The organism is Imbroritus primus, assembly GCF_964332355.1.
In the GTDB taxonomy this organism is placed as follows: Bacteria; Pseudomonadota; Gammaproteobacteria; order Burkholderiales; family Burkholderiaceae; genus Imbroritus; species Imbroritus primus.
Genome location: NZ_OZ201293.1, coordinates 284,447 through 339,302, shown reverse-complemented (window position 1 = coordinate 339,302; position 54,856 = coordinate 284,447). Strand labels below are relative to the sequence as shown.

Annotated in this window: 57 protein-coding genes (1 of these 57 only partly in view); 25 read left to right on the top strand and 32 right to left on the bottom strand. The window is 65.0% G+C overall.

Features of this window, described 5'->3' with window-relative positions; all coding sequences use genetic code 11:
- The first annotated feature begins 26 nt into the window (after positions 1-26).
- The 4 genes from ACQ3C8_RS01530 (at position 27) to ACQ3C8_RS01515 (ending at position 5,440) form a co-directional block, all read left to right on the top strand.
- Positions 27-605: a sigma-70 family RNA polymerase sigma factor gene (locus ACQ3C8_RS01530; RefSeq protein ID WP_428852212.1), complete on the top strand. Its 579-nt coding sequence runs from the start codon at positions 27-29 to the stop codon at positions 603-605.
- The gene (locus tag ACQ3C8_RS01525; RefSeq protein WP_428852211.1) at positions 602-1,411 is read left to right on the top strand and encodes a hypothetical protein; all 810 of its coding nucleotides are present in this window, start codon (positions 602-604) and stop codon (positions 1,409-1,411) included. Before ACQ3C8_RS01530 ends, ACQ3C8_RS01525 begins: the two co-directional genes overlap by 4 nt.
- Before the next feature lie 186 nt (positions 1,412-1,597).
- The gene (locus tag ACQ3C8_RS01520; protein WP_428852210.1) at positions 1,598-2,038 is read left to right on the top strand and encodes a glycine zipper 2TM domain-containing protein; all 441 of its coding nucleotides are present in this window, start codon (positions 1,598-1,600) and stop codon (positions 2,036-2,038) included.
- Positions 2,039-2,059: 21 nt separating this feature from the next.
- A complete protein-coding gene (locus ACQ3C8_RS01515; protein ID WP_428852209.1) occupies positions 2,060-5,440 on the top strand; it encodes a caspase family protein in 3,381 nt (1,126 codons plus the stop codon).
- Positions 5,441-5,558: 118 nt separating this feature from the next.
- On the opposite strand, the gene ACQ3C8_RS01510 is transcribed toward ACQ3C8_RS01515, so the two are convergent.
- Genes ACQ3C8_RS01510 through ACQ3C8_RS01490 form a run of 5 tightly spaced genes read right to left on the bottom strand, consistent with a single transcriptional unit; the run spans position 5,559 to position 9,125 of the window.
- Positions 5,559-5,864 carry a hypothetical protein gene (locus tag ACQ3C8_RS01510; protein WP_009521047.1) on the bottom strand — a complete coding sequence of 102 codons (306 nt, stop codon included), beginning with the start codon at positions 5,862-5,864 and terminating at the stop codon, positions 5,559-5,561.
- Entirely contained in the window at positions 5,861-6,187 is a 327-nt protein-coding gene (locus ACQ3C8_RS01505) for a hypothetical protein (protein ID WP_009521046.1), read from the bottom strand. Before ACQ3C8_RS01505 ends, ACQ3C8_RS01510 begins: the two co-directional genes overlap by 4 nt.
- Positions 6,188-6,197: 10 nt before the next feature.
- Complete coding sequence (locus tag ACQ3C8_RS01500; protein WP_428852208.1) at positions 6,198-7,772, bottom strand: DUF6531 domain-containing protein; 1,575 nt, start codon at positions 7,770-7,772, stop codon at positions 6,198-6,200.
- A gap of 52 nt (positions 7,773-7,824) precedes the next feature.
- Entirely contained in the window at positions 7,825-8,367 is a 543-nt protein-coding gene (locus ACQ3C8_RS01495; RefSeq protein ID WP_009521044.1) for a hypothetical protein, read from the bottom strand.
- Positions 8,367-9,125, bottom strand: a complete 759-nt coding sequence (locus ACQ3C8_RS01490; protein WP_428852207.1) for a hypothetical protein — start codon at positions 9,123-9,125, stop codon at positions 8,367-8,369. Before ACQ3C8_RS01490 ends, ACQ3C8_RS01495 begins: the two co-directional genes overlap by 1 nt.
- A gap of 497 nt (positions 9,126-9,622) precedes the next feature.
- On the opposite strand from ACQ3C8_RS01490, the gene ACQ3C8_RS01485 reads away from it, so the two are divergent.
- From ACQ3C8_RS01485 to trmL, 3 genes are all read left to right on the top strand, one after another.
- Positions 9,623-9,946, top strand: coding sequence for a hypothetical protein (locus ACQ3C8_RS01485; RefSeq protein WP_009521042.1), 324 nt, complete (start codon positions 9,623-9,625; stop codon positions 9,944-9,946).
- A gap of 256 nt (positions 9,947-10,202) precedes the next feature.
- Positions 10,203-12,278: a caspase family protein gene (locus tag ACQ3C8_RS01480; protein WP_428852206.1), complete on the top strand. Its 2,076-nt coding sequence runs from the start codon at positions 10,203-10,205 to the stop codon at positions 12,276-12,278.
- A gap of 95 nt (positions 12,279-12,373) precedes the next feature.
- Positions 12,374-12,844 (top strand): tRNA (uridine(34)/cytosine(34)/5-carboxymethylaminomethyluridine(34)-2'-O)-methyltransferase TrmL, encoded by a 471-nt coding sequence (trmL, locus tag ACQ3C8_RS01475; protein ID WP_428852205.1) that lies wholly within the window; start codon positions 12,374-12,376, stop codon positions 12,842-12,844.
- A gap of 12 nt (positions 12,845-12,856) precedes the next feature.
- Here the strand turns inward: trmL and ACQ3C8_RS01470 are convergent, their stop codons facing one another.
- The 5 genes from ACQ3C8_RS01470 to ACQ3C8_RS01450 all read right to left on the bottom strand — a co-directional run bounded on the left by ACQ3C8_RS01470 (position 12,857) and on the right by ACQ3C8_RS01450 (position 16,349).
- A complete protein-coding gene (locus ACQ3C8_RS01470) occupies positions 12,857-13,846 on the bottom strand; it encodes a Bug family tripartite tricarboxylate transporter substrate binding protein (RefSeq protein ID WP_428849660.1) in 990 nt (329 codons plus the stop codon).
- Positions 13,847-13,878: 32 nt separating this feature from the next.
- Positions 13,879-14,886, bottom strand: coding sequence for an NAD(P)H-dependent glycerol-3-phosphate dehydrogenase (locus tag ACQ3C8_RS01465; protein WP_037029138.1), 1,008 nt, complete (start codon positions 14,884-14,886; stop codon positions 13,879-13,881).
- A 76-nt stretch (positions 14,887-14,962) separates the two neighbouring features.
- Complete coding sequence (gene secB, locus ACQ3C8_RS01460) at positions 14,963-15,493, bottom strand: protein-export chaperone SecB (protein ID WP_009521037.1); 531 nt, start codon at positions 15,491-15,493, stop codon at positions 14,963-14,965.
- 158 nt (positions 15,494-15,651) lie between these two features.
- A complete protein-coding gene (grxC, locus tag ACQ3C8_RS01455; protein ID WP_009521036.1) occupies positions 15,652-15,909 on the bottom strand; it encodes a glutaredoxin 3 in 258 nt (85 codons plus the stop codon).
- A gap of 26 nt (positions 15,910-15,935) precedes the next feature.
- Positions 15,936-16,349: a rhodanese-like domain-containing protein gene (locus ACQ3C8_RS01450; protein WP_428852204.1), complete on the bottom strand. Its 414-nt coding sequence runs from the start codon at positions 16,347-16,349 to the stop codon at positions 15,936-15,938.
- A 119-nt stretch (positions 16,350-16,468) separates the two neighbouring features.
- Between ACQ3C8_RS01450 and gpmA the strand changes: the two genes are divergently transcribed.
- The 3 genes from gpmA to ACQ3C8_RS01435 all read left to right on the top strand — a co-directional run bounded on the left by gpmA (position 16,469) and on the right by ACQ3C8_RS01435 (position 19,875).
- Complete coding sequence (gpmA, locus tag ACQ3C8_RS01445) at positions 16,469-17,215, top strand: 2,3-diphosphoglycerate-dependent phosphoglycerate mutase (RefSeq protein WP_428852203.1); 747 nt, start codon at positions 16,469-16,471, stop codon at positions 17,213-17,215.
- Between the two features lie 222 nt (positions 17,216-17,437).
- The gene (locus ACQ3C8_RS01440) at positions 17,438-19,033 is read left to right on the top strand and encodes a S41 family peptidase (RefSeq protein ID WP_009521033.1); all 1,596 of its coding nucleotides are present in this window, start codon (positions 17,438-17,440) and stop codon (positions 19,031-19,033) included.
- 74 nt (positions 19,034-19,107) lie between these two features.
- On the top strand, positions 19,108-19,875 hold the full coding sequence (locus tag ACQ3C8_RS01435; protein WP_009521032.1) for a HesA/MoeB/ThiF family protein: 768 nt from the start codon (positions 19,108-19,110) through the stop codon (positions 19,873-19,875).
- A 197-nt stretch (positions 19,876-20,072) separates the two neighbouring features.
- Here ACQ3C8_RS01435 and bfr read toward each other — a convergent pair whose 3' ends face one another.
- The 10 genes from bfr to ACQ3C8_RS01385 form a co-directional block, all read right to left on the bottom strand.
- A complete protein-coding gene (gene bfr / locus ACQ3C8_RS01430; protein WP_009521031.1) occupies positions 20,073-20,552 on the bottom strand; it encodes a bacterioferritin in 480 nt (159 codons plus the stop codon).
- Between the two features lie 119 nt (positions 20,553-20,671).
- Positions 20,672-20,971 carry a (2Fe-2S)-binding protein gene (locus ACQ3C8_RS01425; RefSeq protein WP_009521030.1) on the bottom strand — a complete coding sequence of 100 codons (300 nt, stop codon included), beginning with the start codon at positions 20,969-20,971 and terminating at the stop codon, positions 20,672-20,674.
- A gap of 225 nt (positions 20,972-21,196) precedes the next feature.
- The gene (gene ptsP / locus ACQ3C8_RS01420; protein WP_009521029.1) at positions 21,197-22,948 is read right to left on the bottom strand and encodes a phosphoenolpyruvate--protein phosphotransferase; all 1,752 of its coding nucleotides are present in this window, start codon (positions 22,946-22,948) and stop codon (positions 21,197-21,199) included.
- Between the two features lie 209 nt (positions 22,949-23,157).
- On the bottom strand, positions 23,158-23,427 hold the full coding sequence (locus tag ACQ3C8_RS01415) for an HPr family phosphocarrier protein (protein WP_009521028.1): 270 nt from the start codon (positions 23,425-23,427) through the stop codon (positions 23,158-23,160).
- Positions 23,396-23,851, bottom strand: a complete 456-nt coding sequence (locus tag ACQ3C8_RS01410; RefSeq protein ID WP_428852202.1) for a PTS sugar transporter subunit IIA — start codon at positions 23,849-23,851, stop codon at positions 23,396-23,398. Before ACQ3C8_RS01410 ends, ACQ3C8_RS01415 begins: the two co-directional genes overlap by 32 nt.
- A gap of 91 nt (positions 23,852-23,942) precedes the next feature.
- Positions 23,943-24,884, bottom strand: a complete 942-nt coding sequence (gshB, locus tag ACQ3C8_RS01405; protein ID WP_009521026.1) for a glutathione synthase — start codon at positions 24,882-24,884, stop codon at positions 23,943-23,945.
- Positions 24,885-24,911: 27 nt separating this feature from the next.
- A complete protein-coding gene (gene gshA / locus ACQ3C8_RS01400) occupies positions 24,912-26,207 on the bottom strand; it encodes a glutamate--cysteine ligase (protein ID WP_009521025.1) in 1,296 nt (431 codons plus the stop codon).
- Positions 26,208-26,920: 713 nt separating this feature from the next.
- Positions 26,921-28,333: an ammonium transporter gene (locus ACQ3C8_RS01395; protein ID WP_428852201.1), complete on the bottom strand. Its 1,413-nt coding sequence runs from the start codon at positions 28,331-28,333 to the stop codon at positions 26,921-26,923.
- A 31-nt stretch (positions 28,334-28,364) separates the two neighbouring features.
- Positions 28,365-28,703, bottom strand: coding sequence for a P-II family nitrogen regulator (locus tag ACQ3C8_RS01390; RefSeq protein ID WP_009521023.1), 339 nt, complete (start codon positions 28,701-28,703; stop codon positions 28,365-28,367).
- 52 nt (positions 28,704-28,755) lie between these two features.
- Positions 28,756-29,514 carry a TorF family putative porin gene (locus ACQ3C8_RS01385; protein ID WP_009521022.1) on the bottom strand — a complete coding sequence of 253 codons (759 nt, stop codon included), beginning with the start codon at positions 29,512-29,514 and terminating at the stop codon, positions 28,756-28,758.
- A gap of 386 nt (positions 29,515-29,900) precedes the next feature.
- On the opposite strand from ACQ3C8_RS01385, the gene ACQ3C8_RS01380 reads away from it, so the two are divergent.
- Positions 29,901-30,170, top strand: coding sequence for an accessory factor UbiK family protein (locus ACQ3C8_RS01380; protein WP_009521021.1), 270 nt, complete (start codon positions 29,901-29,903; stop codon positions 30,168-30,170).
- A 67-nt stretch (positions 30,171-30,237) separates the two neighbouring features.
- The gene (locus tag ACQ3C8_RS01375; protein WP_428852200.1) at positions 30,238-31,767 is read left to right on the top strand and encodes a YifB family Mg chelatase-like AAA ATPase; all 1,530 of its coding nucleotides are present in this window, start codon (positions 30,238-30,240) and stop codon (positions 31,765-31,767) included.
- A gap of 230 nt (positions 31,768-31,997) precedes the next feature.
- Here the strand turns inward: ACQ3C8_RS01375 and ACQ3C8_RS01370 are convergent, their stop codons facing one another.
- From ACQ3C8_RS01370 to ACQ3C8_RS01360, 3 genes are read right to left on the bottom strand one after another with little or no spacing between them, the layout of a single operon-like run.
- The gene (locus ACQ3C8_RS01370) at positions 31,998-32,972 is read right to left on the bottom strand and encodes a Bug family tripartite tricarboxylate transporter substrate binding protein (RefSeq protein WP_428852199.1); all 975 of its coding nucleotides are present in this window, start codon (positions 32,970-32,972) and stop codon (positions 31,998-32,000) included.
- Positions 32,969-33,892: an alpha/beta fold hydrolase gene (locus tag ACQ3C8_RS01365; protein ID WP_428852198.1), complete on the bottom strand. Its 924-nt coding sequence runs from the start codon at positions 33,890-33,892 to the stop codon at positions 32,969-32,971. Before ACQ3C8_RS01365 ends, ACQ3C8_RS01370 begins: the two co-directional genes overlap by 4 nt.
- A gap of 2 nt (positions 33,893-33,894) precedes the next feature.
- A complete protein-coding gene (locus ACQ3C8_RS01360) occupies positions 33,895-34,740 on the bottom strand; it encodes a TauD/TfdA dioxygenase family protein (RefSeq protein ID WP_428852197.1) in 846 nt (281 codons plus the stop codon).
- Positions 34,741-35,004: 264 nt separating this feature from the next.
- On the opposite strand from ACQ3C8_RS01360, the gene ACQ3C8_RS01355 reads away from it, so the two are divergent.
- The 4 genes from ACQ3C8_RS01355 to ACQ3C8_RS01340 all read left to right on the top strand — a co-directional run bounded on the left by ACQ3C8_RS01355 (position 35,005) and on the right by ACQ3C8_RS01340 (position 40,541).
- Complete coding sequence (locus ACQ3C8_RS01355; RefSeq protein ID WP_428852196.1) at positions 35,005-35,802, top strand: IclR family transcriptional regulator domain-containing protein; 798 nt, start codon at positions 35,005-35,007, stop codon at positions 35,800-35,802.
- A gap of 421 nt (positions 35,803-36,223) precedes the next feature.
- Positions 36,224-36,961, top strand: coding sequence for a hypothetical protein (locus ACQ3C8_RS01350; RefSeq protein ID WP_428852195.1), 738 nt, complete (start codon positions 36,224-36,226; stop codon positions 36,959-36,961).
- A 39-nt stretch (positions 36,962-37,000) separates the two neighbouring features.
- Entirely contained in the window at positions 37,001-38,821 is a 1,821-nt protein-coding gene (locus tag ACQ3C8_RS01345; protein WP_428852194.1) for a putative bifunctional diguanylate cyclase/phosphodiesterase, read from the top strand.
- A gap of 142 nt (positions 38,822-38,963) precedes the next feature.
- On the top strand, positions 38,964-40,541 hold the full coding sequence (locus ACQ3C8_RS01340; protein WP_428852193.1) for a methyl-accepting chemotaxis protein: 1,578 nt from the start codon (positions 38,964-38,966) through the stop codon (positions 40,539-40,541).
- Positions 40,542-40,556: 15 nt separating this feature from the next.
- Here ACQ3C8_RS01340 and ACQ3C8_RS01335 read toward each other — a convergent pair whose 3' ends face one another.
- Entirely contained in the window at positions 40,557-41,189 is a 633-nt protein-coding gene (locus ACQ3C8_RS01335; protein WP_428852192.1) for a LysE family transporter, read from the bottom strand.
- Between the two features lie 130 nt (positions 41,190-41,319).
- Complete coding sequence (locus tag ACQ3C8_RS01330; RefSeq protein WP_428852191.1) at positions 41,320-41,910, bottom strand: hypothetical protein; 591 nt, start codon at positions 41,908-41,910, stop codon at positions 41,320-41,322.
- A gap of 140 nt (positions 41,911-42,050) precedes the next feature.
- Here ACQ3C8_RS01330 and ACQ3C8_RS01325 point away from each other — a divergent pair, with 140 nt between their 5' ends.
- The 6 genes from ACQ3C8_RS01325 to ACQ3C8_RS01300 all read left to right on the top strand — a co-directional run bounded on the left by ACQ3C8_RS01325 (position 42,051) and on the right by ACQ3C8_RS01300 (position 45,903).
- Complete coding sequence (locus ACQ3C8_RS01325) at positions 42,051-42,560, top strand: thioredoxin fold domain-containing protein (RefSeq protein ID WP_428852190.1); 510 nt, start codon at positions 42,051-42,053, stop codon at positions 42,558-42,560.
- Between the two features lie 9 nt (positions 42,561-42,569).
- Positions 42,570-43,100 (top strand): redoxin family protein, encoded by a 531-nt coding sequence (locus ACQ3C8_RS01320; protein ID WP_428852189.1) that lies wholly within the window; start codon positions 42,570-42,572, stop codon positions 43,098-43,100.
- Positions 43,101-43,275: 175 nt separating this feature from the next.
- Complete coding sequence (locus ACQ3C8_RS01315; protein ID WP_009521007.1) at positions 43,276-43,593, top strand: (2Fe-2S) ferredoxin domain-containing protein; 318 nt, start codon at positions 43,276-43,278, stop codon at positions 43,591-43,593.
- A gap of 78 nt (positions 43,594-43,671) precedes the next feature.
- Positions 43,672-44,355, top strand: a complete 684-nt coding sequence (locus ACQ3C8_RS01310; protein ID WP_428852188.1) for an alpha/beta hydrolase — start codon at positions 43,672-43,674, stop codon at positions 44,353-44,355.
- Between the two features lie 41 nt (positions 44,356-44,396).
- Positions 44,397-45,575 (top strand): D-alanyl-D-alanine carboxypeptidase family protein, encoded by a 1,179-nt coding sequence (locus ACQ3C8_RS01305; RefSeq protein WP_009521005.1) that lies wholly within the window; start codon positions 44,397-44,399, stop codon positions 45,573-45,575.
- Between the two features lie 16 nt (positions 45,576-45,591).
- Positions 45,592-45,903, top strand: coding sequence for a DUF493 family protein (locus ACQ3C8_RS01300; protein ID WP_428852187.1), 312 nt, complete (start codon positions 45,592-45,594; stop codon positions 45,901-45,903).
- A 49-nt stretch (positions 45,904-45,952) separates the two neighbouring features.
- On the opposite strand, the gene ACQ3C8_RS01295 is transcribed toward ACQ3C8_RS01300, so the two are convergent.
- The gene (locus tag ACQ3C8_RS01295) at positions 45,953-46,885 is read right to left on the bottom strand and encodes a transcriptional regulator GcvA (protein ID WP_428852186.1); all 933 of its coding nucleotides are present in this window, start codon (positions 46,883-46,885) and stop codon (positions 45,953-45,955) included.
- Between the two features lie 198 nt (positions 46,886-47,083).
- Between ACQ3C8_RS01295 and ACQ3C8_RS01290 the strand changes: the two genes are divergently transcribed.
- The 3 genes from ACQ3C8_RS01290 (at position 47,084) to lipA (ending at position 49,317) form a co-directional block, all read left to right on the top strand.
- The gene (locus ACQ3C8_RS01290; RefSeq protein WP_428852185.1) at positions 47,084-47,428 is read left to right on the top strand and encodes a DUF2917 domain-containing protein; all 345 of its coding nucleotides are present in this window, start codon (positions 47,084-47,086) and stop codon (positions 47,426-47,428) included.
- Positions 47,429-47,541: 113 nt separating this feature from the next.
- Positions 47,542-48,261, top strand: a complete 720-nt coding sequence (gene lipB, locus ACQ3C8_RS01285; protein ID WP_428852184.1) for a lipoyl(octanoyl) transferase LipB — start codon at positions 47,542-47,544, stop codon at positions 48,259-48,261.
- Positions 48,262-48,297: 36 nt separating this feature from the next.
- Positions 48,298-49,317, top strand: a complete 1,020-nt coding sequence (gene lipA, locus ACQ3C8_RS01280; protein ID WP_428852183.1) for a lipoyl synthase — start codon at positions 48,298-48,300, stop codon at positions 49,315-49,317.
- 98 nt (positions 49,318-49,415) lie between these two features.
- Here lipA and ACQ3C8_RS01275 read toward each other — a convergent pair whose 3' ends face one another.
- The 6 genes from ACQ3C8_RS01275 to ACQ3C8_RS01250 form a co-directional block, all read right to left on the bottom strand.
- Positions 49,416-50,708 carry a cytochrome P450 gene (locus tag ACQ3C8_RS01275; protein WP_428852182.1) on the bottom strand — a complete coding sequence of 431 codons (1,293 nt, stop codon included), beginning with the start codon at positions 50,706-50,708 and terminating at the stop codon, positions 49,416-49,418.
- A 133-nt stretch (positions 50,709-50,841) separates the two neighbouring features.
- Entirely contained in the window at positions 50,842-52,059 is a 1,218-nt protein-coding gene (locus tag ACQ3C8_RS01270; RefSeq protein ID WP_428852181.1) for a VanZ family protein, read from the bottom strand.
- A gap of 7 nt (positions 52,060-52,066) precedes the next feature.
- Complete coding sequence (locus ACQ3C8_RS01265) at positions 52,067-52,675, bottom strand: ABC-type transport auxiliary lipoprotein family protein (protein ID WP_428852180.1); 609 nt, start codon at positions 52,673-52,675, stop codon at positions 52,067-52,069.
- A gap of 26 nt (positions 52,676-52,701) precedes the next feature.
- A complete protein-coding gene (locus ACQ3C8_RS01260) occupies positions 52,702-53,652 on the bottom strand; it encodes an MlaD family protein (protein WP_428852179.1) in 951 nt (316 codons plus the stop codon).
- Complete coding sequence (locus tag ACQ3C8_RS01255; protein WP_009520995.1) at positions 53,652-54,485, bottom strand: ABC transporter ATP-binding protein; 834 nt, start codon at positions 54,483-54,485, stop codon at positions 53,652-53,654. The genes ACQ3C8_RS01260 and ACQ3C8_RS01255 overlap by 1 nt, the downstream gene beginning before the upstream one ends.
- A protein-coding gene (locus ACQ3C8_RS01250) for an MlaE family ABC transporter permease (protein WP_428853010.1) crosses the window boundary here: on the bottom strand, positions 54,482-54,856 show its final stretch. 738 nt of this gene lie beyond the right edge of the window; the window shows 375 of its 1,113 coding nt (coding positions 739-1,113); its start codon lies beyond the right edge, outside the window — the gene reads right to left on this strand; it ends in the stop codon at positions 54,482-54,484. Before ACQ3C8_RS01250 ends, ACQ3C8_RS01255 begins: the two co-directional genes overlap by 4 nt.

The following is a 54,856-nucleotide window of genomic DNA, read 5'->3' as shown; positions in this document are numbered from 1 at the left end:
CCCCACCGCCCTCCGACGAATCGTTGATGCTCCGCTACCGCGACGGCGACCTGCGTGCCTTCGAGGAACTGTATCGGCGCCATCACCGCGGGCTATACCTGTTTATCGCATGGCGCTCGCCGCGGCAGGACTGGGTCGATGACATCGTGCAGGACAGCTGGGCCAACCTGCACCAGGCGCGCGCCCGCTATCAGCCGCAGGCGGGTTTTCGCACCTATCTGTTCCAGATCGCGCGCAACCGCCTCATCGACCAGTTGCGCCAGCAGCAGCGCGTCACACTGGCAAGCGACATGGGCGGCCCCGACAGCGGCAACGACGACAGCAGCGCCTTCGACGCATTGGTCGACGCTCACGCACAGCAGAATGGCCCGGATACACAACTGGAACAGGAACAGCAGATCGCCAGCCTGCAGGCCGCCATTCGCGCCTTGCCCGGTGAGCAGCGCGAGGCGCTGGTCCTGCAACAATTCAATGGCATGAGTCTCGAGGATATCGCCACCCTGGTCGAAGCACCGGTCGAAACCGTACGCAGCCGGCTACGCTACGCCATGAAAAAGCTGCGCCAGCGACTCGAACCTGCCGTAACGCCAGGAGAGATGGCATGACGCCGCCGATTGATGGCGACCGCAATGGCCACCCCAACGGCCCCGACGATCACGCGCTCGACGCTTTCGTGCGCGGCGACGATGCGCTGTCGCGCGCGCTGCGCGACGTGCCGCAACCTGAGCCGTCGGAAGACCTGACCCGGCGCATCATGGCGGACGCGGAACGCGCCCTCGGTACGCCGGCCGCCAACGATGTGCTGCCGCCTGACGCACGCAGCACGCCACGCGCTGGCTGGTTCCACCGCCTGCGCGTGCCGCTGGCGGTCGCGGCAAGCCTCACAGTCGCCGTACTGATCGGCCTGCAATGGCGTACTGCCCAACACGACGAAGCGCCGGTGCTCGCCAGCACGGCGCCCGATGCGGCCGCGCCGTTGCCCATGCCGCCACAGACCCTTCCGCCAGACGCTGCCGTATCGACTGCACCGCCGGCTGCGCCACCCGCCCCCGATGCCAATGCATCGGCGGCTCCCGGGAAGCGGGCACCAACGTCGACACCGGCAGATCGCACCGCGCCGCAAGACCGTCGCGCGCGCGAACGCACCATGCTCGCGCAACAGGCACCGCCGCCCGATCTGTCTTCAGGCGCGGTCATCATGCGCGGCATGCCGGCGCCGGAAGAAGCCTCCGCTGCGCCCGGCGTGCCGGACAACGCCTCGCCGCAAGCGTGGCTGGCGGCGATCGAGCGCCTGCTCGCTGACGAACGTCCGGCCGAGGCGCGGCGCGCGTGGCTGCAGTTCCGTGCCGCGTATCCGCAGTTCCCGGTTCCCGAACCGCTGGCGCGGCGGCTCGATGCGCTGCAACCGTAACGCTGCGCCGATCCATGCGCACCGGCAGGCATCATGCCGGGCCGGCAACCAGCATCGATGCAGGCTGCTGAGCTTCCGACCGTGACCCTCCCGCGCTGCTTGCGCCGTTCCATGCTTACCGATACGGACCTCCGTATCCGGCATGACATGCAACGCGACAGACGGCACGCAGCCAGGGAGACCACCATGACGACCACGATTTCTTTTGCCCGGCATCCAGCTATCCCGGCTACGGCGCGCGGACATGTGCGCCGGCGCCTGCGGCGCGCAGTATCGGCCTGTGCACTGGCCGGACTCGCTGGCTACGCCGCACCCCCAGCGCAAGCATCCGACATGGCCGTGACGATGGCTGTAGGCTCGGTGGTCGGCGCGGCACTGGGCGCGGCCATGGCCGGACAGGATGGCGCACTGGTCGGCGCCACGCTGGGCGCCGCCGTTGGCGCGGCGGCCGGCAGCACGGTCACGCCGGTGGTCTACAACCCCTACGTCAGCTATGCAGCGCCGATGCCGTACTACGCAGCGCCCGTCTACTATGCGCCACCGGTCATGGCGTATCCCCCGATGCGGCCCCATCCCGGGTATCGCCCATATCCGGGACACCGGCCACACCGGCATGGCTATCGCTGATTCCACACGCAAGGACGCTGCATGACTCGCTGGCAACGCATTGCCTCTTTCACCTGGTTAGGTTGCATCCTGGGGTTGGCCACCATGACGCACGCCAGCGAGACGGCCGCGCCGGCCAACGTACCAGCCAACGCACCGCAACTGCGGGTGCAGGCCGGACATGGCGAACACGTGGGAGCGGTGGCGTTTTCGCCAGACGGCAAGGTGCTGCTGTCCGGCAGCCAGGACAAGACGGCGCGGCTGTGGGATGTCGCCACAGGCCGCGAGCTGCGCAGTTTCGGCGGACATGCATCGCAGGTCCTGGCGGTTGCCTTTTCACCTAATGGCCATACCATCGCCACGGGTAGCTGGGATGAGACGGTCCGCCTGTGGGATGCGCGTACTGGTGCGCTCCTGCATACCCTCCAGCACGGCAGTTGGGTCACAGCGCTGGCGTTCGCGCCGGATGGCCGCACGCTTGCGGCAGGTACGCGCGGCGGCAGCGTGTTCCTGTGGGACACAGCGAGCGGCGAGCCACGTCACCGGGTCAAGGGACACAACCAGCATGTCACCGGCCTGGCGTTCTCTGGGGATGGCGCGGCCCTGGCCTCGGTCAGCCTCGACAACACGCTGCGCCTCTGGAACCCCGCCGACGGGCAAGCGCTGCGAAGCGATACGATCCCGCAAGCCGGACTGCTCTCGGTCGCCTACGTCCCCGGCACCACGTTGCTCGCGCTGGGCGGACTGGACCGCATGGTGCGCCTGCGCGACATGCGCGATGGCCGGGAAGTGGCCGTGCTGCAGGGCCATGAGGGCGGCGTGCACAGCGTGGTGGCGAACCGGGATGGAACACAGTTGATGTCCATCAGCGCGGACAAGACGGTACGCATCTGGGACCGTGCGACGGGACAGAGCACGGCACGGATCCGCGCCCCCGACTATCCGGCGAGCGATTTCTCCGTACGCGAACTGGCGGAGGTCTCCAACGTGCTGGCGATTTCGCCTGATGGCCGCACCCTGGCATGGGGTGAAGACAAACGCATCACCGTCCGCCAGGATGGCCGGCTGACGCATATGGGCGGCGAAGCCGAAGAGGTGCGGATGGTGCAGATGTTCGCCAACCGTCTCGAGGCCCATACCGCCAGCGACAAACTCGAAGTGTGGCGGCTCGACACAGGCAGCATGATCGGCCGGCTCGATCACGAGAACCTGCTGCAACGCGAGGAAGACACGCAGTTCAGCATCTTCGCCGACGGCAAGCTGGGTGCATCGTGGGGCATGGCCGCCACGTCCATCGACATCTGGCAGGCGGAAACGTGGGAGCGCATCGTCACGCTGCCGGTCCGCTGCCCGCACACCATCGCCATCTCCGCCGACGGCCGGCGCGCTGCGACCATCGGCGGCTACCAGCCGGTGTTCCGGGTCGTGGATGGACGACTGGCATCCACGGAACAACCCACGGACCCGATGCGCCACCAGGACATCGCGCTGTGGGAGCTGCCATCCGGCAAGCCGCTTGGCACACTGACCGGACATGAGATGCCGGTCGCCAGCCTGGCATTTGCACCTGACAACCGCACGCTGCTGTCGGGCAGCAGCGATCAGACGCTGCGCCTGTGGGATACCGCGACCTTGCAACCGGTACGCGTCATGCGCAACCATCTGCCGCCGGCCTCCGGCACATGGGTGGATGCCGTCGCCATTTCACCGAATGGCAAGACCATTGCTGCCGGTACGCGCGACGGTTTCGTGGAGCTGTGGGACCTGGCCGCTGGTACCCTGCAACGCAGGCTGTCACGGCACCTCAGTTCCGTGCAGGGCGTCGCCTTCTCCGAGGATGGCAAGTTCATCGTCTCGGCCGGGGCAGACAAGCAGACCGTGTTCTGGCGCGCGCAGGACGGCACCTACCTTGCCAGCCTATACACGTTTGCCGACGGCGCCTGGGTAACGACGGATGCGACCGGACGCTTCGACGCCTCGGATCTCGAGGACATCAGCGGCCTGCACTGGGTAATGCCGGACGACCCATTCACGCCGGTGCCGCTCGAAGCCTTCATGCGCGACTACTACGAACCACGCCTGCTAGCACGCCTGCTCAATGGCGAACAGTTGCCGCCCGTGCGGGCCGTGGCCGACCTCAACCGCGTGCAGCCCGAAGTGCGCATCGTCACCTTCCTGCCGGTGGCTGGCGCACCAGCCTGGGTCGATGTCGTCGTCGAAGCGCAAGGCATTGAACGGCCCGGTACCGACGCACGTGGGACAGTGCGTACGGCAGCACGCGACCTGCGGCTCTTCCGCCAGGGCCAGCTCGTCGGTTACCGCGACGGCATCGTGGCCGGCGCGGGCGGCGCCGTGCGCCAGACCTTCCGCGTGCGCTTGCCGGCCGGCGGCGGACCATTGCGGTTCACCGCGTACGCCTTCAATGATGACGGCATCAAGAGCGCAACCGCGCAAGCCACCTACACGCCAGCGCGGCCCGTGGCACAGGTCAAGCCCCGCGCGTGGATCGTCACCATCGGCGTCAACCGGCACGACAACAGCGCATGGGATCTCGAGTATGCAGCCAACGATGCGCGCCGCATCGAAGCGGCGCTCGCGACACGGTTGCGCGCACAGAACCGGTATGCGGCCGTGCACAGCATCGTGCTGGTCTCGGACACGCAAACACCCGCAGGCAACGCCGCGACCCGCGCCAACATTAAGGCAGTGCTCGACAGGCTCGCCGGGCGCGATGCGGATGTCCGGCACATCGCCAACGGCCACCTGCTAGAGCGCGCGACGCCCGACGACCTGGTGCTGATCAGTTTTGCCGGACACGGCATCAACACCGATGGGCGGTTCTACCTGATCCCCGCCGATACCGGCGTGGGCAAGGGCCGGCCCACCACTCCAGAGTTGCTGGCACGCGCCATTTCCAGCGATGAGCTGGCGGGCTGGCTGCGCGACGTGGATGGCGCGGAGCTCGCCATGATCATCGACGCGTGCCAGTCGGCGGCCAGTGTCGGGCATGCCTTCAAGCCCGGCCCGATGGGTGCGCGTGGCCTCGGCCAGCTGGCATACGAAAAGAACATGCGCATCCTCGCCGCCAGCCAGGCGGAGGAAAATGCCCAGGAAAGCCGCCTCACGCAGCAGGGGCTGCTGTCGTACGCGCTCGTCAACGACGGCCTCGAACAGACCCGTGCCGACCACCTGCCGACGGACGGCAAGATCACCTTGTCCGAGTGGCTGGCCTACGCGACGCGCCGCGTGCCGGACCTGGCGAGCGAGGTCGCGGCCGGCCGTCTCGACGAGACCGGCAGCACGGCGCGCGGCGCCAAGCGGCTGGGTACGCCGGTGCAGCGCAACCAGATCCTGCAGCAGCCTGCGCTATTCGACTTCACGCGTAGCCGACACGACGCGACCATCGCTATCGTCCCGCGCTGATCACGGCGCGAGACCGGCCGCGCGGACTGACATGTTGTTACGCGTGTTCGTCGGGGCGTAGTTTTTGGGACTTTCTTTGGCGCGCTAGCTGGCAGGTTGATCAGCGCGTTGAGCGACCCTACTTCATCCCCGGCAGGATGTAAGGCGTGCGCTGTGGAATCGGCGTCGGCACAAAGCGGCCATAAGGCCCGCCATACATGGGCAACGGCGCCTCGTCGTGTGCGGCGCGCCGCTCGATGCGGGTACAGTGGCGACGCTCCGCGTGGTAATCCTGCGTACAGGCGTACCGGTCTCCCGTCGTTTCACGACAGTCGCGCAAGGCATCGCGCGCCTCGGCCACGCATGCATCATGGTAAGAAGATGCCCCAGCCTCCAGCGTGACTGCCCACAGGAACAGCACCGCGTACCACGCCCGTGTATTCATTGCTGAGCCTCCTGCGCACGGCTGCGCGCCTCTGCGGCCCGTTTGCGCGCATCGTCCTCGGCCCGGCGCATGGCATCGATGCGCTTGCGGTCCGGGACATGCGCGGCCTTGACCGTGCGGTAACAGGCCTGCTGGTAGGCGCGCCCACGCTTCCAGCAATCGTCATGAAACCCGCCCGGGGCGGCATCCAGGCACATTTCCAGGGCACGTGCGGCCTGGCGATGACACGGCAGATACTCATCAGCTGTCGGCGAAGCAATGGCGGCGGGCAAGGCCGCCGCCATTGCCATGCTACCCGCCAGACGCAACAACGATGCACGCATGCGATGCTCCTCACAACGATGTATTGACACCAGCCACCTTGACGACCTGCAGCAAGTTGCTGAATGCCTGCGTCACCTGCATTGCCGTGCGTGGGCCGCCGCGTGGCGCTTCGACATGCTCGATCTCGCCCTGCGCGTCATAGCGGACATGGATCGTCCCCGTACCCACAAGCTGGATCTCCACCGGCTTGCCGGCAGGGTTGTAGCGGAATTTCAGTTCGCGCGGCGCCGTCTTGCCCTGTCGTTCGATCATACTGCCAATCTGCCGGGTGCCCGCGAGATACGTAAGCTCGATATGCCGGCCATCGCTGCTGTCCGCCTGGATCAGGCGTCCACAATCGTCATAACGGAACACGCGTTGCGTACTGGAGCCAAGCAGCATGATCAGCTTGCCGGTCTTCGGATGGTAGACATAGTCGGTACTACCACCTTGGCCATCCGCCCGATGCACCAGACGCCCCTGCTGATCGTATCGCGTATCGAGCCGGCCGCGTCCGTGGTCGCCCATACTGGATACTGCTGCGACCTGCAGGCCGCCGCCGTCGGTACGCACACGATCGAACGTGACGTGGCGGACCTGGGCATGGCCATCGTTATCGATCGTCCGGATACTGGTGGCGGCGATTGCGCCGTTCACCGTGTCTTCCGTATACGTGTATTCGGTGCGCTCGCCAGTCCGCTCAGTCACGGATGCGACACGGCCGAGTCGCGGCACACTGTAGGCGATCTGCATGGTGGTGGTATCGATATAGCGGATCTCGGTCAGGTTATGGTCCGCGTCGTAGGTGTAGCGCAGCGGTGTGCCATGGACATCGGTGCTCTCCACCAGATCGCCCGCCGTGCTGTAACGATAGGCTGCCCGGCGGCCATCGTCGCTGCGTACGGTGCTGAGCAGGCCGTCGGCGTTCCATGTCAGGTGCAATGTACGGCCATGTGCATCAGTGATGCGTGTGGGGCGCGCGTCGTCATAGTGCAGCACGATGCGCTGGCCGTCGCCGGTGTCGCTTCGTACGAGCCGGCCCTGTGCATCGAAGTCGTCCACGGCGCGTGCGCAAGTGGTCCGCTGATATCCATCGGCAGTACGCTTGACAGTCGCCTCGCGGCAACGCGGATCACGCAGCACGGTGCCCACCGCCAGATCGCTGCGCACGTCGTACTCGCGCACCTTGCGCAGGCGTAGGGCTTCATCTCCGGCCAGCCGGTCGCGCAGTACCGGCACCGCCTCGGCCGCAAGCTTGTCGCGTGCCGCAATGACTTCGGCCAGCCGCGCGGCACCTGCGGCAGTATCCACAGGCGCTTCCGGACGATAGCGGCTGACACTGCCCGATCCATTCTCGACCACGTCAGCCGTGCCATCGGGCATGACGACCAGGCGTGTCTCGTACGGCGTGCCCCAGCCCACACCGAGCCAGCCGCGCTCAGGGCTCAACGAATTGTAGGTGCGGCGCAGGCTGAAGGCGGGGCCGCCCTGGGTATGGGCGACGTCTTCATAGGTGATGTAGAAATTGCCGTTCTGCGCACTGACGCCTGCCAGCGCCAGTGTGGGCACGGCCAGCGCGATGATCAGGAAAGACTGTCGTTTCATGACGAGGTCCGGAAGAAAATCAGGAAAGAAGACAACCTAAGGCGCATGCCCCTCAAGGCGCAGTGCGCGATTGCAGGATCGCATCGAGCCATTCCTGCCCCAGCGGAAAAGCCTGACCGTCATGACTCGCATTCAGACGCAACACCAGGCCGCCACGTCGTGCGTCAGCGAGCAGTGTCGGAAAGCGGATCAAGCGCGCGGATTGCGGTGCCAGGATGACGCCATGCACCCGGCGCCCATCGAGCGCCAGCACGAAGCAGTGGTCGACGGGCCGGCGCACGTGCACGTCGAGACGCGTCACATCGACCGCCCATGTCGCCGTGGCAGGCTGCCATGCAAGAACGTCATCCTCGGTCAGGTCCGGAGGGCCCTGGGGGATGGTGGCAGGCATATTGCAATGCGCGGCATTGCTGGCACCGATCGGCGAGGTGACCCAGAGCGCCAGGCGCGCCTGCTGCGCATCCCGCACATCCTGCGCGTGTGCCGGATCCTGAGCGACGGCGACAACCCCGGCCATCAATGTCAGCGCAACCCACCGGCGCATCGGCCCACCGGCCTGCGGCGCTCTTCGAATCGATGCATTACGCGCCATCATCAACGTCGCTCCAGGCGGTAGCCGGTGACCTTGCCCTGTTCAGCGGCAAGGGAAAACATCGGATTAACGTGCATCGGCGTCTCGAAATACCACTGGTAGCGCACGATGCCGGCATCGCCAGGCGTGCTGCGCGTCGGCTCGCCGAGTTGCGCCACCACATCGGAGAATGGGATGCCGGCCCGGATGATCTTCTGGTCAATCAAGCGACGTACGGCGTTCGCCCACGCCTCGCCCATCGCTGCATACTGTTCCGGATGCTGTGCACGCGCCCGCCAACGTGCCAGGCTGGCGGGCTGCGCCAGCACGGCATGCAGCGCATCGCGGTGTACCAGGCGGATATGACGGCCATGGTTACTGCTCGTGAGCTGCAACTCCACCGTGCCATTTCGCTCGGCCACGTTGAGCGTGGGATAACCGGTCAGCAACGGCGTATTCACGGACAGCGCCAATCCTGCCTCGACCGTTTTGCCGTCGATGGCCAGTGCGAAACAACGATCCATCAGCCCGGGCAGGCCCGAATCCGCAGGAAAGCGGGCTGGGTCGAGCGCCATGCGGCCGTGCTCGGCATGCCAGCCGATCACGTCGGCTTCGGTCAGGCGGCGTGTCACCGCGTCCGGCTGGGCCATCACCGCGGCGCAGGCCGAACCGTCGGGCGCGTCAGTGTGCGGGCCGAGCGACAGCGTCATCTGCGGCGCCTGCGCGAGCGCACTGCCAGCCGTCCAGAGCAAACCCGCGACGACAAGTTTCCGTAGGTGCATGCGGTGATTTCCTGTGGTTTCCTGAGAGAGAACGCAACCCGGTGGTCATGCGCTGCAACTGCCGTCGACGCCGCCAGTGCCGCCCTGTATGTGATGTAACGCAGCAACAGGGCTGTTCGGGTTAATCGCCAAAGGCGCCCGCGCCGCAGTCAATTTCTGATCAGCGTGAACCCGGTTGGCGATGCTGCTGCGTTCCATTATCAGCAGTGGCACCCGCGCAGACCGGTACCCCGGCAACCACCGTGCCCACCGTGTGCAGCGCACAGAAAACCGCAGCTTGGTTCGGGGCGCAAGCACTACATTGGGTTACTCCTTTAGCGGGGAATCCGGCCGCTGTGTTTTGCATTCGAATACACCGCGGAACGCATTCCCGGATTGGGAAAATCTCGCGATGACGCCACTGTGTCGCCACCGGGCAACTGGTTCAGATGCAGGCGCGAGCTGACTGCATGCAGGATTGCGCGACGGAGGAGTTTGTTTATTCAAAGGAGAAGAACATGAAGAAGTACCTGATGATGATGTTGGCAGTATTTGCATTGGGCACCGGCAGCCTCGCCGCCATCGGCGCGGACCTGTCGGCCAAGGAAACCCAGGCGCAAGATCTGCGTACTCAAGCCCTCAAGGCGCAGTTGCAGGCCGACAAGCTGACGGCCGAGGCGGTCAAGCTGGAAAAGGAGATCGTGGAGGCGGAAGCCAAGGCACAGGCCAAGCCGGGTGAAAAAATGCGCGGCTATGGCGTACACGCATGCGTCATGGATTGCATCAGCGGCTCGAACGGAGGCAACCTATATTCCTGCCGTCGGGCATGCGGCGCGTACTGATACCATGAGGCACGTCACGGCGGCGGCGAATCTCCACCGCCGTGACCGCCCTACACCGCAGCGGGCCGTACCCTCCGGACAGGATGCGGCGCTTTCCTTCGATTCCTTCAGTCCCTGGGGCGTGTCAGGCATCGTGCCGTACCTGCGTTGTCCCCATCGGCTCGCGATCACCATGCGCATACGACTGCATCGGCTCCTGCCATCTCTGATCCTCGCCCTTGCTGCAGTCTGGTCCGCCGGCACGAACGCCGCGACCATGCGCGCGCTGCTTGTCGGTGTGTCCGAATATCCCAGCCTCGACCAGAATTTCCAGCTTGAAGGTCCGCGCAACGATATCGCGCGCATGCGCGACATCCTGAGCCGCCGGGGCTTTCAGGCAACCAATATGACCGTGCTCGCGGATGGCGTGCCTAGCGCCGAACTGCCGACGCGCGCCAATATCCTTGACGCGCTCGATCGTCTGGCCAAAACCGCCACCAAGGAGGACACCGTCCTCCTCTACTTTGCCGGACACGGCAGCCAGCAGCCGGCCGACCGCACCACGGAAGAGGGCCGTGCCGAGACCGATGGCCTCTTCGAGATCTTCCTGCCGCGCGATATCGGTCATTGGTCCGGCGCACGCGGCAGCGTCGAGAATGCCCTGATCAAGACCGAACTGCGTGCCGCCGTCGACCGGATCCGCGCCACCGGCGCGTTCGTCTGGGGCGTATTCGACGCTTGCCATTCCGCTACGCTGGTGCGCGGCGCCAATCCGGACGTGCGCATGCGCTACGTCAACCCCATGCAGTTGGGCGTTCCGCAGACGGTTCTCGATCACGCCGCGCGCGAAGGCAGTCGCATGCGCGGCGGCCCCGCTCCCGCCAGCCTCAAGCCAGGCTCGCCGGCGCTGGCCGGCACGGGTGATGGCGGCTCCGTCTTTTTCTATGCAGCGCAAACGCGCGAGACAACGCCTGAAATGCGCCTGCCGGTGGGTCACGCCGAAGGCCGCCAGTACGGCCTGTTCGGCTACATGTTGATGGAAGCGCTCGAAACCGGCACGCCGATGACCTATCGGCAGATGGCGCAATATGTGCTGGCCCGCTACGGTGCGATGAATGAAACACGCGTGACACCGCTGTTCTCAGGTACAGCGCTCGACCAGCCGGTTCTTGGACAGCAGGTTCCGGTCGTGCGCCAATGGGCCCTTGAAGCCGGCGCACCGCTCACCGTTCGTGCCGGCGCACTGGCCGGCTTGATCAAGGGCGCGACGCTTGCCGTCATGGCGGATCCGCTGGCCCCGACCGACAAGGCGCTTGGTTATATTCGCCTGACCGATGTGTCGCTCGCCATGGCCCGTGCCGAACCGGTGACATATCGCGGCAAGCCCGCACTACAACTCGCCACGCTGCCGAAAGGCACGTATGCGCGAGCCGTGCAATCGCTGCCGGACTACGCATTGCGCGTCAGCGTGGATGGGCGCGACTGCCAGCAGACAGCGTGCGCAGGCAGCGCAACGGTGAAGCGCCTGCGCGGCATGCCTGACGCGGTCCCCGGGACCGTGCTCACCTGGGTGGATGCCCCGGCGCAAGGGGACGTCCTGCTCAAGCTGCGGCCGGACCGCATCGTACTGTTGCCGCCGTCGCTGCACGGGACATCGTGCGACACCGGTACCGATGGCAATGGCACATGCCCGCAGAGCGCGACACTGCTGGCCACAGCCGATACGAAAGCCAGCCTGGAGCGCAGGCTGGCAACTTCGCTGCACGCCGTGGCACGCGCGACCAACCTGCTGCGCCTCGCGGCCCGATTGTCCGAGACCGGAGACGCGACCTCGCGCCTTGAGGTCTCGCTGCGTCGGGCCAGCACGGAAGGTACGGTCGACGTCGCGCCGGAGCAGGTGCCGACGCTGCGACCAGGCGACCGGCTGGCGGTCGCCATGCGAAATACTGGCCTCACGCCAGTCGACGTGACCATGCTGTATCTGGATGCGCGCTATGGCATCAATACGCTGTTTCCCGATGGGGCGGGCGCGAGCAACCGCCTCGAACCGAACGCCAGCCATGCCTTCGAGATCGAGATCACCGACGATACGTTGGGCATGGAACGGCTGCTGACGATTGCCGTGGATGCCGGCCGCGGGCAGGAGCGCGCCGATTTTTCCTTTCTCGCGCAGCCATCCCTGGCGCAAACACGAGGGGCTACTCCCGGTAATGAAGCCGCCGCGAACGACGATGTGATGGCCTTCATGGACGCCGGCTTCGCCGCCTACCGCACGCGCGCGGCACGGCCGGCGCCGCAGGCACCCAGCGCGCGGACCAGCATGCGGGTGTACACCTTCCAGATCGCGCGCTAGAAGCACGCCGGACATAGCCGGGCACGCAGCCGGGCAAGGCACGATGGGCAGGGCTGCTACACTGCGGCCTCGCCCATCTGCTTCTCGCCATCACCATGTTTCATGTCGTGCTCGTCGCTCCCGAGATACCGCCCAATACCGGCAACGTCATCCGGCTGTGTGCCAACACCGGTGCACAACTGCATCTGGTCAAGCCCCTGGGGTTCGATATTGATGATGCACGCCTGCGCCGCGCCGGACTCGACTATCACGAGTACGCCACGATGAAGGTGCATGACGACTGGGAGGCGCTGCTGGCAGCCGAGCAGCCGGATACGGCACGCATGTTCGCCATGACGACGCGTGGCTCGATGCCGTTCGCGAACCTGGCTTTCCAGCCTGGCGACTGGTTTGTCTTCGGCTCCGAAACGAGCGGACTGCCGGCCACGCTGCGCGACAGCTTTCCGCCAGCGCAGCGCATACGCCTGCCGATGCGCCCGGGCAACCGTAGTCTGAACCTGTCGAATAGCGTTGCGGTGGTCGTCTATGAAGCGTGGCGGCAGGCGGGCTACGATGGCGGCGCCTGACCAGCGCAATGCTCAGGGTTCGGGATGCAGGTTGGCGGCGCGGATCCACACAGCCCAACGTTCGCGCTCGGTCTTCATGAAGTCACCGAGCAGGGAGACCGCGCCAGTGGCCGGCAAGAAATAATTGGCCTTGAATGCCGCCCGTGTGGCATCGTCATGCAACAGATCGGCAATGATCTTCTGCAGACGCTCGACAATGGGCGCGGGTGTATTGGCCGGCGCGAGCAGCGCCTGCCAGGTGGTCGACTCCAGCTGGCTGAACCCCGATTCGATCATGGTCGGCAGATCGGGCAACAGCATCGAACGCGCCGGCGCGGTCACGGCCAGGGCGCGCAGCTTTCCCGTCTGTACCTGGGGCATGGCCGAACCCGGCACCATGAAGGCCACCTGCACATGACCGCCCATCATCGCAGTGACGACCTGTGCATAGCTCGCGTAGGGCACATGCAGCAGATCAATCTCGGCGCGGCTCTTGAATTGCTCCATCGTCAGATGCGCCGAACTGCCCTTGCCAACAGAACCATATGCCAGCTTGCCCGGACGCGCTGCGGCATAGGCACGCAATTCAGCGACCGTGCGCACCGGCAGGCGGGCATCCACTACCAGGACCGACGGCGAGGTGGCGATCAGTGCCACCGGCACGAAGTCGCGCGCAGGATCGTAGCCAAGCCGTGAATACAGCAGCGGCGCGGTGACCAGCGGGCCGTTGATGGTGAACAACAGCGTATAGCCGTCGGGCTTGGCCCGTGCCACATATCCGGTGCCGATGTTGCCGCCGGCGCCAACACGGTTGTCGATGACGACTGGCTGGCCGATGACACCGCCTAGCTTTTCGCTGACGTAACGCGCGATCAGGTCCGGCGTGGACCCCGGCGGGTACGGCACAACCATGCGCACCGGGCGGCTCGGCCAGGCTGCCGTGGCCTCTGTTGAAGCGCTGTTGGTGGCGATACCGGAAGAGGGAACGGATGGCGTATTGCTGGCCAGGGCCTGCGAGGCCAAACAGGCGCCGGCCCACGCCACGAAGGTCCAGATTATTCGGCGCGCGCGTCCCGCTGGAGGAGCCGCTCGACGGCGGTCTGAACTGGCAGACCATTGAACAGCACTTCGCACACCGCCTCCGTAATGGGCATATCGACGCCCTGTTGTTTTGCGAGCGCCAAGACCGCGCGCGCGCACCGGACGCCTTCTGCGACATGACCAAGGTCGCGCAGAATGTCGTCCAGCTTTCCCCCTTGCGCCAGTCGCATGCCAACCGTGCGGTTGCGCGACAGGTCGCCCGTGGCCGTCAGGATGAGATCACCCACGCCTGTCAGCCCCATGAATGTTTCGGTGCGCCCCCCGAGGGCCATGCCCAGGCGCGTCATTTCCGCCAGGCCGCGCGTTACCAGCGCGGCCCGCGCATTCAGTCCCAGGCCGAGCCCATCGCTCGCCCCGGTGGCAATCGCCAGCACGTTCTTCACTGCCCCGCCGACCTCGACGCCGACGATGTCTTCGGAGGCGTAGATGCGCATGGCGTGATGATGGAAAACCTGCTGCACACGCTCGCACACGACCGGGTCATCGCTGGCCACGGTGAGTGCGCACGGCAAGCCCTGCGCGACCTCGCGCGCGAAGCTCGGGCCCGACAGGACGCCGTTGCCGGCGGCACTGCCGCCATGCGCGTCGATGACTTCCTGCACCATCTGGTGCGGCAGCCTGCCCGTATCGGGTTCGAAGCCCTTGCACAGCCAGACCATGCGCGCCGCGCTGGCGTGCGCGAGCCACGCTTGTGCCATGTCGCGCAGGCCGGCGACGGGCGTGGCGATGACCAGCAGTCCGCCGGGCTGCGCAGCATGGGCCAGTGCAGCCTGAAGATCAGGTTCGGTACGCAGGCCGGGATGCAACGGCACCCCCGGCAGGTAGCGGGCATTCTCGCGGGCCGCGCCGATCGCAGCAAGCTCGCCGGCATCGCGCCCCCACAGCCGCACGTCGTGCACCCGGGCGGCATGGCTGGCCAGCGCGGTACCCCACGCCCCCGCGCCGAGGACGGTCACGGGGATCATCGGGCATGACGGGGCGCGTTACCGCGCCCTGCTTCAGTGGCGAGGCAGCCCATGACAATGCGGCTCATTCCGCTCAGTGCGTGCTGGCCTGCGAACCGTCGGGCATCACGATGCCGCTGCCGCCGCTACCATTGGGCTGCGCATTGGCTTCTTCCATGGCGGCCGCGAGGCGCTGCTCGTAGAGTGCCTGGAAGTTGATTTCGCTCAGGTGGATGGCCTGGAAGCCGGCGCGCGTGATGGTGTCGGCAATGTTGGAGCGCAGGTACGGATAGAGGATGGTCGGGCAGGCGATGCCCAGCAGCGGATCGAGTTGCTCGACCGGCACATTGCGGATATCGAAGATGCCGGCCTGGTGAGCTTCCACGAGGAAGGCCACGCGGTCCTGGACCTTGGTGGTCACGGTGCCGGTGACAACGACTTCGAACACGTCTTCGCCGAGCTGGGCGGCCGACACGTCGACCTGGACTTCCACGCCCGGTGCTTCCTGCTCGAGGAAAATGGCCGGTGAATTCGGCTGCTCCAGCGACAGGTCCTTGAGGTAGATGCGCTGGATGTTGAAAAAGGGCTGATCGTCTTGTGCCTGATTGGCTTGCTGTTCGCTCATGGAAGTCTGTCGGTAATGTCGAGGGAAACTGTCGATGGAATGCGCGGCGGGCCGCATGCACACCGGCCACACGACGGTGGCCGCGCAGCATGCCGCGCGGGAAAACGTTATGTTACATGAGGATCAGCACGGTCCCCGCACGGCGGAGACCGAAAACATCACGCGGCCAGCAGCGGCTGCAGCCCACCTTGCTTGTCGAGCGCCGAGAGGTCGTCGAAACCGCCGACGTGGGTTTCGCCCACGTAGATCTGCGGAACCGTACGGCGGCCGGTGCGCTCCATCATTTCCTCGCGCTTGCCGGGCTCCCGGTCGATGAGAATCTTTTCGATTGCGTCGACGCCGCGCGAACGCAGCAGCCGTTCTGCCATCTGGCAGTAGGGACAGACGGTGGTGCTGTACATCACAACTTTGGCCATGCCTTGCTTCTCCTGTGGTCAACCGCTCACTTCACCAGCGGCAAGCCCGCCAGTCGCCAGGCGTTGATGCCGCCTTCGAGCGAATACACCTCACTGTACCCGGCTTCCTTGATGGCTGCATGGGCCTTGCCCGACAGCTTGCCGGTCTGGCATACCACGATGATGGGGTTGGACTTGTTCTTTGCAAGGGTCGCGACCTTGCCCGCAAGTTCCGCAAGCGGCGCCGACTTGGCTTGCGGCAAGTGGCCGGCGGCGTATTCGACGGCATCGCGGATATCCACGACAACTGCATTGTGCTTGTTGATCAGCCGGGTCGCTTCGGAGATATTCACGCTCGCGCCAGTGGTGCGCCGCGTCAGCGCCGGCCAGGCCAGCAGGCCGCCCGAGACGAGGGCAATGGCGAGCAAACCGAGATTGTTGTAGTCGGAAAAAAACGTCACGATGGGTTTCCAGGCGGGAGTTGGGTCGCCGCATTATAAAATAGCGGATTGGCCGCGTGGCGCGCACGCCGTGCAGTGGCCGTATTATGACCGATCATCAGTTCACTTCAGGACGCACCATGTATCAGCTCGTACTGATTCGCCACGGCGAATCCACCTGGAACAAGGAAAACCGCTTTACCGGCTGGGTCGACGTCGACCTGACCGACACCGGTATCGCGCAGGCCCGCGAGGGCGGCAAGCTGCTCAAGGAAGCCGGCTTTACCTTCGATGTGGCCTATACCTCGGTGCTCAAGCGCGCCATCCGCACGCTGTGGCATGTGCAGGAGGAAATGGACCTGCTGTGGATTCCGGTGGAACACGAGTGGCGGCTCAACGAGCGCCACTATGGCGCGCTGTCGGGCCTCAACAAGGCCGAGACGGCCGCCAAGTTCGGCGACGAGCAGGTGCTGGTCTGGCGCCGCAGCTACGATACGCCGCCGCCGGCGCTGGCCGCCGACGATGAACGCACTTCGTATGCCGACCCGCGCTACGCCGGCCTCGACCGGGAACAAATCCCCCTCACCGAGTGCCTGAAGGATACGGTAGCGCGCGTGCTGCCGCTGTGGAACGAGAAAATCGCCCCGGACATCGTGGCTGGCAAGCGTATCGTGATCGCGGCCCACGGCAACAGCATCCGCGCCCTGGTGAAATACCTCGACAATATCTCCGACAGTGAGATCGTCGGGCTGAACATCCCCAACGGCACGCCGCTGGTGTATGAACTGGATGCGATGCTCAAGCCGATCCGCCACTACTACCTCGGCGATGCTGCGGCGGTGGAGGCCTCGCTGGCCGCTGTCGCCAACCAGGGCAAGGCCAAATAAACCTGCGGGTGGTCCGGCAGCCGGGACTGGACCGCTTTATACTGTGGCACGCTCGGGATGAAACGCTATCAGAATGAAGCGAAGCGATTCTGGCTAGGCGCACGGCCGCAGACAGTACAAGTAGTACGGCAAGGCCGGGCGACGACGCCAGAAGCATTCTGATAGCGTTTTTGCCGGGCTCTGCCGCAACTTCGCGGCAATTTTCTGTTCAGGCATCGACACATGCGACCCTCGCTCAAGAACCTTACCCTGATCTCCGCCGGCCTGGTGACTGGCGTGCTGGCCACGCTGCAGTTCTCGGCCACGGCCCAGAACACACCCGGCCCGCTGCCGCTCGAGCAGCTCCGGCTGATGGCGGACATCTTCGGGCAGATCAAGCGCGAGTATGTGGAACCGGTCAACGACCAGAAACTGCTGACAGAGGCGATCAAGGGCATGGTGTCGAGCCTTGATCCGCATTCGGCGTATCTCGACAAGAAAGACTTCAACGAATTGCAGGAAGGCACGCGCGGCCGTTTCGCCGGGCTGGGCATCGAGATCTCGCAGGAAGAAGGCCTGGTCAAGGTCATCAACCCGATCGAGGACACGCCCGCCTTTCGCGCCGGCATCCAGCCGGGTGACCTGATCACGCGCATCGACGACAAGCCGGTACGCGGCATGCCGCTCGAGCAGGCCGTCAAGCGCATGCGCGGCGAGCCAGGCACCAAGGTCACGCTGACCATCTACCGCAAGTCCGACGAGCGTACCTTCCCGGTGACCATCACGCGTGCCGAGATCCGCGTGCAATCGGTCAAGTCGAAGGTCCTGGAACCGGGCTATGCCTGGGTACGCCTGACCTCCTTCCAGGAACGCACGGTGCCGGACCTGGCGCGCAAGCTGAAGGAAATCGCCGAAAAGGAACCGAATCTCAAGGGTCTGGTGCTCGACCTGCGCAACAACGGTGGCGGCGTGCTGCAGGGCGCCGTCGGCGTCTCGGCCGCCTTCCTGCCGGACGATGCGCTGGTGGTATCAACCAATGGTCAGGTGCCGGACGCCAAGCGCCAGTACCGCGCGAACTACGCAAACTACCGGCTGTCGTCGTTCGAGGACGATCCGCTGCGCAGCCTGCCGCCGATCTTCAAGACCGTGCCGATGGTCGTACTGACCAACGCCTACACCGCCTCGGCCTCGGAAATCGTGGCGGGCGCGCTGCAGGACCACAAGCGTGCCACCATCATGGGCAAGACCTCGTTCGGCAAGGGCTCGGTGCAGACCGTGCGACCGCTGTCGAACGACACCGGCATCAAGCTGACCATTGCCTACTACTACACGCCATCCGGCAAGTCGATCCAGGCCAAGGGCATTCGGCCCGACGTGCCGGTCGACCAGAGCGCCGAGGGCGATCCGGATGACGCACTGATCACGCGCGAGATCGACACCGAGCGCCACCTGCGCAACAAGCAGGAATCGGAAGAGCAGGAGATGACGGAGCGCGAACAGCGCCGCATCGAGGAACTGCGCCGGCTCGAGGAAGAAAACGCCAAGAAAACGCCGGAAGAACGCGAGCGCGATCGCAAGAAGCGCCCGCCGGAACTGGGCTCGGCTGATGACTTCATGCTGCAGCAGGCCATCGCGCAATTGAAGGGCCAGCCGGTGAAGCGCTCGAAATCGGCGCTCGAGGCCATGGCGACGAATGACGCCAACAAGGGCCGCCGCCTGCCCGCGGCGACAACGGCGCCAGCCAAGGCGACGCCCGCCAAGCCGGCAGCGCCTGCCGCCCCGGCCAGCGAACCGGGCATCAAGCCGCTCGGCACCCCGACTGGCCAGAACGCACCCTGACGGAAGCTGACGGCAGGCGGGGCCTGCTGTCGCATTGCCGTCCTATTGACGCCCTATTGCGTCCACACCGCATCATGCAAGACGATCAGCTGCTCCGCTACTCGCGTCACATCCTGCTCGACGAAATCGGCATCGAAGGACAGACGCGGCTGCTCGCCGCCCATGCGCTGGTGATCGGCGCGGGCGGCCTGGGCGCGGCGGCACTGCCATACCTCGCCGCAGCCGGCGTGGGTCGCCTGACGATCGTCGATGACGACACGGTCGATCTCACCAACCTGCAGCGCCAGATCATCCACACCACGGCCAATGTCGGCCGACTCAAGGTTGAATCGGCACGCGAGGCTATCGAACGTCTGAACCCCGGCGTGGCGGTCGAGCTAGTACAGGAACGTGTCGATCTGGCGCGCCTCGGTGCGCTGGTACGCACTGCGGATGTCGTGCTGGACTGCTGCGACAACTTCGCCACACGCCATGCGATCAATCGCGCCTGCGTCACCCACCGCATACCGCTGGTGTCGGGCGCGGCGATCCGCTTCGATGGACAGATCAGCGTGTACGACAAGCGTGTGCCCGAGAACCCGTGCTATGCCTGCCTGTTTCCGCCGTCGGCCGATGCGCCTGAAGTGGCCTGCGCCACCATGGGCGTATTTGCACCGGTAGTTGGCATGGTCGGCACGGTGCAGGCCGCCGAAGCGCTGAAGCTGCTGATCGGGACGGGAGAATCGCTGGCCGGCAGGCTGCTGATGCTCGATGCACGCAGCATGGAGTGGACCAGCCTGGCCTTGGCGCGCAATCCGGAGTGCGAGGTGTGCAGCCACGCGGAGCACGCGCCGGCACTTTAGACCATGCTCAGGCACGTCCGGAGAGTCGGCAAGGACTGAAAACACAGGGAAGATACGCTGCAACGCGGACGTGATCGGCAGCGAGCGGGGAACAAGGCACGGACCCCGGCCCGGAAACCGCAGGACATACCTCAACTCCCCGCAACGGCGCCCACACTGCGGGCGCGGCGGATTCGGGAATCAGGAAAACAACCGGCTCAGGCCTCGCCCGGCTCCATTTGCGACTGCAGGTAGTTCTGCAGGCCCACCTTGTCGATCAGCTCGAGCTGGGTTTCGAGCCAGTCGATATGCTCCTCGGTATCGTCGAGGATTTCCACGAACAGTTCGCGGCTGACGAAATCGCTCACGCTCTCGCAATAGGCGATCGCCTCCTTGACGAGCGCGTGCGCACTTTTCTCGAGCGTGAGATCGCACGACAGCATCTCCGGCGTGTTCTCGCCGACCATGACCTTGTGCAGGTCCTGCAGGTTCGGCAGGCCTTCGAGCATGAGGATGCGGTCGATGAGCTTGTCGGCATGCTTCATCTCGCCGATCGACTCGCGGTATTCGTGCTCGCCGATCTTCTTGAAGCCCCAGTGACGGTAGATCCTGGCGTGCAGGAAATACTGGTTGATTGCCGTCAGCTCGTTGGTGAGTTGCTGATTGAGATACTGAATGACGCGCTTATCACCTTTCATACCGGGCTCCTGTGAGGTTCTTCTGGCCCGCATGCGGTAATGCCCTGCTGTCCGCCCCACGGATAGTGTGGCGCAACCGGCAGGGCAACACGCGAAGGACGATGCTGTCCGACTGACGCTCAGGCGGTCAGTTCGCTGCTTTGGTCGTTGGCGACCAGCGGGCCTTCAGCCTGCATTATGGCATGCGACCCGGGACTGGCATAGGAAGGATGATCCGCAGTCTTGCGAATCAGGCTGACAGGCTGGAGAGCGGCGGCGGCCATGCCGTCCTGCAGGACGTTCTGGGCACACTCGCGGCAACGCCCGCAACAAGTGCCCACGCCCAGTGTCTCGGCGAGCTCGTCCAGGGTCGTCACGCCAAGACGGACGGCGCCGTGGATCTCACGATCGGAAACCTGGTTGCAGATACAGACGTACACGCGCACCTCCCGCAGGCAGGAGCCGGTGCGTCACCACGACGCATTTCGGCCTTGCGTGGAATCCAGCATAACAGAGAATCTGAATGATAACAATTCCCATTTGATGGGTGCGGATTATTTAGGCAGAAGCCGTCACTTGCGTGAGGATTTCATGCCACGCTGGCGGTGGGGAAACCGCCAGAAATATGGCCAGGGCTCTGCCTGGAATCTGCCCCCCCCCCGCAGTCAGTCGTGCTGCAGCCGCTCCAGCGCCGCCTCGAGCGCATCCGGCTCGTAGGCATCAAGCACCGGGCGCACGAGTTGTTCCAGCCGGCCGCAGTCAGACCGCAGGATCTCCTGCTTGACCTGCAGCAACTGCGAGGGGTGCATCGAGAATTCGCGCAGCCCCATACCGAGCAGCAGGCGCGTCATGGCCGGATCGCCGGCCATCTCGCCGCAGACCGAGATCGGCACGCCGGCCTCGCGGCTCTCGTGAATGGTGCGCGCAATCAACTGCAGCACCGCGGGATGCAGGGGATCATAGAGATGCGCCACGGCATTGTCGGCCCGATCGATGGCCAGCGTGTACTGGATCAGGTCATTGGTACCGATGGACAGGAAATCCAGCCGCCGCAGGAACATTGGCAGCATCAGCACCGCCGCGGGAATCTCGATCATCGCGCCGATCTTGATGGTCGGGTCGTATGGCACGCCAGCGTCGTCGAGCTGCCGCTTGGCCTGCTCGAGCAGTTCCAGTGTCTGGTCGATCTCGCGGGCGTGCGCCATCATCGGTACCAGGATCTTCACCTGCCCGTAGGCCGATGCCCGCAGCAGCGCGCGCAACTGTGTCAGGAACATCGACGGCTCGGACAGCGACCAGCGGATGGCGCGCAAGCCAAGCGCCGGATTGGGCGCCGTTTCGAATTCCGCCACGCGGCTGTCGAGTGGCTTGTCGGCGCCGATATCGACAGTACGGATGGTCACGGGCAGACCCTTCATTGACTCCACCGCCGTGCGGTAGGCCTCGAACTGGGTATTTTCGTCGGGCAGTCCTTCACGGCTGTTCATGAACAGGAATTCGGAACGGAACAGACCGACGCCAACCGCGCCCGCCGCCAGGGCGGAAGCCGCGTCCTCGGCCAGTTCGATGTTCGCGAGCAGGCCGACCTGCACCCCGTCAAGCGTGACGGTGGGCGTGCGCAGCAGGCGCTGCAGGCGTTTCTTGTGCAGCAGGCGCTCACGCTGCCGATGACGGTATTCCTCGAGAATGATTTCACTGGGATCGACGATCACGATGCCGGCGTCGCCGTCGATGATCACCCAGTCATCCTGGCGAATCACCTCGCTGGCGCTGGGCACGCCCACCGCTGCGGGAATATCGAGGCTGCGCGCGACGATCGCGGTATGCGAGGTGCGGCCGCCGAGATCGGTGACGAAGCCGTGGAAAGTACGGTCGCGAAACTGCAGCATGTCGGCCGGCGCGATGTCGTGCGCCACCACGATCACGCCCGGCGCCTCCTCGTCGTCCGCCGCCGCGTCGACCGGCGGGATCACCGCCGCACCTGCCAGCACCTTGAGTATTCGCTCGACCACCTGCTCGATGTCCGCCTTGCGCGCCCGCAGGTATTCATCCTCGATCTCGTCGAACTGGCGCATCAGCTCCTCGAGCTGGGTCGTCAGCGCCCACTCGGCGTTATAGCGGCGCACGCGGATGAGCGTTTCCGGCACGTCGGCCAGCATCTCGTCATCGAGAATCATGGCATGCACATCGAGGAAGGCGGCCATTTCCTCGGGCGCATCGCGGGGCAAGTCGCGCTTCAGGACCTGCAGTTCGCTGCGCACGGTGGCGCGGGCGCGACGCAGCCGCTCGATCTCTTCATCGATATGGTCTTCATCGACCAGGTAATGGGAAACATCCAGGGCTGCGCGCGCCAGCAGGTGGGCGCGCCCAATGGCAAAATCGCGGGAAACCGGAATACCGTGCAGCGTAAAAGACATCGATGACTCCAAGGAGGATCGGCCCCGCTGCGGGGCCGCCGCGCACATGGTCATTGCATACTGCCCCCCGGCGCGGCCGGGAGGCACGGCGACAGCACAGCAGTGCAGCATGTCCGGCCGGCCGCGCTACCGGCCGACGCCCTGGAACAAGCGCCATGGGCCGGCTCAGGGCCGTGGACACGCGCCACAAGCGGCGCGTACTGTGCTTATTACTCGCCTTCGCCGAAGCGATTGTTGATCAGCTCCGTCAACGCATCCATGGCGTCCTGCTCATCCGGTCCATCGATCTGCAAGGTCACCGTCGACCCCATGCCGGCTGCCAGCATCATGACGCCCATGATGCTCTTGGCATCGACCTGGCGTCCGTTGCGCGACATCTTCACGCTGCTTTTGTATCGGCCGGCCAGTTGCGTCAGCTTGGCCGACGCACGAGCGTGCAGGCCGAGTTTATTGATGATGGGAATGTCCTTCTGCAGCATGGTTGTCCGGGTGGTTGGTGGTTTGGTTTTGTACGGTGGTCGAGCCGATCTGCAGCACACCCTGCGCGCCGCCGGCGAGCGCCTTGGCAGCAAGCTGGTCAAGCTTCTCGGCACGATAGCAGATGGCACGCACCAGCATCGGCAGGTTGACACCCGCGAGGACCCGTACACGTCCGGGATCGGCAAGGCGTGCTGCGATGTTGGCCGGGGTGGCGCCAAAGATATCGGTGAGGATCAATACGCCATCATCGCCGCCGACGGCATCGAGGGCACGGCGGCCGGCTTCGAGGACGGCGGCCGGCTCGGCGTCCGGCAGGACATCGATGGCTTCGAGGCGCTGCGGGGCGCCGCAATAGACATGGGTGGCGCAATCGCGCAGGGCAGACGCCAGTGGAGCGTGGGCGATGATCAGGATGCCGGCCATGTCAGTGTTCCGAGGGAATGCAGCGATTGTAGCAGGCCGCATTTCCGCCACGCCAATCGCACGGCCCTGGCAGTCCGGTCTGCCCAGTGCGTCAGGCCACGGCATGCTCCAGCGCGTCGATAAACATGCCGGCGACATTGAAGCCGGTTTGCGCGGTGATCTCGCGAAAACATGTCGGACTGGTCACATTGACTTCGGTCAGGTAGTCGCCGATGACATCCAGGCCGACCAGCAGCAGGCCGCGCTGCCAGAGCACCGGCGCAAGTGCCTGGGCAATCTGCGCATCGCGCTCCGACAGCGGCTGGGCGCGCCCCGTGCCGCCCGCTGCCAGGTTGCCGCGCACTTCACCGGCTAGCGGCACGCGTGCCAGGGCGTACGGCACCGGCGCGCCGCCGATCAGGAGAATGCGCTTGTCGCCGTCGCGGATCGCGGGGATGTACTGCTGTGCCATCAGCGAACGCGCGCCATTATGGCCGAGCGTCTCGATCACGGAGCCGAGGTTCATGCCATCGGGGCCGATGCGGAACACGCCCATGCCGCCCATGCCATCGAGCGGCTTGATGATGATGTCGCCCTGCTCCGCATGGAAACGGCGGATGCGGCCGGCATCGCGGGTGACGAGGGTCGGCACCGTGAACTGGGAGAACTGGGCGATCGCCAGCTTCTCGGAATGATCGCGAATCGCCTGCGGCTTGTTGAAGACGCGGACACCCTGGCGCTCCGCCACCTCGAGCAGCCAGGTGCTGGTGACATACTCCATGTCGAAAGGCGGATCCTTGCGCATCAGCACCGCGTCAAAGCCCGTCAGCGGCTTGAGCGCAGCCTCGCCAGCGCGGTACCAGTCGTGGTCGTCACCCGTCAGCTCCAGCGGCTGCACCGTTGCCTCGACCGCGTGCCCGGTCATCGACAGATGCCACGGCTGGCAGACGAACAGCGTATGCCCGCGCCCTACTGCCTCGACCATCATCGCGTAGGTCGAATCCTTGTAGACGGTGAATGTCTCCAGCGGATCGGTAATGAAGAGGATGCGCATGAGGGTCTCCGGGCAGATGGAAGGGCGTCAGATCAGCGGGTTGGGATCGGTCTTCTCCAGTTCCAGCGACGCCGCCAGCAAGGCCAGCCGCGCTACCACGCCGTACATGTAGAAGCGGTTCGGCACCGCCGCGCCCGGCTTGGCATGGCTGTCCGGAATGCCGTTCGGCTCGAAGGCCAACGGCACGAAATGCATGCCCGGCGCGTTCAGGTTCTCGTCGTTGGCGCGCCCGGTATGCACGCGATAGAAACCGCCGACCACGTAGCGGTCGATCATGTAGACCACCGGCTCGGCCACGGCCTCGTTGATCTTCTCGAACGTATGCACGCCTTCCTGGATGATAACGTCGCTCACCTCCAGGCCTTCCTTGCCGACGCTCATCTTGTTCCGCTCCTTGCGGTTGAGCCCCTTCATCTCGGCCGGATCGCGCACCGTCATGATGCCCATGCCGTAGGTACCGGCGTCGGCCTTGACCACCACGTACGGCGTTTCCTTGATGCCGTACTCGCGGTACTTCTTGGCGATCTTCTTGAGCTGCGCCTCGACGGCATGCGCGAGCTCTTCTTCGCCGATGCGTTCGTGGAAATTGACGCCGGACACGCTCGTGAAATACGGATTGATCATCCACGGATCGATGTCGATCAGCTTGGCAAACTTCTTGGCAACCTCGTCATACGCGGCAAAGTGCTGGCTCTTGCGCCGCACCGACCAGCCGGCATGCAGTGGCGGCAGGAGATACTGCTCGTGCACATTCTCCAGAATCGGCGGCACGCCGGCGGAAAGATCGTTGTTGAGCAGGATCGAACAGGGGTCGAAATCCTTGAGGCCGAGGCGGCGCCCTTTGGCGCCGAGCCGTTCGAGCGGCTCCACCACCAGCACCTGGCCATCCGGCAATTCAATGGGGGTCGGCTCCTTGATATCCTCGGACAGCGAGCCGAGGCGCACATGGAGGCCCGCCTGCCGCATGATCAGCGCAAGCCGGGCGATATTCTGCAGATAGAAGGTGTTGCGGGTATGACGCTCGGGAATCAGCAGAAGGTTCTTGGCATCGGGACAGATCTTCTCGATGGCGGCCATGGCGGCCTGCACGGCCAGCGGCAGCATTTCCGGCGCAAGGTTGTTGAAACCGCCGGGAAACAGGTTGGTATCGACCGGCGCCAGCTTGAAGCCGGCATTGCGCAGATCGACCGAGCAATAGAACGGCGGCGTATGCTCCTGCCACTCCAGACGGAACCAGCGCTCGATGGCGGGGGTTGCGTCGAGGATTTTCTGTTCGAGCTCGAGCAGAGGGCCGTTGAGCGCGGTGATCAGGTGCGGAACCATAGCTTTCCTATTGATTGGATTTATCGCCTGCCACGATTGTAGAGGAACAGCCAATACCGTGCAGGCGGGCCGCTGAAGGCCTGGCTGGGCATATCGTGCTCCGGGCGGCGATCACAAGAGGCTTCCCGCAAAAAAAGCATAGGCACCCGCCGCACCGGGGAAAGTCGGCCGACCCGGGGCACCCGCTCGGCCGGCCACCTGAACATGCGCATGAATGGCGACGGCCCGGTCATGGCGACAAGAACGGGAATATCCCTCTTGAACAGAAGGTTATCGCGCCCCCAAGGGAGCCGTCATCTTTTTAGAGCGATGACAACAACCGGAAGGCTGGAAATCGGGGCGAGGAAGACGGGAAAAATGGCAGGAAGAAAGCGGACACTAGAAGCAGCAACGTCCGGGGGCCGCACAACATGTGGCGTTGTGCGCATCGCATGCGGGGGCAAAGGGACTGAGTACGCCCGGCAAACCGGGCAAAAAAAAAGCGCGGACAACGCCGCGCTTTGGAATGATCTGTCTGTGGCGCCCCAGTCGTCAAGGCGTACAGGAGGAGATCAACAAACTGCCCAGATGAAAGTTACTCAATCCCCACTTAAAAAGCCACTGAAGTTTTTTTAGATCAGATATCAAGCAAACTTGATCCCAAAAAAAAGCAGCGAACCCTGCGGTTCGCTGCCCAATGCTCCTGAACGCTTCAGTTGACTGACTGCAGTGACTTACATGTGGTACGCGGACTCGCCATGCGATGCGATATCGAGACCTTCGCGCTCGGCATCCTCGGGGACGCGCAGACCGACCAGCGTCTTGATCAGCATGAAGGCGATGAACGACACTACGCCCGACCAGATGATGGTGATGCCCACGCCAAGTGCCTGCGTCACGACCTGACTGGCGATCGAGAAATCGGCCGCGCCCGTGCCACCGAGCGATGGCGCGGTGAACACACCCGTCAGGATCGCCCCGACGATACCGCCGACACCGTGGACACCGAACACATCGAACGAATCATCGACATTGAGCATCTTCTTCAGGCCGGTGACACCCCACAGGCACACCGGCCCCGCGATGAGGCCCAGCGCGATAGAGCCCATCACACCTACCGTGCCAGCCGCCGGGGTAATCGCCACGAGGCCGGCCACGGCACCCGAAGCAGCGCCCAGCATCGAGGCCTTGCCTTTCAGCACGGCTTCCGCCGCGATCCACGACAGCACTGCGGTAGCGGTCGCCATGATGGTGTTGATGAAGGCCAGAGCTGCGGTCGCGTTGGCTTCAAGCGCCGAGCCGCCATTGAAGCCGAACCAGCCCACCCACAGCAGCGAGGCACCTACCATGGTCAGCGTGAGGCTGTGCGGCGCCATCGACTCGCGGCCATAGCCGATCCGCTTGCCGACCACATATGCACCCACCAGACCCGCGACACCTGCGTTGATGTGCACCACCGTGCCGCCGGCAAAGTCGAGCGCACCGTGGCCAAACAGATAGCCAGTGCTGCTCCACACCATATGCGCCACCGGCAGATAGGAGAAGGTGAACCACAGGACGACGAACAGCAGCACGGCCGAGAACTTGATGCGCTCCGCGAACGCGCCGACGATCAGCGCGCAGGTGATGCCCGCGAAGGTCGACTGGAAGGCGACGAATACGAGCTCCGGCAGCTTGGCATCGGGCGAGAAGGTATCGGCCAGCGTCTGCAGCGTAACGCCCGACAGGAATAGTTTGTCGAACGTCCCGATGAAGGCATTGCCGCCCGCGAACGCCAGACTGTAGCCATACACCGCCCACAGCACGACGATCAGCGAGAACACCACCATCACCTGCATGAGCACCGACAGCATGTTCTTTGAGCGCGCCAGGCCGCCGTAGAACAGTGCCAGGCCCGGCACGACCATCAGGATGACAAGCATCGTGGAAGTCAGCATCCACGCCACGTCGCCCTTGTTAACCGTGGCCGTTACCTCGGGAGCTGCAGCTGCAGGAGCGGTTGCGGCCGCCGATGCGGCGGCCTCGACCGCCACCGGAGCGGACGCCTCGGTCGGCGTCTGCGCGGCCGCGCTCAGTGACAGGCCGGCCATACCCACCGTCAGTGTCAGCATGCATGCCGTCAGCATGCGTTTGAACCAGAATTTCATATTGACCTCTCGTTGTCGCTGGTCGTGGGGATTACAGCGCGTCGCTGCCGGTCTCGCCGGTGCGGATGCGCATGACTTGTTCGAGCGCCATGACAAAGATCTTGCCGTCGCCGATCTTGCCGGTCCGGCCGGCGGTCTCGATGGCTTCGATGGCACGGTCCACGACGTCGTCCGGCACGGCCACTTCGATCTTCACCTTGGGCAGGAAATCGACCACATATTCCGCGCCGCGATACAGCTCGGTATGCCCCTTCTGGCGACCAAAGCCCTTGACTTCGGTGACAGTGATGCCGGATACCCCTACATCGGAGAGCGCTTCACGCACTTCATCCAGCTTGAACGGTTTGATCACCGCAATGATCAGTTTCATCTGATTTCTCCTCAACGCGGGCAGCACGCCGCCCGCTCATGCCTGCTCAATGTCAGAACGTTTTGGTCAAAGTGGCGACCACGGCCGCCTTGCCGGTGTAGCGGCCGAACGCATTGGTGTAGACCGCTTTCTTGGCATTCGTGTCGACATACGCCAGCGCGCCCGAGAAGCCGGCGCCAAGATCCTTGGTGAGGCCGATCTTCCAGTCGGTGTAGGACGCATCCGTGACATTCTTGATCTTCTGGTAACCAACATGCGTGTTCACGGTGAGTCCCCAGAAGCCGGTATCGAAGTTGCCGTTCAGCTCCACGTAGTAGCTGTTGCGGCTATCGTTGAAACCAAAGGTATCGGTCACCGCATGCGAATACTTCAGCGCCACCGGACCGTAGCCCACCGAGGCATACAGCTCGGTGGTATCCGCCTTGTTGAAGCCGGCCGGATAGCTGCCCGGGTAGTAGTACTGCAATACGCCCACGTCATAGCTCACGTTGTCGGCGATCTGCCCCTTGTAGCCCGCATAGAAATCCATTTCGAGCGCGCTCGAGATGTCCGAGTTGCCATCCGAGAGCCAGCTGATGGTCGAGTTCCAGTTACCGATATAGAAGCCGCTGGCATGCGCGTAATCGAAGCCGCCCTGCAGGGCGGGCTTGCGGTTGGTTTGCATGATCCCGCGGAAACGGTATTCAGAGGCCAGCGTGACATTGGCCGAGAAGGTATGCGGCGACTCCGGTGCCGGCGCGGATTGCGCAAAGGCAGGAAGACCCGTGGCGACGAGCGCCGTGAAACCAATCGTGGCGGCCAGCTTTTTCATTCGAGACTCCTTTATGGGGCAAATGCAGCGATGGGGGCAGGTTGTAACAAACGGTTGCTCAGGTATCGCAACAGTCATGCCAGCGTCCGCCAGAGGGATGACGGAGCGCAGCCGAACGTCCCCGACAGGCGCCAGCACAGGCGCATCGGCATTGGTTTTCCGGGAAATCGTGCCGAATGGCGTCAATTGTTGTTAAAGCCGGGCCAACGACTTACGCAGGAGCGGGAGAACGGAGATAATGGCAGGCAGACGGCAGGCCGATGCACCGGACCGCCGTCGCGCGCGCCACGCCCGTGCACCGTTCCGTGATCGCACCAAAATGCAGCACGAACATTCACCACAAGCCGCAGCCGCGCACTGCATGTGTGCAAACCAAGGAGTGTTGTATGAACCCGACCGATTTCATCACCGAGCTGCAGTCCAAAGTCAGTGAACTCATCAAGAACTCGCCAGCCAAGGATCTGGAAAAGAATATTCAGGCCGTGACCCAGCAGATGTTCCAGAAATCCGGCCTGGTCACGCGCGAGGAATTCGACGTGCAGCAGCAGCTCCTCGCCCGTGCGCGCCTTCGCCTCGATGAACTCGAAGCGCGTGTCGCCGCACTCGAGGGCCCGAACTCATACAGCACGCCCGGGTCACCGGGCAACGCGCCCTGATGCGGCCTATGCGCCCTGTGCCGGCCCGCCCTGCGGCGGCATTCCCGCTGCGCGTTCCGGCCAGCGCATGAGCCTCGCCCTGGTGCGCAGCCGGGGGCTGGCTGGCATCGATGCGCCGCCCGTCATGGTGGAGGTGCATCTCGCCAATGGCCTGCCCGCCTTTACCATCGTGGGTCTGCCCGATGCCGGCGTGCGCGAGAGCCGTGACCGGGTCCGCGCCGCCATCCTCAACAGCCGCTTTGAATTCCCTGCCCGCCGCATCACGGTCAATCTCGCGCCGGCCGACCTGCCCAAGGAGTCCGGCCGCTTCGACCTGCCTATTGCGCTTGGCATCCTCGCTGCCAGCGGCCAGTTGCCAGCGGATGCACTCGATGCCTATGAATTTGCGGGAGAACTCTCGCTGACCGGCGACCTGCGGCCAATCCGCGGTGCACTGGCCATGACCCTGGCGATGCGCCGCGCCGCCGAGGGACGCTCCTTCATCCTGCCCGCCGGCAATGCCGCGGAAGCGGCGCTGGTGACCGGTGTCGATGTGCGTCCTGCCACGACCCTGCTGGCCGTCTGCGCACATCTTTCCGCCACGGCGCGGGCCGCTCCCGAAGATCATCTGCCGGTTGCCGCGCCATGTCCGTCCGCCATCGCTGCCAGCCTGCCCGACATGGCCGATGTGCGCGGCCAGGCACCGGCGCGGCGCGCCATGGAGGTCGCCGCGGCGGGGCAGCATTCGGTGCTGCTGGTCGGCCCGCCTGGCAGCGGCAAGTCGATGCTCGCCCAGCGTTTTCCGGCATTGCTGCCCCCCATGGAAGAGCACGAAGCGCTGGAAGCCGCCGCCATCCGCAGCCTTGGCACAGGTGGCTTCGATCCGGCATGCTGGCGCGTGCGCCCGTTTCGTGCGCCACACCACACGGCATCGGGTGTGGCGCTGGTCGGTGGCGGCAATGTACCGCGTCCCGGCGAGATTTCGCTGGCCCACCATGGCGTGCTGTTCCTCGACGAGTTGCCGGAGTTCGACCGGCACGCCCTTGAAGTACTGCGCGAGCCAATCGAGTCGGGACGCATCACGATCTCACGCGCCGCGCGGCAAGCGGAATTCCCGGCACGCTTCCAGCTGGTGGCCGCGATGAATCCCTGTCCCTGCGGGTATCTTGGGCACGCGCTGCGGCCGTGCGCCTGTACGCCCGAGCAGGTACGCCGCTACCAGAGCAGGATCTCAGGCCCGCTGCTCGATCGCATCGACGTGCAGATCGAAGTGCCTGCACAACGTCATGATGACCTGCTCGACGGCCCGCCTGGCGAATCGACTGCGAGCATGGCTGCACGCATCGCCGCGGCACGACAGCTGCAGCAGACCCGCCAGGGTTGCGCCAACGCCGACCTGCAGGGCGCCGCGCTCACACGCCATTGCCCGCTCGAACCAGAAGCCGAGACCATGCTGCGCCAGGCGATGGCGCGCCTGGGCTGGTCAGCGCGCGCGTATTACCGCATCCTGAAGCTCGGGCGGACGATTGCCGACCTGGCCGCCAGTCCTACGATCCATGTGCAGCATGCCGCGGAAGCGATCCAGTACCGGCGTGCGCTCGGCAGCGTGTCGGGGTAGCCGGGCACGCGCCTGCACCATGCGGACGCGCGAGGACGCAAAGACACAAGGGCGCAGCTCCCCCTCCGACGCGAGCATGCGAGATCCCGCATGGCAGACGCACCCATGCCAACGGCAGAAACGACAACGCCGCCGGCAAAGCCGGCGGCGTCCACGCGCAGTTCGATGGACTGCGCCTTTTTTGATCACCGCTGCGGTGCGTGCGGACCAAGCTCCGCAGCACTGCAGCCTCAATCCACCTTGATGCCGCGCTCCTTGACCAGCTTGCCCCAGCGCTTGCTTTCGGCATTCAGGTACTGGCGGAATTCGGCGGGTGTGCCGCCGCCTGCGTTCGCGCCCATCGTGAGCAGCGCGGGCGCGGATTCCGGCGAGCGGATCGCCCAGGTGATATCGGCAGCGATCTTCTCGACCACCTCCTTCGGCGTCGCGGCCGGGGCGAACACGCCATACCACGCCACTGTCTCATAGCCGGCGAGTCCCTGCTCCGCCACGGTCGGAACGTCCGGCAGCCACGGCAAGCGCTTGCTGGAGGTCACGCCCAGGGGGATCAGCTTGCCAGCCTTGACATGCTGCAGCGCGCCGTTGTCGAACATGATGGCGATGCGGCCAGCCAGTAGATCCTGGTGTGCAGGAGCGCTGCCCTTGTATGGCACGTGGTTGAGCTGCGTACCCGTCATGCTGGCGAACAGCTCGCCCGACAGGTGAGTGGACGTGGCCGTCCCAGTCGAACCGAAGGCGATGGAGCCAGGTGCGGACTTGGCCTTGCGGATCAGTTCCTGGACGTTCTTCACGCCAACATCCGGATGCGCTACCAGGATATTGGGAATGGTCGTCAGGACGGTGACCGGCGTCAGGTCCTTATTGGTATCGTACGGCAGCTTTTCCATGATGAACGGATTGAGCACGTACGGCATGGCGGTCAGCAGCAGGGTATGGCCGTCGGCTGGCGCCTTGGCGACCGCATCGGTGGCGATGATGGTATTGCCGCCCGGCTTGTTGTCCACGATGACGGTCTGACCCCAACGCTCCGTGAGCTGCTTGGCAACCAGGCGCGCCTGGGTGTCGGTCGCGCCGCCAGGCGGATAGGCGACGACGATACGGACCGGCTTGGTGGGCCATTTGTCAGACTGGGCAAGCGCATTGCTGAGCGGCGCGGCCCCCAGCACGCAGGCGGCGAGGGTCGCCAGGAACAGTTTGCGGTTCATGTGTTTTCTACCTCTGTAGTGTTGATATCTGTATGGGGGCAGCGTTCTACCCAGCGCGCGACCGGTGCGATCCACGGCGCCGGGTCCAGAACCAGGGCCTGATGGCCGTAGCGTGTCTCGACGATACGGTCCGACGGCGTGCCCGCCGGCGGGGGAAAAAGAGTATCGGACGAAGCGTAGAGCATGGTGGTATCCGGCGGGCAGCCAGCGACGGCAAACGTCACCGCGGCGGCGCGCAGGCGCCACAGCGAGGCGGCCGAGTACTCCCCGGCCCAGCGCCGGACGGCCGCCAGCTGATCCTGTAGCGCAGCGTCGCCATGATCGTCTGCCCACTCCGCCAGCCCGGCCTTCATCAGCGTGGCGACGCGGAAGGCATAGCGCTTGTCCACGCTGTCGAGCCGGCGCATGGCATCCACATCGGCCGCATCACCACGCCCTTGCGTGGCCGTGCACAGCGCCAGGACGTGTCCGACCCGTGCCGGGTAGTCCGACTTCAGCTGAAGTGCCACGTAACCGCCAAAGGAATAGCCGATCACACCGCTGAGATGCGCGACACCAAGCTGCGCGAGCAGAGCGTCGATGGCACCGGCCATCGCTTTGACCGTCGCGTAGCTGGCTTCGCCACCCGACCATTCGGAACCGTACGACGACCCGGGCAGGTTAACGGTGATGATGCGGTCATGACGCGTATCCAGCGCCTTGCCATCTCCGGCCCAGGCGGCAGCCCACCCGGAATCGGCCGCACGCGGCGTGGCATCGAGGGCGAAATGGCTCCCCGTATAACCATGCAGCAACAGGAAGGTCCGGCCGGCCGCCGGCCCATGGCAGGTATACGCCAGGCGCAGCGGCACAGCCGTGCCGTCCGCCAGCCGGAAGTCGGGAACGGCGCAGGTGCCGGCCGTTTTGGTTGCCGCGTGCATGCTCAGATCGGGCGTTCGCCCTGCACCGTCGTGCGGTACAGCGTACGGTGCTGCCCGGCCGGCAGGTCGCGCGTGGTGGCGCTGTGCATGGTGGAACGGTTGTCCCACATCACCACATCGCCGGGCGACCAGCAGAAATCGTAGCGGAACTGCGGCTGGATCGTGTGGGCAAACAGGAATTCGAGGATCTCGTCACTCTCCGCCTTGTCCAGCCCCACGACCTCGACCGTCATGCCTGGATGCGCGAAGATGGCCTTGCGTCCGGTATCCGGATTGGTACGGATCAGGGGGTGGTCGACGTCCGGGGTCTTCTGCTTCTGCTCCTCGGTCATCTTGACTTGCGTGGTCTGCCCATCCGTTGTCGCGCGGGGGCGATACCGGTGGATGGCGCGCAAGCCCTCGAGGCGCGCCTTCCATTCATCCGACAGCGCGTTGTAGGCCGCTTCCATATCGATGAAAAGTGTATCGCCGCCTTCGGACGGAATTTCCAGGGCATTCAGGATCGTCGCCTTGGCCGGTTGCACCTGGAAGGCCAAGTCGGAGTGCCAGTATGAGCCGCCATCCGAGATTCCCATGGGCTTGCCATCCACGACCCGGTTCGACAGGCGGAAAATCTCCGGATAGTCTGGGTGGTTGTACTGCGTCAGCACATGCACCTCCAGCGGGCCGAAACGCCGACTGAAGGCGATCTGATCCGCCGCCGACAAGGATTGATCCTTGAAACAGACCAGCTTGTGATCGACGAACAGCCGGTGGATGACATCAAACTCAGCCTCCGTGAAATTGCGCGACAAATCGATATCGCGCACTTCGATCCCAAAGCTGCCAGACAACGGCAAAACCTGCATGACTGTCTCCAGTAGTAGAATGGCTAGCAATTAGCGAACAATTGTTCGCCAAAAAACTATAGGGGCGATATCGAAAGCTGTCAATGTCTAATCGCGGCTACCGATATCGACGTCATGTCTGGCGTGCGAACGCCGCAAAAGAAGTGATTGCTCCATCGCAAACATCAGCATGCGACTGGGCGACGCGAGGCCTTTCGCCCACGCTACAATGGGCGCTCGACACAGGATGAGAACGATGCAACCACGCCGAAGGGCGCTGTATTAATGGCAAAAGAACCACATGGCGGTGAAGGCAGCGAAGGAAAACGGGAATTCCTCGACGCCCTGGCGAACGGCCTGCGGCTGCTGAGCAGCTTCGACGCGCAGACCCGCTCGACCACCATCCAGTCGGCTGCGGAACTACTGGGGGTGACCCGGGCGGCCGCGCGCCGCATCCTCCTGACCCTGACCGAGCTGGGTTACCTGCAGCAGCAGGAACGGTATTTCGAGCTGACGCCAAAGGCGCTGGAGCTGGGTTACCGGTATTTCCGCTCGCTGGGACTGTCCGGCGCCGTCCGCCCGTATCTGCAAAAGCTCGCGCGCGAACTGCACGTGGCAGCCGCCATCGGCGTGCTGGCAGGCCCCGATGTCCTGTTCGTCGACCGCGTCGAAGCCGAGCGCCCCATTAAGCTCGACCTGCGCGCTGGCGACCGTTTGCCGGCCTATGCGCATTCGCTCGGGCGAGCGCTGCTCGCGCAGCTACCGGAAACCGAACTGGCGGACCACCTGCCTGCCGGGGCGCTCCCCAAGGCATCGCCGTATACCGTGGCCGACCGCCAGTCGCTGCGCGCGGAACTGGTCCTGATCCGCCAGCGCGGCTGGAGTTTTGCCAACAGCGAACTGGTAGCCGGGCTATTCGGCGTCGGCATTGCCTTGCCTTCTCGCGGCAGCGGACCGACAATTGGCCTGAATGTCAGCTCGATCGGCACACCGTGGACGGTGGCGCACATCGAGGAACACATCGTGCCCGCCCTGCAGGCCACCGCGCAAGAAATCAGCATCCTCACGGACTCGCTGGCCTGATTGCGGCCGATGGCCGCGCCGACACGCCGGGTACCCGGCCATGCACCCCGGCCTCACGCCGGCATCGCACTCCCTTCTGCCGCCGCCCCTCTTCAGGGTGGCAGGCAAAGCGGCGGCGCGTGATTAACATTCGCTAATATCAGATGTAAAAATAAATAACTGCTCGTGTCACACGCGCAGTCGTGAGGTGCGCCGCTGGCGTCCACGCGTTATACGGAGACCATGCTGCACCCCGTGCCATCTTGCGGACGGGATGCGCTCGGCCTCGGTGCCGGACGCCCCGCCGCAACAAGACGATCAGGTAGACAACGTTCCCGGATGTCCTATCCGGGGTGGATATTTGACAGTTGCCCCGTCACGAGGCCGGCGCGCGACATGCGCGTGCCGGCTCGTGCCCGGCATGTCAGAGGTGGCGAACTGCATGTTCTACATTTCACTTTGCGCGGCACCCGGCGACCGGCACGCGATCGAAATGCTGGCAGCCCGCCTCGACACCTTCGACGGCCTGGTCGAATGGCGGGTGGGTCGGGGCGCGACCGTGCCGTCGCTCGTCATTTACTTGTTCAACGACCCCAACACCCTGCGCGATGCCATGCGGCTGCGCATGCGCGGCCGTACCGGCGCCTTTGAATTGTTCATCAACATCGGTGAGCCGCTCATGCGTCGTCCGCCCGGCCTGCTGGTATGCCAGGCTTCGCCCGGCCAGTTGCGCCAGACGCTGGAAACTATCGCCTCCGTGTGTTTTCACGGCACGTTTGCGCGCGGCATCCTGCCGTTCTCGGTCAGCGCCATTCGCACCCTCTTCGAGTCTGAAGGCTGGCTCGAAACGCACCACTATCCAGGCAACAGCTTCTTCCAGACCGAGCCGGACGATCCCGACCGACCCGCTCCCCTCCACGATCTGGAACCCGTGCACGCCTACTGTGCAATGACCCATGCCCCGACGAAGCGCCGCAAGCCGAACTACGCGCAGGTCATCATGGCGTTCGGTGCGCAGGTTGGCCAATCGTGCACGCCGCATTTCGCTTTTACGTTCCGCAGCAGTGACACCTATGTCGATACGCTCGCTGTCTTTCCCGCCCCTACGGCACCTGTCATCCCGCCCCCGCTCGACCTCAGCTTCCGCGAATATGCGCGGGAATTGACGGAGGCGCAGTAGCGGCCCACAATGAGCACGGAGCATCACTACTGGGCAACTATGGCAGGCAGCACCGCGACACCGGGCAACGGTGTCGGGATCTTCGAACAGACCGTGAAAAACATGGTGCAGGCGCTGCGTGCCGACGCGGGCTATCTGGCCCGGCTCGTGCCGGGCTCCCCCGGGGCCGCCCATACGCTGGCGGCCATCGCCGACCGTACCTTCCTGGAAGAGCTGACCTTCGACGTCGACAGCACGCCATGCGCCGGACTGATGACGGCCAGCGAGGTGGTCACGCCTGAAAACGCTGCTGTCCATTACCCCAACGACCCTGTCATTGCCCGCATCGGGGCCGCATCGTGCCTCGGTCACGCGCTACTCGACTCGGCGGGCGCACCCATCGGTATGCTCGTCGCGCTGTACCGGGCGCCCCTGCGCCAGTCCCTGTTCAGCGCCGCCAAACTGGAATTCTTTGCCGGCCGCGCCTCCGCCGAACTCGAGCATGCGGGGCTGGCGGCGCGCGCCTCACGCGCCCGTACGCCCGCCAGCGTGCCGGACAGCCTCCCCGGCGCGCTGACGCCGCTGCCTGACAGGCAGCGCATGATCATGCGGCTCAAGCAATTGTTGCAGGACCACCGCAAGTCCACCATGCATGCGCTTCTGCTGGTCGACCTGGATCATTTCCGCACGCTCAATGACGTGCATGGGCTCGATGCCGGCGATTTCATGATCCAGCTCGTGGCGCTGCGCCTGTCCGGTTGCCTGCGCGAGCGCGACGTGGTGGCGCATCTCGACGGCGACCGGTTCGCCGTCGTCATCGACGACCTGAATACCTCGACGCACACAGCCGGCGCCCAGGCCAAGATCGTCGCCGAGAAGATCATGTCCACGCTGCGCCAGCCGTTCCAGTTGGGCGAGCATCGCTACCTCAGTACCGCCAGCATCGGCGTGACGCTGTTCGGCGGTCGCAAGGACTCGCCGCAGGAAGTCATCGGCCGGGCGGAAGCCGCCCTGTATGGCGCCAAGGCCGAAGGCCGCGACGGCGTACGTTTCCATGACCCGGAGCTGCATGCGCTGCTGACCGCGCGCGCCACCATGGAGAGCGAACTGCGCGATGCCCTCAATCGCGACGAGATGGTGCTGTACTACCAGCCCCAGATGAACGCGGAAGGTCGCATCATCGGTGCGGAAGCGCTGGTGCGCTGGCGTCATCCACGACTCGGGCTGCTCACGCCAGCGGACTTCATCACGCTGGCCGAAGACACCGGCCTGATCCTGCCACTCGGGCGCTGGGTGCTCGAGGCGGCCTGCGAACAGCTGGCGACCTGGAGTACGCACGAGGACAGCGCCCATCTTGCGGTATCGGTCAACGTCAGCGGCCGGCAGATCCGCCATCCGGAATTCGTGGGCCAGGTGCTTGCCATCCTGTGCCGCTGCGGCACCAACCTCAGCTCGCTCAAGCTGGAGCTGACCGAAAGCGTGCTCATGGACGAGACCGAGCACGTCATCCGCAATATGGATGCACTCAAGTCGATTGGCGTAAGCTTCTCGCTCGACGATTTCGGCACAGGCTACTCCTCGCTGTCGTATCTCAACCGCCTGCCGCTCGACGAGCTGAAGATCGACCGCTCGTTCGTGCGCGACATCCTGACCGATTCGCACAGCGCCATCATCGCCCGCACCATCGTCGGCCTCGCGCACAACCTGGGACTAAGCGTGATCGCCGAAGGCGTGGAGTCGGCCGAGCAACGCGACCTGCTAGCCGAGTATGGCTGCCATTCCTACCAGGGCTATTTCCTCAGCCCGCCGCTACCGGCCGAACAGTTCGAGCAGTTGCTGCTGAAATCCCTCAGCACCACCCGCCGCGCACCTCCGGACTGAATGCGCCAGCCAAACGCACCCATGGCCGGCAGGCGCGCCATGCCGTGTGAATCTTTCGTGACAAATTCAAGTTCCACGTCGCTTTCGTCGTAAGGCTGCAGGCACTGCAAGGTGCCTCCGCATTTTCGATGAAAGGACTTTCATGCATTGGCTCAAGCGCCTGCGAGTGGCGCATCGTCTCTGGCTCGCATTCGCCCTGATCTATATCTTTGGCGCCGTGGTCGCGATCACCGGCATCGTCAGCCTGATCGAAGTGCGACGCATGACCGATCGCTTGCACCACCACGACATGGCCGGCGCACTGGCTGCCGAACGCGCGCAATCCGCCATCGCCAGCCTGGGCCGCGCGCAGCTGCAGCTGGTGGCGGGCACCAGCGGCGAGGAGCGCGATGCCGCGAACAGCGCCATCGGTACGCATCTGGCGAAGCTCGACGCCGCCATCGAGACGCTGCGAACGGCAGCCGGTGAGGCAGCCGCGGCGCCATTGGCCAAGGCGCGTCAGGAAGCTGGCGATGTGCTGCAACGCTATGTCGCGCTGGTCAAGGCGCAGCCGTTCGATCCATTGCTGTTCGACAGCAGCGTCTCGGTGGAAGGCCACTTTGTCTCCGCTGCGCTCGATGCGCTGGCCACGATTGCGCACCAGCGCAAGGCGGCACAGGAAGCCGGCGCCAATCTGACGCTGGCCGCAGCGGCACGGCAACAGTCCATCGCCCAGGCCATCATGATCGGGCTGCTGGCCGCAAGCCTGTGCGCCGCCTCCATCCTGGCGTGGTTGTGTGCCCGGCACATGGCGCGCGCGCTCGGTGGCGAGCTGCATGAGGCTTCAGCCATCGCCAACCACATCGCGGCGGGCAACCTGACGCAGGGCGTCGCCCTGCACCCGCGCGACACGCACAGCGTGATGTACTTCCTCGCGCAGATGCGGCGCTGCCTGGCGGATATCGTGCGCCGCATCCGCCATTCGTCGGACGCCCTGCTGACCGCCTCGGAAGAGATCGCCAGCGGCAACCGCGACCTGGCATCGCGCACCGAACGGCAAGCCGCGGCATTGCATCAGGCATCGGCCAGCATGGCGGTGCTCGCCGACGGCGTGCGTGAACTGGCGTCCAATGCGGAAACCGTCGCCGACATCTCCGGCAATGCCCTGACCGTCGCGCACGATGGACATGCCGTGGTGCGCCAGATGGCGGATACGATGACACGCGTGCACGCGCAGTCGCGCGATATCGTGGAGATCGTCGCCAAAATCGAAGGTATTGCCTTCCAGACCAATCTGCTCGCGCTCAATGCAGCCGTCGAGGCCGCACGTGCGGGCGCACACGGCAACGGTTTCGCGGTGGTGGCCAATGAAGTGCGCGCGCTCTCGCAACGCAGCGCGACCGCTGCCAAGGATATCCAGCGGGTGATCCACGCCTCGACTGCACGCATCGCTGATGGCGCGCGCCTGGCCCACGAAGCGCATACCGCGATGGAGCGCATCACCTCGACCGTGCAATCGAGCCACGGACTGGCGCTGGAGATGCGCGCCACCTGCCAGGCGCAGGCCGACCGTGTCGGTACGCTCAGCACACTGGTCACCGACATGCACGGCACTACCCAACAGAATGCTGCGCTGGTTGAAACCGTGGCGCATGCCGCGGCGCTACTGCACCGTCAGGCCGGTGATCTGGCTGGTGATGTAGCGCGCTTCAGGCTCGCGGAACAGGCTGCGGTTGCGTGAAGCGACGCGAGGCGATCAGCCAGGCTGGCGCTTGATAAAGAACAGCGCCGCGCCGACCCCCATCAGCACGCTGCCAAACACGCGGTTCTGGATGCGCATGGCGCGGACGTTGCGGAAGAAGCGCTGCAGGCGCGAGGCCAGCAAGGCATAGCTGTGCATCACCACCAGGTCGACCGCGCACATCGTCACCGCGAGGATGAGCAGCTGCAGTGCCAGCGGGCGATTGGGATTGATGAACTGCGGCAGGACCGCCACCATGAAGATGATGCCCTTGGGATTGGTGGCATTGGTCAAGAGGCCAATCAGGAAACGCCGTCGCGCCGACATCGGCGCAACGCGCACCGTGGCTTCCGGCCCGGCATGGACCGGTGCACGCCATTGCTGGATTCCAAGATAGATGAGATAGAGCGCACCGACGATCTTGACGATCATGAAGGCGGTTTCGGAGGCCAGCAACAACGCGCCAAGTCCGCCGCCGGCGACCAGCAGGATGAACACCAGTCCGGCCTGCAGGCCAAGAATGGTAGCCGACGTCTGCCGCAAGCCGTACGACAGTCCGTGGCTCATCGACAGCACCGCGCCCGAGCCGGGCGAAATGGCGATCACCCAGCACGCTGCAAAATAGGCCAACCATACGCTCGCGCTCATGCATGTCTCCCTGATGGATCCGCACAGCTTAGCGGAAAACGGGCCCGGCAATCCACAGGCGCGTGGTAACGCTTGCGGCTCCCAGCCATGTCATGCTGCCCACGCCATCGCTGCGTTCAGGAGCCGCCTGTCAGTACGGATGGAAACCCTGCAGGAACTGGTCGATATGCTCCTCGAATGCCGGATCCTGCTGTGTCTTGCCGGCCTCCAGCACGACCGCCTGATAGGCGCGCGTGCCATGCGCGACCAGCCGTGCGGTCAGGCGTCGTGGCGTATTGTCCTGCGCCGACACGCCGCTCACGCGGATCTGCACGCCGGGCAGCGGGACAGGCGGCGTCGCCGCCGATTGCACCACGATTTCCTTCACCTCGGGTGCACTGGCCTCACGGCTGCCGAGATTGGCGAACAGACCGGCCTGCATGGCCTCGAGTGCCGCGCGCCGCGCTTCTGGCGTATCAGCATCCAGTTGCACCACGCCAACGGCGAACAGCGTGTCGTCGACACGCGCCGCTTCCATGGTCATGGGCATGCGCTTGCCGCCAATGTCGACTGGCCGGGATGCGGCGCTCGGCTTGCCGGGATACAGGGCCACGTAGCCGCCCTCATTGGAATGCAGGCTACGCCAGTCGAACTTGGGGGAACAGGCTGCCAGTGCGGCCAGCAGGGCAAGTCCCGCCACGGCGCGGCAGCGGGTCGATGCGAAGAAACGGTGAAAGGACATGACAGCACGGTACCGGCAAAAGGGCTATTATCCGCCAGGATCGCCATCGCGCCGTATCATGAGGAAACACGCCGGGTTTCCGCGATACCCACATTGGATGCGCGCCGATGATCGCCGGTTGCCGACTGACTCCTCATGCCATGACATCTCGCCCCATCCCCTTGGCCGGTCCCGCCCTGTCTATCCTGCTGGGCTGGTTGATCTTGCTCGCCGGTGCTGCCCACGCGTCAGCCGCCGGCCTGCCCATGGCCGACGACCTGGCGGCGGCCGGACGCGCCGCTGCCGCGCGGGGCCAGCCGCTGGTGGTGATGGTGTCGCTGCCCCGGTGTCCCTACTGTCACATTGTCCGGCAGCAGTATCTGCAACCCCTGCTGGAACGGAACGAAATCGAGGTCCGCGAGGTCGATATGATGTCTTCGCGCATGTTGCGCGATTTCGATGGCCGCCAGGTCTCGTCGCAGAGCTGGGCTCGCGCACGGGACGTACGCCTGGCGCCCACAGTGTTGTTCCTGGACGCTGCTGGCCAGCCGCTCGCCGGCAGCCTGGTCGGCGTCAGCGCCGAGTTCTATGGCGGCTACCTGGACCAGGCGCTTGCGGCGTCACGTCAGCGACTGGCCAGGGCCCACGGTACAATGCCCGCTTCCGATTGAGGTAAAGCAATGACACAGATGTCCCCGCGCGCCAGCCGCCGTCCCTGGCTCGTGCCCCTTGCCGTCCTGGTGGTGGCGCTGCTGGGCTGGTTCGGCTACCAGGCGTTCGCTCCCCGGAACGATGCACCTGCCGCGACCTTCACCCTGCTGTCGGGCCAGAAGCTGGCGACCAAGGACCTGCAAGGCAAGGTCTATATGGTCAACTTCTGGGCCACGAGCTGCGTGACCTGTGTGAAGGAAATGCCGCAGATGGTCGAGACGTACAAGAAGTACAAGGACCAGGGCCTGGAATTCATCGCCGTGGCAATGTCCTACGATCCGCCCATGTATGTCGCCAACTTCACCGAAACGCGCGCCCTGCCGTTCCATGTCGCACTGGACTCGGACGGCACGGCCGCCAAGGCCTTCGGCCAGGTGCAGCTGACGCCGACGACCTTCGTGGTCGACAAGCAGGGCCGCATCCTCAAGCGCTATATCGGCGAACCCGAGTGGGACGCCCTGCACAAGCTGCTGGAAACCGCGCTGACACGTGCCGCATGAGTGCGGCATGAGCGTGGCGTGAACACGGCGGAAGCGCGGTGCCGACACGGCAGAGGTCAGACGGACGTCATACCCGGCACCGTATAATGCCTTCTTTGCCACCCACCATCGGCACCGTCGGGCCCCGCAAGTCATCCGTACCTGCGGCCCCCCTGCGGCGCGCAGACTTTTCCTTATGAGCAATTACTACGCACATCACGTTTTTTTCTGCCTGAACGAGCGTGAAGACGGCGAGCAGTGCTGCGCCGATTTTCGTGCCAAGGAAATGCAGGAGTACGCCAAGCGGCGTTGCAAGCAGCTCGGCATCAATGGCGAAGGCCGCATCCGCATCAACAAGGCGGGCTGCCTCGATCGCTGTGAACTCGGGCCGGTGCTGGTGGTCTACCCCGAGGCCGTGTGGTACACCTATGTCGATCAGTCGGACATCGACGAGATCATCGACAGTCACCTGATCAACGGCAAGCCGGTCGAACGGCTGATGATCGACCGCTAGTTCGACCGCTGACCGCATGCCTGCAGGACGGCGCCCGCACGGGCCGTCAGCGCAACCCGCCATCCGGCGCTTTCGCACATGAACGTTCACACCCGAGAAATCATCATTCCCGGCCCGGCCGGCGATATCGACCTATCCATCGACCTCCCCCCGGGCGGTATCACCTCGCGCGGCCTGGCGCTGATCGGCCACCCGCATCCGCTGTTTGCCGGCACCAAGAACAACAAGGTCGCCCAGACGCTTGCGCGCACCTTCGTACAACTTGGCTATGCCACCGTGCGTCCGAATTTCCGTGGCGTGGGCAAGAGTGCGGGCGAGCATGACAAGGGCATTGGCGAGCAAGAGGACCTGCTCGCCGTGCTCGACTGGATGCGCCAGCAGACCGCCTGGTCGCCCGATGTCGCCACGCTGCCACTGGCGCTCGGCGGCTTTTCGTTCGGCACCTTCGTGGTCAGCCATGTGGCGCGCACGTTGGCGCAACGCGGCACGCCCGCCGAACGCCTGGCATTGGTGGGCACGGCTGCCTCGCGCTGGAATATCGCCGACGTCCCGGCCGACACCATTGTCATCCATGGGGAACTGGACGATACCGTTCCGCTGGCTAGCGTCCTCGACTGGGCCCGCCCGCAGGAGCTGCCTGTCACCGTGATTCCCGGTGCCGACCATTTCTTTCACCGCAAACTGCACCTGATCCGCAGCGTGATTGCCGGTGCGTGGCCCGCCACCGGCACGTCAGCCGCCGCCACCACGCAGGATGCGTGAGTTTGTTTGTCAACACCTTATTTTCATCGACGCCTGATTCCATGTTCAAACCCGTTGCCCGACTCGTTTCCCTCGTCACCGCCGCCGCCTTCCTGTCCGGCACCTCCGCCGCCATCGCCCAGGCCATTCCGGCCCCGCAGGTTGCCGCCAAGTCGTGGTTGCTGCTGGATGTCACCAGCGGCCAGACGCTGGGTTCGCAGAACCCGGACATGCGCATCGAGCCCGCCTCGCTGACCAAGCTGATGACCGCTTACCTGGTGTTCGCGGCGCTGAAGGAAAAGAAGCTCACGCTTGACCAGACCGTGACGCCGACTACGGCGATCCTCAAGGTGAAGAGCGAGGAATCGCGCATGTTCATCGAGCCGAACAAGCCGGTGACCATCGCCGACCTGATCCAGGGCATGATCGTGCAGTCCGGCAACGATGCCTGTATCGCGCTCGCCGAAGCCGTGGCCGGCTCGGAAGAGGTGTTCGTCTCGATGATGAACCGCGAGGCCGAACGCATGGGCATGAAGGGCACGCGCTTCATGAACACCACCGGCATGCCCGACCCGGACCACTACACCACGGCGAGCGACCTGGCGATCCTGGCCTCGCACCTGATCAAGGATTTCCCGGACCTGTACGCGTACTACTCGCAAAAGGAATTCACCTACAACGGCATCAAGCAGACCAACCGCAACCGCCTGCTATGGATCGACTCGACCGTCGACGGCATGAAGACCGGCCACACCAAGGCCGCCGGCTATTGCCTCGTGTCTTCGGCGCAGCGGCCACTGTCGAATGTGCCGGACGGCAAGCGCCGCCTGCTGTCGGTGATGCTCGGCACGGCCAGCGAACAGGCCCGCGCGCAAGAAAGCCTGAAGGTGCTGAACTACGGCTTCCAGTTCTTCGACACCCTGCGCCTGTACAACAAGGATGAAGTCATCGCCACGCCCGAGGTCTACAAGGGCAAGGCCGGCAGCGTGAAGATCGGCGTGCAGGAAGCCACCTACGTGTCGGTGCCGAAGGGCACCGGCGGCCGCCTGAAGCCGGTACTGGAGCGCGTCGAGACGATCATCGCGCCGGTCACGCCGGGCCAGAAGCTGGGGACGGTCAAGCTGATGGATGGCACCAATACCGTCGCCGAATTCCCCGTGGTCGCGCTCGAGGCCGTGCAGGAAGCCGGGTTCTTCGGCCGCCTGTGGGATACCATTCGTCTGTGGTTCAAACGCAGCTGATTTTCAGGAGGCGAGCATGGCCAATACCCCTGACAAGCCGGGCGGCGCCGATGATGCGAGCGGTCCGGCACGCGCGTCGCTGATCGATTTTCCGAGCCACTTCCCCATCAAGGTGATGGGGAAGATGCAGGACGACTTTGCGGAGACCATCGTCGCCCTGGTACAGACCTTCGATGCGTCGTTCGATGCCACGCGCGTGGAGATGCGTCCCTCGCGCAACGGCAATTACCTGGGCCTGACGATCACCGTCTGGACCACCAGCCAGGAACATCTGGACGACATCTATCGCGCGCTGTCGTCCCATCCGATGGTCAGCGTGGTGCTCTGAGCACGCCATTGTGCAGTGCCCACGCAGATCGGGCGGGCACTGCGCAAGATCACGCGCCGTCCGCCGGCGTGTGGTATCCACCCTCTCCCAATTGTTCCGCAAACGCCGCGAACGCCGGCAGCAGCCACGTGCGGAACGCCTGCATCTTCGGCGTCTCCAGCAAGGGCGGCGGACACACGAAGTAATATTCCCACGGGCACGGCACGGCAATATCGAATAGGCGCACGAGCTTGCCGCTGGCCAGCTCGTTGTACGCCAGCGAACTGCGCACCAGCGCCACACCCTGCCCCTGAGCAGCCGCCAACAACAGCAGCGATGAATCCTCGTACATGGCACCGCCGCGCGGTTCGGCCCAATCCAGTCCGGCCGCCTGGAACCAGGGCCGCCACGGTTCGTTGTCGGAACGCAGCAGCGTCATGCCACGCAGGTCGGCCGGCTTCTGCGGCAGGCGGCCACCGCGAAAGGTCGGGCTGCAGGCCGGAAAGAACACATCGTCGAGCAGTTTTTCCACATAGAGACCCGGGTACTGGCCGCTACCCATGCGGATGGCCACATCCACGTCCTCGCGCGTGAAGTCGACCAGCGTATGGCTCGACAGCAGTTCCAGCTCGAGTTCCGGATGCTGCTCGATAAATTCGCCGATGCGCGGCGTCAGCCAGCGGGCGGCGAATGACGGCATGGTGCTGATCGTCAGGCGATGGTCGCGATTGCCGGCACGCACGGCCCGTGTCGCCTCGGCCAGGCGGACCAGTGCCTCGTCGACGCGCTCGGCGTACTTGCGTCCAGCACTGGTGAGGCGCACGCGCTTGCCGTGGCGTTCGAACAACGCCACGCCAAGTTCATCCTCGAGCGCGCGGATCTGATGACTGACCGCGCCGTGGGTGACGAACAACGCCTTGGCTGCAGTCGAAAAACTCTCATAGCGCGCGGCCACGGCAAAGGCGCGCAGTGCAGACAATGGCGGCAGGCGATGCAGATCCATGGATATCTCCCAAGCCCCGGGAAACCGGTCTCTTGTGAGTATAACTAGCAAAAAGCGCGAATATATCTCGTTTTGATTCCGTCACATGGCCCCCTAGAATGCTTCCATAGCCAAGCGCCATCCGCCCTGCATCCAGACCTGCCCCCACCGGAGTGCGCCACCAGCCCCTGTTTCGCCCCTCGCTACGGAGCGCGCACCATGCAAGAATTGTTCACAAAGACGGTATTTACGATGCGGCCTGGAGAGGCGTGCTGGCTTCATGTTGCGCGCGCCCAACGACTGCACCTGGAATGCGCCGCTGGCATCGACGTCTGGATCACCATCGACGGCCGTGGCGGCGACCACTGGCTGCGTGCCGGCGACGACCTGGCGCTGCTCGCGGGTGACCGCCTGCTGGTGAGCGTCCAGCCGGATGCCGCCAAGCCGGTCAAGCTGGCCCTGATCGCCCCGAGCCGGGCGCACCAGACCGCCTTGCGCAAGCTGGGCCGCGCACTGCGCTGGCTGCGCCCGGGCAAGTCCGCACCGACCGCGCTGAACGCCTGAGCGCATCGGCCGCCTACCCCCATCCGCCCGTGCCGGCGGCGCGCTTCCCGGGTCAGTGTCCGATCCATTGCCCCGGCCAACGCGCCCGGCACGGCTGCGCTACACTGGCAGCTATGCCACCGATTACCGTTCGACCGCTGGGCCAGCAGGACTACCAAAGCTGCTTCGATGCCATGCGCGCCTTCACCGCCAGCCGCACCGCGGAGACGCCCGACACGCTCTGGCTGGTCGAACACCCCCCGGTGTACACCCTGGGACAGGCTGGTGACCCCTCCCACCTGTTCGATCCCGACCCTGCCATTCCGCTGGTGCGGATCGACCGTGGCGGACAGATCACCTATCACGGCCCGGGCCAGATCGTCGTCTACCTGCTGCTCGACCTGAAGCGCCGCAAGCTGATGGTGCGCGAGCTGGTACATGCCATCGAAGCGGCGGTGATCCGCACGCTGGCACGGTATAATCTGGCCTCCGAACGCAAGGCTGGCGCACCCGGCATCTACTTGTCCGACGGACCGCACCAGGGCGCCAAGATCGCCGCGCTGGGCTTGAAGATCCGCAACGGCTGCAGCTATCACGGCGTCAGCCTGAACGTCGACATGGATCTCGCCCCGTTCCTGCGCATCAACCCCTGTGGCTATGCCGGCCTGGAGACCATCGACATGGCACGCGCCGGCGCGGTCCTGCCTGACGGCAACGCCGTGCGGCAAATCCATCAGCCCCAGATCGCGCAGCAGTTCGCCGCCGACCTGGCCGACGAATTGGACCGGCGGCACGGTACCAGCCGTACCGCCGACTCTCCGGGCGAACGCACGCCAGCCGCGGCGTCCGCCTGACCCATGACCATGCATGCACCCCATGCGGAGAAGATGATGAGTGACCCGCTGACCACCCCGACGACAAGCCAGCCCGCCGCAGTGCCGAATGCTCCGGCACCCCAGGCGGCCGCGGGGTACGACGCCACCAAGAAGCAGAAATCTGCCGAGAAGACCGCGCGCATCCCCATCAAGATCGTGCCGGTCGAACGCCTGAAGAAACCGGAATGGATCCGCGTGAAGGCGGCCACCGGGACCTCGCGCTTCGGCGAAATCAAATCCATCCTGCGCGAGAACAATCTCGTGACAGTGTGCGAGGAAGCCAGCTGCCCGAACATCGGCGAGTGCTTCGGCAAGGGTACGGCCACGTTCATGATCATGGGCGACAAGTGCACGCGCCGTTGCCCGTTCTGCGACGTCGGCCATGGCCGCCCGGATCCGCTCGATGCCAAGGAACCGGAAAACCTCGCCAAGACCATCGCCCAGCTGCGCCTCAATTATGTGGTGGTGACCAGTGTGGACCGCGACGACCTGCGCGACGGTGGCGCCGGCCACTTTGCCGACTGCATCGGCCGCACGCGTACGCTGTCGCCGTCGACACGCATCGAGGTGCTGGTGCCGGACTTCCGTGGCCGCCTCGACAAGGCGCTCGACATCCTCCAGCAAACCCCGCCGGACGTGATGAACCACAATCTGGAAACGGTACCGCGCCTCTACAAGCAGGCCCGCCCCGGTGCCGACTACCAGCACTCGCTGACACTGCTCAAGGAATTCAAGGCACGCTGCCCCGACGTGGCCACCAAGTCCGGCCTGATGGTCGGCCTCGGTGAAACCGACGAGGAAATCCTCGAGGTGATGCGCGACATGCGCGCCCACGACGTCGACATGCTGACCATCGGCCAGTATCTCGCGCCGTCGGACCACCACCTGCCGGTGCTGCGCTATGTGCACCCGGACACGTTCAAGATGTTCGAGGAAGAAGCCTACAAGATGGGCTTCACGCACGCCGCCGTGGGTGCGATGGTGCGCAGCTCGTACCATGCGGACGAGCAGGCGCATCTGGCCGGGCTGGTCTGACCGGCTCCCTCAGTACTGCCTCCGCCTTCCAGCGTCCGGTCAGTGACCGGCGCTGGCGCTGCTCCCACATTCGCCACTCACCTCCGCTACACCCTGCCTCAAACGGGTGCCACGGCTTCCACTTGAGCGGCATTGCGCGCACTTGACCGCGATGCCGGCAAGGTAAAGCGCACCGGCAACTCCAGCAAGCCACGATAGACGCTGTTGCCGCTCCACGCGGGCTCGGTAGCCACGCACTGCAGTTGCGGCAGGCGCTCCATCACCCGGCGCAATGCGATCTCCGCCTCCAGATAGGTCAGCGATGCGCCGATGCACACGTGCGGTCCGAAGCCGAACGACAGGTGATGGCCCTCGTTGCGCGTCACGTCGAGACGCTCCGGCGCGGTGAATTTCGATGGATCGTGATTGGCCGCGCCGATCAGTGCGATCACCAGGTCGCCCTTCTTCATGGTCTGGCCGTGCAGGACCACGTCTTCGCGCAGGCGGCGGCCGGTGTACTGCACCGAGCTGTCGAAGCGCAACAGCTCGCGCACGGCCGAGCGCATGAGACCCGGTTCGCGGGTCAGCAGGGCCCATTGATCCGGGTGCGACAACAGGGCATGCAGGCCATTGCCGAGCAGGTTGCGCGTCGTTTCATGGCCGGCGAACAACAAGGTGCAGCACTGCGCCAAAAGCGATTTTTCCGTGACGATCTGTCCTTCGGCTTCGGCGGCGATCAGCTGGCTGACCAGATCGTCGCCGGGTTGTGCGCGTCGCTGCGGCACCAGTTCGCGAAAATACGCGTGCATCGCCAGCAGGCCGTGCTGGGCACGCCGCGCGATGTCGAGCGTGGGCGTGGGACTACCGATGAAGGCGGCGATATCGTCCGACCAGCCGACGAAATCGGTCTGCGCATTGGTCTGAACCGCCATCATGCCGGCGATCACGCGCGCCGGCAGCGGCCGCGCGAACTCGCGCATGAAATCAAAGGTGTGCTGGCCGCCGGGCCCGTGCAGATCGAGTCCTTCTTCGACGATGCGGTCGAGCAGCGCGTCGACAATCCCGGCGATGCGTGGCGCAAAGGCCTGGATCGCCCCCGGTTTGAAACCGCCGTTCATGCCGTGCCGCATGCGCGTGTGGCGCGGTGGGTTCATGAAGATCAGCGAACGTGCAAAGATGCGCTTGAATTCGCGCAACTCCTCGGCCGAGCCGGCACCGCTGCTGTTGACCCAACCGCCGGCGCGCTGCACCGAGTAGCGCGGATCGCGCAGGACCTCGGCCACATCGTCGTAGTTGACGACCACCCACGCGCCGCCGCAGAACTCCTCGCACCAGTGGAGCGGGCCGGCGGCGCGCAGGGCCTGGTAGGCGGGATACGGGTTGTGCAGGGCGTCAGGCGTAAAAATCGTCATGGCGGGATTCCGGGGATGGCTTGATCTTACCGAAATCGCCCGCCCAGCACAGCCGGGCAGCCTCAATGCACGATGTCCGCAGAACGCGATGAATTAGATGAAATTAGCACGATACTGACGGCAATTGTGCGCTTCAATGCGCCCGACTACGCCGCGCGGCGCGTATGCGGCGGCGCTGCAGCCCGTACTGCTCGAGCCGCCATGCGAGGTAGCAGGCGGCCAGGAACGGCCAGATGAAGCCCAACCAGCGCGACAGGCCGTTGAAGTGGATATAGCGGCCCAGCCACCAGCTCTGCCCTGACGCCCACGAGTAGGGATTCGGCGGCAGCACGTTGGTCATGATGATCACGCCAATCAGCAGCACCATCGCCAGCAAGCCGCGCGCACCGCGATGCAGGCGCAGCGCCAGTACCAGCAGCAGCGAGCCGCACACCAGGCCGAGCCGCGCGCCGTCGGAGAACCAGCCCCACAGGGCTTCGTTCGGATACTGTAACTCGGACGCCCCGGCCTTGATCAGCAAGGTGGCCGCCAGGATCCCCATCAGGATGCGCAGCATCGGCGCGCCGCGCCGCATGGCGACCGAGGCCATGAGCGCCGTGCCCAGCCAGCTGCTGGCAGTCAGCAGGGCCTCGAGCAACTCCTGCTGATCGAGACCTTCGGGGCGCATCTGGATGCGTTCGTGCAGTGTCACGATGTCGGGATACACCCCGCGCAGCATGTCGACCAGCACCGGTTCGGGTGTCAGCAACCAGTCGCGCAGCGCTCCGCCCAGGCCGAACAGGTATTCCTGCGGCGCGACCTGCGTAAATGGCCACAGGAACAGCAAAGCAATGGCAAAGCTCGACTCCGGCTCGAACCAGGTATGCCGGAGCGTGCGCAAGGGTCCACGGTCGATCAGCCGCGAGGCAAAGGGCGCCATCAGCAGCGCGCCGACGAAGGTGCCGAGCACATTGGTGCCCAGGTCGACATTCGAGGGGATGCGGTTCGGCAGCCAGGTTTGCACTGCTTCCAGCGTGCCCGACAGCAGCGCGCCCGACAGCACCGCCAGCAGCACGGCGAAGACTCCGCGAATGCGGGGATGCAGGCTCAGGACCAACAGTGCGCCGAGCGGCGCATAGCCCAGCACATTGGTGATCAGGTCGAAATTGGTGATGTAGCGCGGCAGCGGCGCGCGCAGATAGGCCAGCGGCGAAACACCGGTATCGGTCCATCCGGAGAAGGGATACAGGCTCGCGTACACCACGAGCGCCACGAAGCACAGCAGGCCCACGCGCGAGAGCGGCGAGGCCTGGCGCACCAGGGGAGCGGTCGGTGCGACGGTGCGATGGGGATCCTGGCTCGGTCCGGTCACGCCCTGCTCACTGCGCTGGCTGCGCAGCCGCCCAATCGAGGATCTGCGCGATCAGCACGTCGGAGGCCTGCGCCAGCGCCGCGACACCGCCCGGCGCATCCGCCGTGGCCGCAGCCTGCTCATGGCGGAACGTGCGCTGCGCCAGCAAGCCGCGCGCCTGGTACAGGGAGGCCCGCACCTGCACGACGGCACGGCTGGCGGCAGGGCTGTCGAACACCTGCGAAAACTCGACGATATCAACCTTCAGGAGCGGCTGGGCGACCTCGCCGAAGGCCGCCACCTGGCCGCGATTGGCCGCCATCGTACGCAGACGTTCGTCGAACAGGCGCACCGGCGACATGACCCAACGGTTGGCGGCATACGGCTGCGCCTGTTGCTGCTGCGCGTACAGCAGGCGATAGTGCAAGGCAGGGCTGTCGAGCCATTCCGGCCCGCCGGTCTCGCCGATGCGCAGGGGCTTGGCGGCGGATGACGCGGCCGCCGCGGGTGCGGGCGGCAAGCCAAAATCGTATGACACGGTGGGCTGACGCGGCGTGCCGGCACATGCCGCCAGCAGCACGGCCACGGTGAGTCCGCCCAGCGGACGGGCCAGGGAGAGCAGGGAGAAAGTCTTCATGGTTCGAATCCGTGGAAGGTCCGCACTCACGGCGCGGCAAAACCGGCCTCGCCGGGACCAGGCGCAACAGCATCTGCACCGAACAGCAGGCTTTGCGGACGGCGGCCGAATTCGTTGACCGTGCGGTCGACGCTGCGCGCCGTCTGCCGGGCTTCGCGCGCGAAGCGGTTGATCTGCGGCAGGGTTTCCTGGCTGATGCCGCTGGCCGCGTCCTGCACGGCATCGGCCGCCACCTGCATGTCGCGGCCGACCGTGTCGATGGTCCGCTGCAGCGTGCCGTCGGGGCGCGCCAGCTGGTCGGCCAGCGTGCGCGTCGAGGCCAGGGTGCCGTTCAGGTTGTCGATGGCCTGCGGCAGTTTCTGCAGCGCCGGATCGACGGCCTGCACGGTCTTGCGATAGGCCGTCATGGTCTCTTCGAACGAGGTTACGGCACGCATCAGCTGTTGCCGATTGTCGGTTGCAAACATGGTGTTGATGGAGTCCATCAGCTTTTCCGCCTGGGCCAGCATACGGTCGCCACGGCGCTCCAGCTCCTCGAAGAAACCTGGACGCATGTAAATCCGGGCCACCTTTGCGGTAGAAGTCTGCAAGGGTTCGGATTTGGCTGGCACGGTGCCGTTGCCTTCGGCGAGCGTCTCGTCGTCGAGCTGGATGTATGACAATCCGGTCACGCCCTGGAAGCCGAGTGTCGCATAGGTCGTCTTGGTGATCGGTGCGTCCTTATCGACCGAGATGCGGACGATGATCTGCCCCGGCGTATCGGGATCGAACTTGATGGTCTCGACCTTGCCGACATCGAGGCCGCGATACTTCACCGCCGCCTGCGGGCTCAGGCCATTGATGGTCGAGCGCGTCACCAGGTCGTACGGCACGCGCACCGTCTGGTCCTGCCGAAACCACATCACGGCAATGATCACCAGGGCCAGCAGGCCCAGGGTGAACACACCGGCAAAGAAGGCATTGGATTTGTTTTCCATCAGGACTCCTGCTCGGATGCCGGCACGCGCAGTGCCAGCAACGCCCGGCGACCGCGTTCGCCGAGGAAGTATTCGTGAATGAAGGGATGGTCGATCTTGACCAGTTCCCAGATCGGCGCGGCCGCGAGCACTTTGCGGTCGGCCAGCACTGCCACGCGATTCGACAGGGCAATCAGCGTGTCGAGGTCGTGCGTCACCATGACCACCGTCAGCCCCAGCTCGGCGCGCAACTCGTCGATCAGCGCCACATAGTCGTCCGACGCACGCGGATCGAGTCCGGCGGTCGGCTCGTCGAGAAACACCAGCTCGGGCTCCAGCGACAGCGCGCGCGCGAGACCCACGCGCTTGATCATGCCGCCCGACAGGTCGGACGGCCGCTTGTCGGCATCCTTGGCAGAGAGCCCCACCATCTCCAGCTTGAGCAGTGCGGCCTTGCAGATCAGATCATCGGGCAAGGCGCGAAGTTCACGCATCGGCAACGCCACATTGTCGATGACCGACAAGGCGGAGAACAGTGCGCCGTGCTGGAACTGCATGCCCCAGCGATTACGCAGCGCCTGCAGCGCGGCGGCGGGCAAGGAAGCCGGATCCTGGCCGAAGATGCGGATCGAGCCCGAGGTCGGCCGTTCGAGTCCGACGATCTGGCGCAGCAAGGTGGTCTTGCCGCTGCCCGAACCACCGACGATCGACAGGACTTCACCGCGCATCACATCGAGGTCGAGATGATCATGGACGGTGAAGTCGCCGTAGCGCTTGACCAGGTCGCGCACCTCGATGATCGGCTCGGGCTGCGCCAGCGGCGCGCGCGGCTTGATGGGAACGCGTGCCTTCATATGCCGACATCCTTGAACAGGATCGCGAACACCGCATCGGCCAGGATCACCACGGTAATGGCCGTCACCACCGACGAGGTTGTGCCTTCGCCGAGGCTCTGGGTATTCGGCTGGATGCGCAGGCCGAAGTGGCACGCCACGAGCGCGATCAGCATACCGAAGACCACGCCCTTGCCAAGGCCAAGCCAGAGATTGGCCACTGGCACGGCATCCGGCAGTTCACGCAGGAAGAAGATCGGGCTGATATCAAGCTGCATCTTGGCTGCCATCATGCCGCCGGCCAGGGCCATGACATCGGTCCACGCCACCAGCAGCGGCATGGCGATGGCCAGCGCGATAACCTTGGGCATGATCAGGCGGAAGCCGTGCGA

What these genes read in the sequence shown, in the direction of transcription:
- gpmA (WP_428852203.1), top strand. Translation starts at nt 16,469, where the DNA reads ATGTATCAGCTCGTACTGATTCGCCACGGCGAATCCACCTGGAACAAG.
- gshB (WP_009521026.1), bottom strand. Translation starts at nt 24,884, where the DNA reads ATGCGCATCCTCTTCATTACCGATCCGCTGGAGACATTCACCGTCTAC.
- ACQ3C8_RS01370 (WP_428852199.1), bottom strand. Translation starts at nt 32,972, where the DNA reads ATGAACCGCAAACTGTTCCTGGCGACCCTCGCCGCCTGCGTGCTGGGG.
- gshA (WP_009521025.1), bottom strand. Translation starts at nt 26,207, where the DNA reads ATGGTTCCGCACCTGATCACCGCGCTCAACGGCCCTCTGCTCGAGCTC.
- lipB (WP_428852184.1), top strand. Translation starts at nt 47,542, where the DNA reads ATGCCACCGATTACCGTTCGACCGCTGGGCCAGCAGGACTACCAAAGC.
- ACQ3C8_RS01375 (WP_428852200.1), top strand. Translation starts at nt 30,238, where the DNA reads ATGAGCCTCGCCCTGGTGCGCAGCCGGGGGCTGGCTGGCATCGATGCG.
- ACQ3C8_RS01260 (WP_428852179.1), bottom strand. Translation starts at nt 53,652, where the DNA reads ATGGAAAACAAATCCAATGCCTTCTTTGCCGGTGTGTTCACCCTGGGC.
- ACQ3C8_RS01490 (WP_428852207.1), bottom strand. Translation starts at nt 9,125, where the DNA reads ATGCACCTACGGAAACTTGTCGTCGCGGGTTTGCTCTGGACGGCTGGC.
- ACQ3C8_RS01295 (WP_428852186.1), bottom strand. Translation starts at nt 46,885, where the DNA reads ATGGATCTGCATCGCCTGCCGCCATTGTCTGCACTGCGCGCCTTTGCC.
- ACQ3C8_RS01505 (WP_009521046.1), bottom strand. Translation starts at nt 6,187, where the DNA reads ATGCGTGCATCGTTGTTGCGTCTGGCGGGTAGCATGGCAATGGCGGCG.
- ACQ3C8_RS01390 (WP_009521023.1), bottom strand. Translation starts at nt 28,703, where the DNA reads ATGAAACTGATCATTGCGGTGATCAAACCGTTCAAGCTGGATGAAGTG.
- ACQ3C8_RS01510 (WP_009521047.1), bottom strand. Translation starts at nt 5,864, where the DNA reads ATGAATACACGGGCGTGGTACGCGGTGCTGTTCCTGTGGGCAGTCACG.
- ACQ3C8_RS01290 (WP_428852185.1), top strand. Translation starts at nt 47,084, where the DNA reads ATGCAAGAATTGTTCACAAAGACGGTATTTACGATGCGGCCTGGAGAG.
- ACQ3C8_RS01365 (WP_428852198.1), bottom strand. Translation starts at nt 33,892, where the DNA reads ATGCACGCGGCAACCAAAACGGCCGGCACCTGCGCCGTTCCCGACTTC.
- ACQ3C8_RS01480 (WP_428852206.1), top strand. Translation starts at nt 10,203, where the DNA reads ATGCGCGCGCTGCTTGTCGGTGTGTCCGAATATCCCAGCCTCGACCAG.
- ACQ3C8_RS01320 (WP_428852189.1), top strand. Translation starts at nt 42,570, where the DNA reads ATGACACAGATGTCCCCGCGCGCCAGCCGCCGTCCCTGGCTCGTGCCC.
- ACQ3C8_RS01275 (WP_428852182.1), bottom strand. Translation starts at nt 50,708, where the DNA reads ATGACGATTTTTACGCCTGACGCCCTGCACAACCCGTATCCCGCCTAC.
- ACQ3C8_RS01385 (WP_009521022.1), bottom strand. Translation starts at nt 29,514, where the DNA reads ATGAAAAAGCTGGCCGCCACGATTGGTTTCACGGCGCTCGTCGCCACG.
- ACQ3C8_RS01380 (WP_009521021.1), top strand. Translation starts at nt 29,901, where the DNA reads ATGAACCCGACCGATTTCATCACCGAGCTGCAGTCCAAAGTCAGTGAA.
- ACQ3C8_RS01500 (WP_428852208.1), bottom strand. Translation starts at nt 7,772, where the DNA reads ATGAAACGACAGTCTTTCCTGATCATCGCGCTGGCCGTGCCCACACTG.
- ACQ3C8_RS01415 (WP_009521028.1), bottom strand. Translation starts at nt 23,427, where the DNA reads ATGCTGCAGAAGGACATTCCCATCATCAATAAACTCGGCCTGCACGCT.
- ACQ3C8_RS01355 (WP_428852196.1), top strand. Translation starts at nt 35,005, where the DNA reads ATGGCAAAAGAACCACATGGCGGTGAAGGCAGCGAAGGAAAACGGGAA.
- ACQ3C8_RS01530 (WP_428852212.1), top strand. Translation starts at nt 27, where the DNA reads ATGCTCCGCTACCGCGACGGCGACCTGCGTGCCTTCGAGGAACTGTAT.
- ACQ3C8_RS01265 (WP_428852180.1), bottom strand. Translation starts at nt 52,675, where the DNA reads ATGAAGACTTTCTCCCTGCTCTCCCTGGCCCGTCCGCTGGGCGGACTC.
- grxC (WP_009521036.1), bottom strand. Translation starts at nt 15,909, where the DNA reads ATGGCCAAAGTTGTGATGTACAGCACCACCGTCTGTCCCTACTGCCAG.
- ACQ3C8_RS01525 (WP_428852211.1), top strand. Translation starts at nt 602, where the DNA reads ATGACGCCGCCGATTGATGGCGACCGCAATGGCCACCCCAACGGCCCC.
- ACQ3C8_RS01485 (WP_009521042.1), top strand. Translation starts at nt 9,623, where the DNA reads ATGAAGAAGTACCTGATGATGATGTTGGCAGTATTTGCATTGGGCACC.
- ACQ3C8_RS01360 (WP_428852197.1), bottom strand. Translation starts at nt 34,740, where the DNA reads ATGCAGGTTTTGCCGTTGTCTGGCAGCTTTGGGATCGAAGTGCGCGAT.
- ACQ3C8_RS01440 (WP_009521033.1), top strand. Translation starts at nt 17,438, where the DNA reads ATGCGACCCTCGCTCAAGAACCTTACCCTGATCTCCGCCGGCCTGGTG.
- ACQ3C8_RS01435 (WP_009521032.1), top strand. Translation starts at nt 19,108, where the DNA reads ATGCAAGACGATCAGCTGCTCCGCTACTCGCGTCACATCCTGCTCGAC.
- ACQ3C8_RS01310 (WP_428852188.1), top strand. Translation starts at nt 43,672, where the DNA reads ATGAACGTTCACACCCGAGAAATCATCATTCCCGGCCCGGCCGGCGAT.
- ACQ3C8_RS01410 (WP_428852202.1), bottom strand. Translation starts at nt 23,851, where the DNA reads ATGGCCGGCATCCTGATCATCGCCCACGCTCCACTGGCGTCTGCCCTG.
- bfr (WP_009521031.1), bottom strand. Translation starts at nt 20,552, where the DNA reads ATGAAAGGTGATAAGCGCGTCATTCAGTATCTCAATCAGCAACTCACC.
- ACQ3C8_RS01315 (WP_009521007.1), top strand. Translation starts at nt 43,276, where the DNA reads ATGAGCAATTACTACGCACATCACGTTTTTTTCTGCCTGAACGAGCGT.
- trmL (WP_428852205.1), top strand. Translation starts at nt 12,374, where the DNA reads ATGTTTCATGTCGTGCTCGTCGCTCCCGAGATACCGCCCAATACCGGC.
- ACQ3C8_RS01325 (WP_428852190.1), top strand. Translation starts at nt 42,051, where the DNA reads ATGACATCTCGCCCCATCCCCTTGGCCGGTCCCGCCCTGTCTATCCTG.
- ACQ3C8_RS01350 (WP_428852195.1), top strand. Translation starts at nt 36,224, where the DNA reads ATGTTCTACATTTCACTTTGCGCGGCACCCGGCGACCGGCACGCGATC.
- lipA (WP_428852183.1), top strand. Translation starts at nt 48,298, where the DNA reads ATGAGTGACCCGCTGACCACCCCGACGACAAGCCAGCCCGCCGCAGTG.
- ptsP (WP_009521029.1), bottom strand. Translation starts at nt 22,948, where the DNA reads ATGTCTTTTACGCTGCACGGTATTCCGGTTTCCCGCGATTTTGCCATT.
- ACQ3C8_RS01330 (WP_428852191.1), bottom strand. Translation starts at nt 41,910, where the DNA reads ATGTCCTTTCACCGTTTCTTCGCATCGACCCGCTGCCGCGCCGTGGCG.
- ACQ3C8_RS01515 (WP_428852209.1), top strand. Translation starts at nt 2,060, where the DNA reads ATGACTCGCTGGCAACGCATTGCCTCTTTCACCTGGTTAGGTTGCATC.
- ACQ3C8_RS01395 (WP_428852201.1), bottom strand. Translation starts at nt 28,333, where the DNA reads ATGAAATTCTGGTTCAAACGCATGCTGACGGCATGCATGCTGACACTG.
- ACQ3C8_RS01335 (WP_428852192.1), bottom strand. Translation starts at nt 41,189, where the DNA reads ATGAGCGCGAGCGTATGGTTGGCCTATTTTGCAGCGTGCTGGGTGATC.
- ACQ3C8_RS01255 (WP_009520995.1), bottom strand. Translation starts at nt 54,485, where the DNA reads ATGAAGGCACGCGTTCCCATCAAGCCGCGCGCGCCGCTGGCGCAGCCC.
- ACQ3C8_RS01345 (WP_428852194.1), top strand. Translation starts at nt 37,001, where the DNA reads ATGGCAGGCAGCACCGCGACACCGGGCAACGGTGTCGGGATCTTCGAA.
- ACQ3C8_RS01520 (WP_428852210.1), top strand. Translation starts at nt 1,598, where the DNA reads ATGACGACCACGATTTCTTTTGCCCGGCATCCAGCTATCCCGGCTACG.
- ACQ3C8_RS01305 (WP_009521005.1), top strand. Translation starts at nt 44,397, where the DNA reads ATGTTCAAACCCGTTGCCCGACTCGTTTCCCTCGTCACCGCCGCCGCC.
- ACQ3C8_RS01495 (WP_009521044.1), bottom strand. Translation starts at nt 8,367, where the DNA reads ATGATGGCGCGTAATGCATCGATTCGAAGAGCGCCGCAGGCCGGTGGG.
- ACQ3C8_RS01300 (WP_428852187.1), top strand. Translation starts at nt 45,592, where the DNA reads ATGGCCAATACCCCTGACAAGCCGGGCGGCGCCGATGATGCGAGCGGT.
- secB (WP_009521037.1), bottom strand. Translation starts at nt 15,493, where the DNA reads ATGAGCGAACAGCAAGCCAATCAGGCACAAGACGATCAGCCCTTTTTC.
- ACQ3C8_RS01340 (WP_428852193.1), top strand. Translation starts at nt 38,964, where the DNA reads ATGCATTGGCTCAAGCGCCTGCGAGTGGCGCATCGTCTCTGGCTCGCA.